We start from the raw sequence: 57,671 nt of genomic DNA, 5'->3' as shown, positions 1-57,671 counted from the left end.
GGTCGATAAGGATTGCAGCGTAATCAGGACATTGATTATCGGCCAAAAGAAGCAAACCCATTTCCTGATTTAGGAATATCTCATCCTCTAACACAATTTCACTATTCCTTGTTACGTCACGGAAAAAAATGCACTTTTTCCTCAAAAGTTTCGATGGCAGATAACTTTAAACTATTTTAATGATTGTTGACTATAAAATCATAAGCTGATTCAACTCTAATTGTTAATTAACACTGAATTATTAGCCGTCTAAAATCAAAAGGCTAGTGCTAATAGAAACTTTATTCCCCATAAGATTACATCAATAAACCTTAACCAATATAAGACCACTCTCAAAATGGCACCGCCGCAGTCAAATCTTACGAGGTTTAAAAATCATGAATAAATAGATGTAGTTATCAATATTCATCACATATTGGAAAAATTTTATGCTCTGCTTAGCATCTATTGGGCTTCTTAGCTTGTATAAATTTGTGACCATATAGATTTCCTGCTGTACTATTTGCAGGAATTTCTACTTTGTCTAAACGGTATCCTTTAGCTGCCAAGTTGGTAGCAACCACTTGTAACTGTCTGTCATCACCAGAGTAGTACTGAATAAGTCCACCAGGTTTTAGTAACATATCTGCGCCCTGTAACCAGAGCTGAATGTGTAGAGGTCTGAAGGGATGTCTTGGTCCGCGGCTAATGTATTCAAATTCTACAGCATCAAATTTGCCCAAACCAAACACACCTAGTTCACTCCCATTCCAGCCAACAAAATCCATTACTAAATCTGGTGAAGCATTTTCACTAACATCTATTGTGAAATGGTCTTTATGATTACGTCCTAATGAACAGGCCATGTTAGGAATATTTGTTGCGGTTAAAGCGTTTTGAGGCGTCCTCCCACATCCAATAACCAGTACTTTAGCTGACGGCTGCATGCTGTTAAGATAGCATTGCAGTTCATGTCGTTCACTATGACTGAACCTCGATTTTGAATCTAAACTATTTTCCATATTGTTAACTTATTTAGCTTTCTATTTGTAGATGAAATTATATTTCTTGTTATGTGCAATCTTCAAGTTTTACTGCTCAATAATATAAGCATTGGAAAAAGAAAAAACCACACAAAAAATTACCGTTTAGCATAAATTGATCGCGTTAACTCCTTGGTCATTTATTGAGAGTGCTCTTATTGCTCTAATTAATTATAATTTTATTATAAGAGCTTGCCACCTAAATATCATGGGGTAATATATGAGTCGAGCATTTATTATACCAACCGAAAAAACAACTTCAAACTTACCATTTAGTTGACAATAACACGTCCCGAATAGAGGTTTGTCTGCGCGAAACAAGTTGTTTTTTGTTGCATTTATTTTTGGTTAATCTTAAGCCAGTACATGCATCAATTTCGGATCAAGTACAAATTAAAGTGCCATTATATGTAATGATAAGTCAACTTGCTATACTCACTTATAAAACAGTATAAGGCTCTGATTTGTAATGATTACTACCATATTAAATCAATGTAAAAAGTATTTTTTAAAAAGGAATAAATATGAAAGCAAAAATGACTATAAATAAGCTTGAACTGGGTAATATCAAGTTATTACAGGATTCAGTAAAAATAGGGCACATCTTTGAATTTGTTGCAAGTTTAAAAGTTCAGCCGCGCTCTATGGGAACATTTTCCGGGGAAGGTATCGATTGTCCTGATTTACAGTGGATAGAGACGGTAGATTGGTATAAATTAGATGTTATAAAAAATATGTGGATTCACGTAGGAACAAATCCCTACCATAAAGATTTATACAAAACGAACCCACAATCACAAACATTTAAAACATGGTGGAAAGAATATCGTTATGCGTTTGCTAGAAATACTGAGGGATTTCCTACCGCACTTAGGAATGCTCATGAACGTGATGTCAAACATTGGATTGCACGTAACGGCTTTGAATGGAAACTTCCCATAAAGGATATACCTAGTATGAGTTTGCTCGGTGGTTCTGGCGGAGGAGCTGGAGCTAGTCTCGTGATTGGCCCCACACGCCGGCGAGTTATACGCTTCGAATTAGGTTTTACTGGGTGTTCACAGCGAATTTATTGTGCACAGATACTTGAATCTATGGATGGAAAACCTACCATTTGTTTATTTTTACAAAAAAAATTATCTAGCATTGATTTGAATAATGAACAAAACTTTCTCTCTTGGAGAAAATCACCCCATTCTCATTTTTTTAGAAGTGGACAACCGATCAATAATATGACTGATTAAATTTATAAGCTATGCTTACATATGTTAAATAATTCATGCTGGCCCTTAGCCATTTACTACTATAGGCCCCGCAATTCATCTTACAACGCGCACTTATTGTGATAATTCTTTTTCTATTGAATGAAAAAATGTTACCTATTTTTCTCATTGGTTTCCATACTATAAATCATCCATTCTCATAGAGATTGTTGTAAAATTATCTATTAGAATCTTTAATCCAACATCATATTTTTTTCTGTCTTTATGAAATAAATAAGATGAAGTCTTTTATAACTGTGTGATAACTTACAATCTTCGGATGTTTTTACTAATTATGCTTTCTTACACTGACCTGCTCCCCGTTGATTGACACGCCTTGATGTTCGTAATGTCTTCATAAGTCACATGGGGGCATCCCTATGAAGAAGCGATTCTCCGACGAACATCACCGTTAATACCTAACAGCTATGGTTAAACAGGATTTATGCAAACATTTCTCACAAAATATAGAAGAGAGCTCGGCGGCGTAAGGCATACATTTACCCACCGATAGCGTGTGCTTAAAAGCGATTTAGCCAGCCTGGCTAGCCGTCCTGCCGGATTAACCTGTGTGGTGGTTCAATATGAAAAAGGGATACTTGATTTTATACTGCGCAATATTTGCCTGCGGAGCGGGCCTGTGTGTAATAAGCGCGGAGTTCAGCCGGAGCACGGACAACGGCGATATGCCGCCGGAGTTTGGTTTTGGCGTGATGGTCGTATTTTTGGACTCACCGGCGTTCTCGCTGGTGCAGTTCTTAGCTGTAACGGCTCGCAATCGAAATCCCTCCGACTCGCAATCAGCGCCAGTTTCGGCCCACATTAACTGCAAATCAACATCGTCATATCGGCAAACCTACCGCCAGTATTCTGTCGCGTAGTTCAGCTGTGCGGCCCGGATCCAGTTGATTGTTAAATAACGCTCTGATTTCAGCAGGTTTTGCGTCAAACTGCTCCACCATGTCCTTCAGCCGGTACCCATGCCGCGTGAGCGTCGGCTCCAGGTCATCCAGCTGACGTGACAGCACGGATTCAACCAGGGCGGCGGTAATCGGTTTTTCGCCTGTCTGGTATCCTGCTTCCATCGCCAGCGTCAGGTGCAACTGGACCTGCAGCGGGGTACGCAGTTTAATCGCCAGCAGGTCAACAGCTTCGGTCGTCAGAATATCTTCCGGCTTACCCTTACCGGTACTGGTCTTCAGCAACCACTGGATGTATTCGCGCTGGCTGCCGGTGATCCCGTCTAGCGTAAAAATATCGGTACGATAGCCAATTTCCTCCATCGTCGGGCGCCGCAGGTCATTACGCAGCTTTGGATGACCGGCCAGTACTACAGATAACCGGCCACCGCCGTCTTCAACCACTTCCATCAGCCGTTTGAGACCCGTCAGCGTATTACCGTTCAGGTCATGCGCCTCATCAACAAACAGAGCAACCGGGCGCTTACCTTTTTTGACCAGTTCCTGTAATTCCCGCTCGCGGCGCTCGCCTTGCTTGGGGATCTGTACCTGTTTATCCTGCGCCAGGTCATAAAACAGGGCGTTAATCAGCGTGGCGAGACGAACGCTTTGTTTGTCCACCGACAGTGAGCGGGCGACAATAATTTTGTTTTCATCCATCAGTTGCTGCTGCAGACGTCTCAGGGTAACCGTTTTGCCACTTCCGACCACGCCACAGACGGCTATCAGTCGTCCTTCGCGTATTGCCCCTTTAATGTCTTTCATCAACTACTTATGGTGAGCAGTTTCATAATAACCAGCCTGTTCAAACGACTGGGTCAGTCCATAATGCTCCATCACTTCAACCCGCATGGTCTTCTCCTGATTGTCTGTTACGAAAATAGTCTCTGATGCGGGCGAGTACTTCATTGCGGTTTAGCGTCTCAGTCAGAATACTGTCGATGAACGCCCGGTTTTCATCCGACATTCTGGCCAGTGGAGTGGCCAGATCGTCTGCAATAGCCAGTTTTGCCGCAATAATGGAGGGAAAGTGGTATTCAAATTTTCGGGTATCAAAGGGTTGGTGCGGCAGTTCATCAATGCGCTGCTGATTGTCATCACTGACCACGCGGAGATCGCTGCCGGAGAACGCGCTGATGGGGATATTCAGCTGTCGGGCCAGTGCATGGATGCGATCGGCGCGCTCAGCCGCCTTACCACGTCTGAACGTCCGGTAACGATGTAGCGGCACAGGCCCCGACACCGGATAATAAGGCCCCCATGTTTCACCGATGAACTCCACTTACATCTCTTCGTCAAACAGCCCCCACAGCAGAATGACGGTTTCACCTGCCATATCCGGTTCAACTTCCCATGCAGTGCCATCGATAGTTACCCGCGCATCAACACCCACCCTGCGGGATTCCGGCTCCCGGGCGAACCGGCAGTATTGTTCCCAGGTGCACATATCTCTCATGCCGTCCTGGGGGATATTTGCCAGCCAGTCCTCCAGCCGGGAGTGTTTCTCGCTGCGGTGACGCTGCGCGTTATAACGGCTCAGATAGTTCCAGAGCCATTCGTTGGCCTGCAGTTCCGTCTCCGGTTTATGGAAATGGTACAGGGTTTCATGCGCCTCCTTGACGGTCCTGAACGGACGCTCGACTTTACCTTTGGACCGGGCCGTCGTCCGGATGCCATCCTTACCTGCGGGTGTGTGCGTCAGCCAGTCAACCTTCAGGGACTGCATCACATTCTGGAATACGTGGCTTTTAGCCACAGGACCGTTATCGAGATACAGCATTTTCGGGCGCCCCTGAAAAGGAAAATCAGCTCTGGCTTTTGGTGCCATGGCGCTGAAGAGAAAACGCAGCGCTGACTCCGCATCTTCGCCATACACACACCGGTATTCCTGGTAAATAACACCGCTCCGGTCATCCACCACGCTGAACAGCATCAGCGTGGGTTCGCCACGGGTGGGATCCACCCAGTCAGGCCGCTCAATATGCTTGAGATCGGAGGGCGACATATCGACCTGCCAGCAGTCATTACTGTTTTCAGCCTGAAATCTTACCGCAGGAGGCTCCCGTAACAGGCGGGGCTGGTCGAGACGCCAGCGGGAAAGCCAGCGATTGACGGTCTGTTTTCGAAGTAATCCTCTGGGGCTTTTGATCAGTCCCTGAACCGTCTCCACACCGTGCTCTTCCAGCAACTGTATTGCCCGCCCGGTTGACAGATGGCGGCCGGATTTATTCGTGGTTCGCAGTTTCAGCGCGGCAATCAGCTCACAGTAATGCTCCAGATCTGACGGAGGCAGTATGCGGGGACGTCCATGATCACTGCGGTGAGCTGTCCGTGGTCTCAGCACCAGGCGAAGAGCACGATAGACCGTTGTAACTGAGATAACATACAGCTGAGCGGTGGCGGAAATCTGAGTGGCGCGTTCGGGACTTTTTGGTGGCAGACGATCGAGCCGTTGCCGCAGCTGCAAAAGGGAATCAGTCGGGATATAGCTACGCCGGCTGCTCATAATTTTCCAGCGCCCGGTAAACTGACGCCCTCCCGATCCCGAGCTGGCGGGCTATTGCCGTGGCTCCCATTTTCTCCGTGGTGTACAGGCGCCAGACCTCAGCCGGATCTATTGAAGGTTTCCTGCCGCGATATACTCCCCGTGCTTTCGCCGCGGCTATCCCTTCCATCTGCCGCTCCCGACGAAGATTGGTTTCAAACTCAGCGAAAACGCCCAGCATATCGAGGAAGGCTTTGCCTGCTGCCGAGCGCGTGTCCACAGGCTGTTCTGTTGCTCTGAGCGCTATGCCCTGCTGCTTCAGGGCAAACACGATATCCTGCAGATCCTTAATGCTGCGGGCCAGACGATCCACCCGGGTCACCATCAGCGTATCACCGGGACGCAGGAACTCCAGCAACAGCTGTAACTCATTCCTTCCGGTCCGGCTGCTTCCACTGGCTTTTTCTGAGCGAATGATTTCACAGCCCGCAGCGCGGAGAATTTGTGTCTGAAGGGTAAGATCCTGATCGCTTGTTGAAACGCGGGCATAGCCGTAAAGTGCCATTTTGCTGAAAGTGTCTCGTTAGATTCTAGATGATTAAAACGTAGCACCGGGACAAGACAAAAACAACCCAAATGAGACAGAAAAGCTGTCTCACCGGGTTGCCTGCTTTGGGTCTACCCATATAGTACATTGTTAGAATAAGTTAGCTTTCTGACAATGAATCAAATTAAGCAAGTTCCCCTGTATAGATAACATTACAAGTTTCATATAAAATGTGATTTTTTTAGTGTTTTAAAAAGGAGGAATCACATGTTAACTAAGCAAGAGCGTAAAATAGGAAAATTAGTTATTGACCGCTTCAGAGAACGGAGGGCTGAGAGAATAAATACCGAAATGGTACAAAGAGGTTCTCTTTGGTTTGACAACTTTATCACTAACACCCCTATTCTTGAATATTTTTCAGTATTAATACCAAATCTTAGATTTGGCACTGGAATTAGTGACTTCAAAGATTTTTCAAATAAAAACTACATGGCTCTATTACGTTCAATTGGAGGGTTAAATCATGATGAGAAATTATTTTTCAGTGAATTTTTAACGTCAAGCTTCTATGTGTCCCACGCAACTAACAGTCAGGAGGTTGTAAATAGAAATAATGACTTGGTATTGTTTTCAAGAAGAAAACTAATAGAAAAAGGAATAAAATTCAATACAGATAACACTACAGGTGATGATATAGCCGGGCTTGCTAATGATGATAATGTATTTTTCTCGTTGGAAATAGGTATTCCACCACAAAAGATTCCAATAGGTGGTAAAGGAAGTCGATTTGGAAAAAATATATATAAAATCCCATTAACAAATCAAGCATTTAACGCCATGTCATTATATTTATTTGATCAACTTGAAATGGACATTCCTGATTGTAGAATTTCTGGCATTAGTGAAGAAGCAAAAAAAATATTAAGCACAAGAGAATATACCAGGAAATCAATTTGCTTTTACGGTGGGAAATCTATTCCAGCACTAGCCCTATCAATTATAGCTGCGGCCAGATTGTTATCTGAAGGTGATCGATCTATTTTATTGAGAGCCAGAACAGACAAGGAAAAAAATGATCTCGTTCGTTATCTATTTCGAGTTGAAATAAGAGTTCCGCGATTGGTAGGGGTTAAATTTGGGAGCTATTATCGTTTCAATTTTGGTGGATGATATAAACTTTGTTAAATTGTATCTTTATTAATTGAATTTATTTAATCATCTTTGTAAATGCATATGAAATTTTCACAAAGATGATTAATGATAAACAACGTTGATTTTCAGTTATTGTGAGCCGGTCGGACTGGATTGCGAGCCGGGCAGGATAAATGCGAGCCCATTGTCACTTAATGTGAGCCGGTGGCGTTTTTCGTTTGCAGTTAATGTGGGCCGAAATTTGCGCTGATTGCGAGTCGGAGGGATTTCGATTGCGAGCCCCTACACTTAGCGCCTTTGCATACTCTCGTGATAAAAAGCGCTGATGACTTTCTTGTTTACCGTCTCGCTCTTTTTACTGAAAACATCGATTACGCGCTCTGCCGGCGCTCAATTCTGAAAGCATGCACCGGCGTGTATGTTTATTCATCCGGGAAGAAGTTATCTGCGGCGTTCTGCGCGTTTTTACGGGAAGAGGGCGGGTTCGCTCTGAGGGCGTCTGAGCCGGTGCCTGGAACGGTTGTTATGTTCAATCCGAGTAATCGGTAGGTAAAAAATAAGCCTTGCAGGGCTTCTGGAGGTTTACGTCTCAGTGATTATTTTTTTGCTGATTTGCGGGGCTTTAACTCAGGGGTATTCCCGGGTGTGTTTTTCTTTTCACTCTAACGTTAATCTGGTTTCCCAGTCAAATCAGCGATACGTTTCTGGTCTAATTATAGAACCATAACAGATCAGCAATTCTCTGCTCCATAGATTTCATGCCGTGGATACTGTAGGCCTTTAACTTGTAGCTCTGCAGAAAAAAACGTAATGGTGCATTCTCGGAGGAGCAGCAGTAGCGACGAACTCCCAGGGTGCAGGTGCAACAGGTGAGCATGTGTTGTGTTCAACGGATTGTTTCGTCCACTAGCTGACGCTGTCGCCATGATTTTCAAGGTGGCGGTTTCAGACGCCATCGATGGTGAACAGGATTTACGCTGGGCGGGGAATATAAATGGGGCACATGTATAAGGCGGAGCTCAGATAATGCAAATCATCGGAACCGCGAAGATATAGCGCTCGGCCCATTGGGGCGAGACGTTCCTCAGCCGAAACTCCTTAAGTTGTAGTGGTCCAGTCATTTAGGACACCGGCAGAGGTTCTTTTCGCGTTTGCCTTTCTTTTATAGCGGGCTGTTGCCCGCGGTTATGTTTGTGCGGTCGGATTCTGTTGTAATAACCGCTCAGATAGAATGAAACATCTCGACTGGCCTCTTCTTCATCCTCATAGCCTTTGCGCAGCAGCCACTCCGTTTTCAGGCTACGAAATAGGCGTTCTGTCACCGCGTTATCCCAGCAATTTCCCTTCCGGCTCTAAAACTGGCTGCGGTGCACACCCAGCACCGCGCAGAGTTCTTTGATGCTGTACGGCCCGCTTAATGTGGCGATCAACGTCAGAGTTTTGTGGAGTCCGACATCATTAAGGCCGTAGCTTTTTTTAATATGTCTTTATCCCGTTCAAGGCGGAGAATACGTTCTTCAAACTTACGGATCCGCTGCTGATAGGGTGTCAGCGGTGTGGCTGAAGGCGCAATGCTCATGCCGGGTGCCGAGATACCGCCGCAATGTTCCACTCGTAATTGCTTAACCCAGCGACGCATTGCCGTTGGCCCCACATCGGTAGTCTCGCAGGCCTCTGGAACGGAATAGCCATGGTCGAGCACGAGTTCAGCGCATTCACGCTTAAACTCAGGTGTAAACGTTCTTCCACTCATAAGGTCACCTCTCTGGTTAGTGGAGTTATAACCTCTGAACGTGTCCGAATCTATTAGACCACTACAAGTCGATCATATTGTCCCTTAGGGTAAAGCGGAATCGTTAGGAGCAAAATAATGACGTGTAACGCGTTCCAAAAAATTCAACGCTAAGATTACCCTTGATGACCGTCCAGTGTTTATCCCAGAACTTCCAGTGATAAACCGGCCTTAAAGTTGTAAGAGGGTGATGGTAGACCCCTAAATAGCCATTAGGTGCAGCGAGATAGCCTACGTTAACCCCTAACGCTCTTAATGCATAGCGAAGTTCATAAAGATATTCTCCTGTCCCAACGTTACAGGAATCCAGCCTTAATACACCAACTTGTCTTAATCCCATCGCTACCAGTTTTTCCGCCATAACACTTGCCGGAATTAGAGTTCCCTTTCGAGCCTTAACATTTTTTCCTTCATCATTTATTCTGTTGACCACCCTTACATCAATAGGAAAGTTTCTATATCCATGAATTACCACATCTAAACGTGACAGGGAATTAAGGTGCATCAAAGAATTTTTTTCAGGCGAATTGAAAATTGTACTCTCATAGTTTCTGACCATTTCCCCAAATAAATTTTCCTGAGGAAGCTTTCTTTTTCTTATGGTGCTCCTCGCATACATATCAAAAAATTTGGGATTTGCTCCGCCGTATTCCCCGATTTGTACAATGTAGTGCTTAGTCGGATTATTAGTCCAGTCATTACGTTCGCTTTTGCTATATGAGGCATTTGGCTCGCCTGTATTTATCGAGGATGCATGCGGTGAAGACATTTGAACAGAGCTCTGTCTGTTAAGAGATTTAAACATGGGGCCTTCTTTTTTTAGAAATTATATTGTGGCTGCTAGTAACAATGGTAAGTTTCATATTTCTAAGCTACTGAAAGTTTCAACGTCATTTGCAATGCTTGCGGTTAAAAATAGAACTGGATGTTAGTGTAAATCTACACACAGTTTTTAATGAAAAAAATGCTACGTTTGTTACCAAAAATAGGGAGCAAGCATCTGCTGTGACTGACAAAACCACATCAGGATGTATATTGTCGTGAGATTTTATTTCAGTTCCGTCTCAATCGCAACTAGGTGCTGGTTCACTCGGATCAGGGCAGTCAATATACAAGCCATGAGCCCAGTCGTTCCTGAAATCACATAGCCTGGAGGGCAGCATAAGCCGTCGCGGTAACTGCCACGATAATGCGGTTGCAGAAAGCTTTTTTCAGTTATTAAAACGCGAGCAGATAAAGAAAAGGTTTAGGAACGCGGGAAGAAGCTCGCAGCGATATTTTTAATTACATCGGAATGTTATATAACAGTAAGCGTCGGCATGGTTCTAGCGATCAGATGTCACCGACAGAATATGAAAACAATTATTAACAACGGCTCAGAAGTGTCTAGATTATCCGTGGCGATTCAGAACAAAAAAAATATATTTGATTGTCTGTCGCTAAAGTAAATCGAGCGTGACTGGTCATTTTAGTGCCTCACCCCATATTGTTTTTATAAAACTTAACAGGTAATTTCCGCGTTTGTTTGATGAGTGCAGATACAAAAGTTTTTTTTATTTTCCCTGATTTAGTCAGTATAACTGAAGTTAGTAGAATATATACAAATCTCATCAATCCCGGCGTGGAAATTGTAATAATAACAATAATCAAGCGTGACAGCATCTGGATTGAACGTTCTGTAATAGATTAAAGTTTATTCATATTTAGACGGAAAATTTCGCTATCACGATTGAGCCCTAGCTTACGCATGGCCGCACGCTTCTGTGAGCTAATAGTTTTGACACTACGTGACAGCCGTAATGCAGTTTGTGATACCGTTAGCCCAGCGTGAAGGTATTCAATCACAACTTTCTCTTTTGCTGAAAGACGCTGCATGCTTAAAATCTCCACGTCCACATTATCATCAAGTATCATCTGTCCAGATTTGCAATGATGACATGAAATATGGCGCAATCCCGTAATCCAATTTTCTGGCGACAATGATTTACAAAAATAAGATTTAATCTGTGGCTTCAACATCGTACTAATTTGCTGCTGTTGATGACAATCACCCATAGTGACAATATTCATATTGGGGTAGTGGAATGATAGCTGTTCAACTAACGACTTTAAATTCAATTCTCCTTTCGGAAGTGAACAGTCAATTAAAGCAATATTGGCGGGTGCCAGACTCAGAGAAAAAAATAGTTCCCTACTATTTTTACAGCAGTCAGAAACTATAAATTCAGGTTCATTATTAATGAGTCTCTTCAATCCTTCTAAAAAAATGGGATGGTCATCAAGAATAATTATATTTTTTTCTATCATAGTTATAAAGTATCAATATTATTGGATTGTAATTGTATAGGTTGCAACAGCATCAAAATAGCTTGTTTTCTGATGATTCGCGCCAGGTAAATAACGCAGGAACCAATACCAGTTTTGCGCGAAGTGGCTCCTGTCGCCACTTTTGGCTGCATCGTAAGGCATCGATAATTTCTCACCAAATTTCTGCCAGTCGCCGCCTTCCGCTTTAGTTGAAAAACGGATCGCCATATCTTCAATCGACGTGGCTAATGCGGTGTCGTCATTATTCAGTAATTGGCCGGCCTGAAAAGTAATCGCCACGTTGTAGTTATTGGCGGCGTCATCACGTAGCGGCGAGCAGGAAACTTCAATCGGCGTCACCTGTACCTGGCCGAGCGTTGCTTCCTGAGTGCCCGATTTGGGTCGATAAATGGTGCCAAAATTCACTGTACTATTTTGTTCAGTGACCAGCGTGCAGCTGGCTTCGGTGGCGATGCTCGGTGCCAGCAGGCCGCTGTTCAGCACATCCACTTGCTGTTGCGTCGCACCATTTGATTCCAGCAGCAGCGCACCGCCGTGGGTTAATTGCAGCGTACGCTGCGACTGAATCGGCGTGTTATTACTGATTTTCACCAGCTGCGCCTTCAGTCTGAAACCGACGCGGCGTGTACCTTCGCCTTCACGGCTGATTGAACAGCTGGCGGATTGCCCCGCGGCAATCGCGCCACTGCCGATACACTTACCGCCTTCGCTATTAGCATCCGCGAACAATCGAACGCCGATGCCATTCACATTGGTTGCCAGCACATCGCGGCCCGGACCGATCCAGTCCAGTGCGCCGCTTTCTTTCAAACCCAGCGATACCGGTGCGCTAATTGGGCCATCACACTGCACCCCAATCTCCAGCAGCGTATGTGGCGCATCGCCGATGGCGGCAAACAGCGGTGTAGCGGCAGGAATTTTTACCAGGCCGTTGAGCGGTTGCTGTTCGCTGCGGGTGTAACTGCAGCCCTTCGGTAAATCCGACAGTGCCAGATTTTGCGCCCATGCGGCATTGCTGCCCAACAACGCGGCAATCGCGCTGCTTAACAGCAGTTGTCTGCCAAGCACTTTACTCATTTTAAACATCCTCACTGTTTTGGCAGACGCTCTGCACCTGAAGCGGTACGCCGTCCATCTGATTTTCACTGGCGGATTTTAGGTTAAAGTTCACTTTGCACAATGCATCCGCGCCGCGCCCCCACTGCACTTCGAGCGAGCCGCTATCTGGCATGCCGGAGATATAGAGCAATCCTTCATCACCGACGATGCTGCCATTGTTCTGCTCGCCTTCGTTCAGCAGCAGTTTGGCGGTGGCACCGAATGGCACGTAGTCGCCGTTGGCTTTACGCAAGGTCATCATCACCTGATGACCGCGCTGGGTTTTGAAGTCGGCTAATACCACCGCACCGCGGGTTGGCGTGACGGAGGTGCTGGTTTGATCCAACGCGACATTGGTGCCCAAGCCTTGCGGATCCAGCGAGATGTCGGTACGACGATACGGCGTCATATACGGCATCACCGCATAACCGCGCCAGTCGGTGGACAGCCCGGTTTGGTTGTTAACTTTTATATTGGCCGCGCCCGGCGCACGCACCAGCGCCACGGTGTCGCTCATCTCCTGCGATAAGGTGACGCCATACGGATGGGCGACGATGCCGCCGCGCAGGCCGTAGTTAATCTGCTCCTGTGACTGGCTGCGGTTATAGCCCGCTGACACCGTGCCGCTGTTGCCGCGATAGGATGCGGAGAGATTGCTGGTGTTATTGTCATCACCCAGCGTCTGGCTGACGTTGTAGTTGAGCTGGTTATCCAGCGCGGTACCGCTCAGACCGGCTTGATGCGTGGTGCCCTGCCCTTTGGCATGCGCCATGCCGTAGTTCAGCTGCATCGAGTTGCGGGAATCGCCTGCCAGCCAGCGGCTTAACGGCACCGATGCGGTTAGCGCCAGACGACGATCTTCTTTGCCACTGTCGCTATCCTGCGACTGGCTGAGATTGAGGCCGTAGCTGACGCCAAACACATTGGTGTTGTAGCCAAGCGTGTAGGTGCGCAGATTGCCCGGTTTGTTCCAGTAATCACGTTGTGAACCCGAGACATACATCGAACCGGCATCACCCAGCGACTGGTTCAGCATTATCTGGAATTCACCGCGCGGACGGTAATTGCGGTTCAACGCACCGTTCATGGCATCCGCCGGATTGGTCATCGCATCCTGCAAGGTGTAATAACCTTCGGTGGAGTATCGATAGGCTGCCAGCGACACCGACGTACCGGTTTCGACGATACTGCGCGAGTAGCGCAGACGATAAGATTGTCCCTGATTTTTTTCACCGTTTGGCAGCGTGGTACTGGATTGGGTAATATCCGCAGAAATGGCGCCTAGGCGACCAATACCCAATCCGATACCAGCGCTGGCTGAGAGATACTCTTTCGCCAGCTGCATGCCGCCGTACACAGTATTGGCATTCGGCAAGCCGTAAATCAGCGTACCCTGGACAAATTTCGCCTCGCCCGTCGAGATCGCTCCGCCGCTGTTACGCAGTTTGCCGATGGTCATAGCGTATTTCAGCTGACCTTCACGCTGCATGATGGCGATGGAAGAGTAAGGCTGTGAGAAAGTACGTTCGCTGCCGTCGTTCTCTTTAACGGTGACAACAAGGTCGCCGCTCAGTGAAGCGGGATAGAGATCGTTGATCTCAAACGGGCCTGGCGGCACATAAGATTGATAAATCACGCTGCCGTTCTGGCGAATCGTCACTTCTGCGCCCGTTTCGGATACGCCACGAATTACCGGTGCAAAGCCGCGCAGGCTGTCTGGCAGCATGCTGTCATCAGAGACCAACTGGCCGCCCTGGAACTGCACGCTGTCGAACACATCAGCCGGCGTGGCGCTATCGCCGAGGGTGAGCTGGCCTTTGATGGCATGGATGTCGCGTTGCAGGTAAGTGCTGATGACATCAAAGCTAGAGCTGCCGCCCTGACGTGAATCACTGCGCTGTTGATAAGTGCCATAACTGCGTAAGCGCCATGGTCCGAGATTCAAGCCACCGCGCAGGTTAGCGTACAGCGCATTATTAGTTCCCTGACTACGATTGCTCAACGAACGGGTTTGATTTCCTGTCACGCTGTAATTGAGCAGCGCGGCTGTTAATCCCTGATTCCAACTGGCAGGATCGACATAACCCTTCACGCGTTGCTTAACTAACATTTGTGGAATGCTCAGTTCGAGACGCATTTCATTAAAACGAAAATCTGCCGATGCCGAAGGAATATATTCCTTCAAGTTACTAATAACTGCTTCCCCAGGCAGATCTTTAAGCCCTTCAATCGCACCAACACGCACTCCCAGTTGTTCATACTGATCTCTTGTTAACTGGGGCAGTAATGTTATGTCATCATCGCTCTGGAAGTTAATCTCTCTTTCATCTACCAACTGATTATTTAAATAAAGCGCAACCTTATACTCACCAGGAGCCTGACCACCCGCTTCGAAATGACTTAAATCAGCTATTTTAGCTGATTTGCTTCTCTCGCTTGGCAACGATAACAATTCAGGATTGAAATATTCAGCTGCGAAAGCATTTCCCATGCCAAAAAATGCCATCTGCAGAGCAATAGCAATCGTATTCGACTTTCTTGGCTTAATTTTTTTAAAGTTTAAGGTTGCTTTCATAACTATTTTTTTATTGAAGGCTGAGGGTAAAGGAACATCCTTGCACCTTGCGTTAGTCACTCAAAGTCTTACTCTCTTCAGACATAATTCCACCCATATCATTTAATACACGGAAAGAAACTTTTTGTCCATTGGCGTTAGCAGGTAATGTAAAGTCCTGTTTACCATACGGCGGCACCATTTCAGTAACATTTTTCACTTCGCTAGTGCCTAATGTAAGTTTGTTTACTGTAATATAATAAGGCGTTGGATTATTCGCTGTTAGCTTGCTACCATTCCGACTGAATGATAATTTTTTATACGCATCGCCAGATGAAGATGGAAGATTATCGGGTCGATAAAACAATTTAATCTTCAAAACGTAAGCAAATGAAAGCGTATTTTTGTTTTGGTTCTCTTTTGACTGCGCTGGAATCGCTTTAACATTTAACCAAAAAACTGATTCACGATCTGAAGGCAAATCACCACCAGAGCGTACTATGCGCAGCGTATTTTTCCCTTCATCTTGTCGATATAGTGGAGGAGTAACCACGAATGGAGGCTTGATATTGACTGAGTCATTATCATAATTGCTAACCCATGTCTGGGCGAGAAAAGGCGATTTTTTCGCAGAGTTGATAACGGTTACAGTTGCTTCTTTCTGTTCTCCTTTATAAATAACCCGAGTATTTCCTAAGCTAAATCCACCTTTGCTTTCAGCAAGCACAGGCGCTGAGAACAAAGACATGCTAAAACACAGAGAAGCAACTGCAGATGATGCTAATTTAAACGTTTTCATATTTATACCAAAAATTAAATCAGGCAGAAAAAATACATATTCTGCCTGAATATGTATTTTATTGTGTAATCACTGTAACTGTAGCCGTGGAAGCAATGTCACCTTCTACTGGCGCATCTGAACCTACGCGGTAAGCCTGAAGTTTAGCTTTAACTGTTGCGTTACCTTGGGCGGCATCAAGGTCAGTGGAATCAATTTGCTGACCTGTAGTGATAAGCGTGTTATCAATTTTAGTGATACCAAAAGCCACACCTTCAGCATTCCCGGAATTATTCAGGTATTCTGGATTAGAGGAGTTAGGAGAAAAATCAAATCGTATGCCTACATTTTGGGTTGATGGCGGACAAGCTGTAACATCAAAATCAATATTCGTACTTGCCACAGATTCATTATCTGCTGCACCAATAAGTCGTTCAGGAGTAAGGGTTGAAATATTAATTGTTCTTGTCAGCTGATCAGCTGATACCTGACAAGATTGCTCGGTCAATGAACCGTCCATATTGACAGTGCCTGTAACTGCCGAAGCAACATTTGACAACAGTAATGATGAGAAACAAGTAAAAAGTATTTTTTTATTAATCATTTTAGGACCTTTTTTATACTAAAATCAGTTAAAAGACAGGGTTAAATCAGCAGTAGATGAGAAAGAACCAGCTACAGGTCTATCAGCGCCATAGATACCACTGTGCAAACGAACTAATCTTGGTGTAAATTTTACCGTACCTGAACCATTGTTAATTACAAAGTCCTCTGTATATCCCGGCAGCAAGTATTCAGAAGGAAGACTAGTAGTTTTCCTAAAGACAATACCAGCACCTCTCATTGAAGTATTACCCAGATCGGCACGCGACTCACCAATATGAGGATAGTCGACAAGCAAGCTAGCATTACTTACATTTGATGGACATCCACTAACATTATAATCAACATCCAACCTTTCGATCTCTGCTCCATGTTGAAAATCCGTAATTTCAGCCCCGTTTACTGGAGCGAATGATACTGTCTTATTTAAGTCCACTGTACAAGTCGAACTACTAACAGCACCAGTGAAGTTCAAAGTACCAGATGTGTCTGCAACGGCTGCGGTGATACCTGACACCGAGATTGCAGAAGAAATTAGTATGGAACAAAACGTTTTTTTCATTTTATAATCCCCTGAGGATTTAGGACTTGCGAAAACGTATTATCATCAAGTCCTTTGATTAATTTTACACTCAGCTAATGAGTAATAGCAATTAAATACAGAAGCGACGAATCGATTTGAATTTTCATCCTCCTGATAATATTTATTATCGATTAACCAATTCCATATCACTACAAGAGCACTCTCAAAACACCAGATAAATCCGAAAATAAAAAAGCCACACTATAAAGTGTGGCGCGAGGTAATGAGTCAGGCACCTTCCTCAAGGTGACGACAGCCCTCTGTCGACGTCAGTTTATTCAGGGATTAATTTTAATATCGAAGATTAATGTCGCGCCAGGTGGAATCATCTTATCTACGCCCGCATCACCAAAGGCTTTATCCGCCGGTAATATCACTTCCACTTCACTCCCCCTTTTAAGCTGGCTTAACACCTTAGTTAACGCCGGTAATAAGGAATCTAACTTGATGCGCTGCACCTTGTTCTCCTTACCGCTGTTATCAAACACCGTGCCATCGGATAAACGTCCAGTCAGCAATATATCCACGCTGCTTTCTGCCGTCAGCTTTTCGCCTTTACCGGCTTTGCTCACTACGTAATAGGCGCCCTCCAGCGTTTTCACTCCTTTACGCTGTTTGGTACTCTCAATCAGCGCCTTACCAGCTTTCTGCTGCTTCTGACGTTCGGTCGCCTGGGATTGCTGCTGCACCTGCAATTTTTCATTTAGCTTGCCATCTAACTCGGTAACCAGTTTTTCCACTTCATCACTATTCAACGCCACGCGCTGACTAAATGCATCTTTAATCCCTGCCAGCACCATCGGACGATCCGGCTCAACCCCGAGATTTTGCTGCGCGCGCAGGCTCTGCACTATGTTGCTGGCAAAGGCCACGCCATTAGCATAAGAAAGCTTCTGCTCGTTACTTACCGGTACCGCGCTCAGCTGCAGCGCCTGCTGTTTGGTCAGTTGCTCACGCATCGCGGCCTGCTGTTTTTCCGCATCCAGCAAAGCGAGTTGCAGTTCGGCGATACGATCCTGATGCTGCTTCAGTTCCGCAAGCTGTTGCGTGTCAGACTGCTTTTGCGCTTTGAGCGCCTGCGTTTCGGCGCGCACCTCCTCCAGCTGCTTGCCAAGCGCAATCACGCTCTCTTCCTTCTCTTGCAGCTTGTCCGCCAGCGAAGATTGTTGCAGCGCATGGGTGTCCACCAACAGTTGATGTGCGGCTAACTGGGTACGCAACTCGCTCAACTGCTCTTGCGAACCGCTCTGCTGGCTTTGATGCTCGGCGAGTTGCTGCTGCAGGAATTCCAGCTGCTGACGTTGCGTTTCAACGGTGGCTTTATCCGTTTCTAAAGCTTGCAACTGCTGTTGCAGCGCCCGCTTCTCCACCTGATGACCGACCAGCAACTCTTTATTGATACGCTGTTGCTCGTTGAGGGAGTATTCCAGCGCCTGCAGTTTTTTCGTCTGCTCCACATTGTGCGTGGTGGCAGGACGCAAAGGCTTTTTCTTCGGTGACGGCGCTTTTACCCACGGTTTAGCCGTTTCAGTTTCATCAAATAGCGAATAGGGAATGGTGTGATCCGAGCTGTAACCGGTCAGTGCGGGTGCCGCCTGGCTGATGGATGAGCACAAAGTTACAGCCACTGCGAGGCCAATCAGCGAGCGGGTGAATAAGGGTCTCATGGCAGTGCTTCCTTATGTGGTTTGACATACTGCTGGGTGAATTTCTGCGCCAGTTGACGAGCCTGCGTGGCTCTACCACTGCGAGTGGCGCTGGCGTACATGCGTAATTTCATCTGCTCGGCGATTTGAGTTAGGTGGGGATCGTCGCTGTTTTGCACAGCGACGTGATACCAGGCGTAAGCCTGCAGCGGCTGGGCTTTGACGCCTTCTCCCACCTGATAAGCACCGGCCAGATTAAACTGCGCCAGCGCATTACCCTGTTCGGCGGCTTTGCGATACCACTCTGCCGCGAGCGCAGGATCTTTTTTCACGCCAAACCCGCGACTGTAAGCGGCGCCGACATCGTTTTGCGCCTGCGTGTCACCCTGCCGCGCGGCCTGTAGCAACCAGTTAAAGGCTTGCTGCTTATCTTGCAGCAGCGGATTGCCGCTGCGATGATAACGCGCCAGCTGCTGCGCGGCGGCGCTGTTGCCCTGCTCGGCTGCGCGCTCTAGCCACTGTTTGCCATCGCCAAGCTGATGTTCGAGTAGCAACTTGCCGAGCTGATACTGCGCCACAGGCTGGCCGCTTTCGGCGGCGGCCTTGAGCAGCGGTTGCGCAGCATCGTGTTGACCAGCCGACGCCAGCCAGCCGCCATACTGTTGCTGCGCATGGTGTTCACCGGCTTCAGCCTGTTGACGCGTAGCTGTCATTTGCTGATTGAAGTCGCTGAGTAAGCGTGGTTGTGCAAAAGGCTCAGTGGCAGGCGATGCGTGCGGCTGCACATGTGTGACGCAGCCACTCAGCAAGGCGCTCAGTGCAACGATAGAGAAGAGAGTATTCATCGACGCATCACTCCCTATCCGCCTGCGCCAGCATAGCGCGGAACAGTTCGCTGTGAATCTGCTGACAACGCTTTGCCAGCTCAGCCTGATAAACGCTGTCGAGCGTGGCTTGCATATCGGCGGCAAGTTGCGGACGAGTAAGCAGGTATTTGGCGCTGCGATCCATTAACCCGTTGAGCACATCGTGCTGTTGCTGAAAACGTGCCTCATCGTAGTGTGCCAGCGCAGAAACCTCTGCCTGGCAGCGATCGAGGCTGGATAATTGATTAGCGTGCTGCGCGGCCGGGATGGTTTCCGCATGATAGGATGCATTGGCATTAGGCAGGGAAAAACAGCCGGTAAGCATTAGTACGCTACCGATAATGGCTCCGAATTTAAAATATCCTGAAAGTTTCATGACAAATAGGTTCCAGTCGATTGGGGGGAAAATTAAGCCTCTCGCTTCAATCTGCTGGCGCATTTATTTTATTGCATGATGCGGGATGTTTTATCATTCTTTGCTGCGCTCTCGTTATCCCGGTATTACTCAAGGTATTCGGTAATTTTTATAGCTGTAACTGGCCCTTTACTTGTGGCTATGCCGCAAGTTATCAGGTTGTTAACATCAGTGGGTAACGTGCAAAATCTTGTTCGGAGAGACTTAATGTTCGGGCAAAATAATAAGTAGATCCACTAGTCTTCGCTACGAGAGTACTCTCAAAAAAATATTTCCATTCTCGTACCAAACAACTTGAAGATTAATAAAATCAACAGGCCTGGCTTATCTACGGCGATATATTCACCGTTACTGGAAATTTTTGGCGGTTGACGCCAGTTATCTAACAAAAAAGATGACATTAGTGGCTAAGCGCGGTAATTTCCGGCCTCTGTAACCTTGACAACTCGAGCTTTCAACAGCCGCTTACGTCATACAGTTAGCAAAAATACAGTACACTGATTCTGACCCCCCTATTGTTAAGCAAGAGTGTTTGAGGATGAAAATATTCCGTCGTAATAACGTCTCTATCGCCCTGCTGGATGATCACTTCCTGGTGTTGCGCGGGCTCAGTGATGTACTGCGGGAAAATCCCGACTTTAAAGTAGTGGGAACCTTCACCAGCAGCAAGGAGTTGCTGAATTGCATTAAAAATACCAAGGTCGATGTGATTATTGCCGATTACGAGCTGGCACCGGCCGATATCGATGGCCTCAATCTGATCAAAACGTTGAACCGTTTACACCCGCGCGTCGCGGTTCTAGTAGTGTCAGCACATTACAATCCCGCCACGGTGGCGCTGGCGCTGCGCGGTGGTGCTAAAGGCTTTATCGGTAAAAATCGCCCGTTTGATGAGATTCAAAACGCGGCGCTGGAGGTGAGCCGTGGTCGCACCTTTATTGAACCGCAGATGGCGCAGGAACTGGCGAATCAGCAGCGCCATGGCGAAGTGCTGATCAGCGGCAATTACAGCGAAGCCAACGTGCGCCATGCGGTAAGTTTGTCGGCGTTGTCGCCGAAAGAGCAGGAAGTGATTCGCTGTTTTCTAGCCGGCATGACGGTAACGGACATCGCCGAGAAGTTTAACCGCAGCCTGAAAACCATCAGCGGCCAAAAGCAGAGCGCCATGCGCAAACTCGGACTAAAAGCAGACCACGAACTCTTTATTATCAAGGACGAATTGCTGAAGTCACTTCACATCTAAGCGAATTGCACCACTGGCGGGCAAGCTCTTCGCTGACGGTTGTACCTGCGCGCAGTTGACTTTCGATGGTTCCAGCCAACTGCGCCAGGCTATCCATCTGAAAGATTTGTGCTGTGCCGCGCAGGCGATGCACATGGTGCTGCATTAGACGCGTGTCCATCGCCTCACAGGCATGATTGAATCCACTGACATCCGTTTCAAGCCAGGCTTGCAGCTCCTGTTTATCGGACTCTTCTTGTTGTACATGCATACAGCTCGCTGCAGCCAGTTGGCACCAGCGACGTAAACAACAGGCCAATGCGGTGAGGATAATCGGTTTACTGAGCACCGCATTAAAACCGCTTGCTTCGCACTGTTCAAGATGCGCATCGTCATTCATGGCGGAAATTGCCACCACCGGCGTGGCTTCATTACCGCGTTCGCGCTCCAGCAAGCGTAAGCGACTGGCGATGTCATAACCGCTAATGTCTGGCAAATTAACGTCCAGCAGAATCACATCGTAGTAATTTTCCTCTTCAAGAAGCGCTAACGCTTGCTGACCGTTTTCCGCCAGCTCAACCTGGCAACCGAGCGTGACCAACTGCGCCTGTAAAGTCAGCTGCGCGGCAGGATGATCTTCTACCAGCAGAATAATGGTGCCCGGTGTAAAACATGGTAACGCAGGCTCATGCGCCGGGGACTTTGCAGTGCAAAGGCGTAACGGCACTTTAAGGGTGAAGGTGCTGCCCTCGCCTGGTTGACTTTGACATGTCAGCGTACCGCGCATTAGCGTTACCAGTTGTTGTGAAATCCATAAACCTAATCCGCTGCCGCCATAACGGCGATCGGCACCGTCATCCACCTGCGTCCAGGCATCAAACAAAGTTTTTTGCGCTTCCGGCGCAATACCAATGCCGGTATCCGCCACCGCCAGCGCAATCATGCAGGTGTTATCGGCGAAGAATTCTGCCTCCAGCGTCAGTGAAATAGCGCCGTGATATGTGAACTTAATTGCGTTAGAGAGCAGGTTATTGATGATTTGGCGTAAGCGATGAGGATCGCCTTTCATCCACTGCTTTTTGACCGGTTCATCAATGGCAATCAACAGATTCAGCCCTTTTTCCGCCATCATTGGGCGATAGCTCGCGCAAATGGTGTTGATCAGTTCGCTGAGATCAAAAGGCTGGCTATCAATAACGATGCACTCTGCGGAGAGCTTGCTGTGATCAAGAATATCGTTGAGCAGATCGAGCAGGCTGCGTGCCGACGAAGAGGCGAGCGCCAGATATTGCTCCTGCTGATGCGCATTCTCGTTACGTTTCATCAGTTCCAGCGAAGCAATCATCGCATTCATTGGCGTACGTATTTCATGGCTCATCATGGCGAGAAACTGGGTTTTACGCTCTTCGCTGGCGGTAGCCCGGCGGCGATGCATGATCGCGCGCTGCAGCAGCCAACCCAGCAGCAAAACTAAAAAGCAGAAGGTGAATATTTCCCAATGATAAAGTGAAAAAATCACGCCCATTGATGGATAACCGAGGCGCATGTCGCCTACCCAACGACTAAACATCTCGTTGGCATCGGCAGCCGGAATGGCGCTTAAGGCTTTATTGATGATGCTCAACAGCTGCGGATCGGCGGCGGAAATGCCCATAGTTAAACTGGCCGATAATTCGGGAATTTGACCGGCAATCGCTAGCTTATGTGAATAGTAGCGCCAAAGCAGTGGACGCATTACCAGACTGGAACCGAGCCCCAAGTCGGCGCGATCTTCATACACCGCCTGAAATATCTCACACGTATGATTTACCGGCAATAACAGAATGTCGGGGTAATTATCTTTCAACCAACTTTCATACTGTGTGCCACTGCGAACTGCGACACGTTTGCCGCGCAGCTGCTCGAGGGAATGAATGGTCTCACCTTTATTGTGAGAGATAACCGAGGCGCTGTAAGCCAGCCAGCGATCACTGAACATCCAGTCTTCACGTTGCTCCGCTGTGAGCAGCTCTGGTGCTATCGCTGAAATTAACTTAGCCGGCTGGTCGATCTGTTCCGCCAGAACAAAGCGCAGACCGGTAATCTTGCTAATTTTTTTCAGATAGTCGCGGCTTAAACCAATGTGTTGATTCTCTTCCTGATAATCCAGTGGCCAGCTGGCGATAAAGTGGTAAGGAACATCACGCTGAGCAGCGATCCAGTGCTTCTCATCCTCGGTAAAGGTGATCGGCGTGGCAAAAGTGGTGTAAGAAAGTTGCAGGCCGGCCAGAAGCAGCAAGACCAATAGCAAAGTGCGCATAACGTGATAACCTGACAAATTAAACCAACTGCTGCGTGTTTAAAGCTGATACAGCAAGATTAGGTAGGCTATTTGATGAAAAAAACGTCATCCGCTCTACGAGAGCACTCTCAATTGCCTTTTATCAAGGCATCAGGCTGTCAATCTGCGCTTGCCAATCCATCAAAGTTTCAGCAGCGGGTATCGGTTGCTGCCGTAGATGGGTTTCTATATCTTCGGCTTGTTGAGCCAATGCATCCAGTTGATACATCTGTGCCACGCCGCGAATGCGGTGCACAAAGTGGATCATATGCGGCACATCGCATTGTCCACAGGCTTGTACAAAATTATCCCGATCCTGTTGCAGCCATAACATCACTTCATCACTCATCAAAGACGTATCCGGTTCACTGATGGCGAAATAGCGTCCCAGTTTCTCTACTAACTCGGCTAAGCGAATCGGTTTGACCAGCACGTCATCCATACCGCTGGTTAAACAACGTTGCCGATGTTCAAGAGTACTAACGGCGGAGATCGCCACCAGCGGCGTGTGATCGCGCTGTTGCGCCATTTCGAACTGGCGAATTTGCTCGGCCAGCCAATAGCCATCCTTACCAGGCAAATTGCAATCTAATAACATGAGATCGTAGTAATTTTCCTCTTCGAGCAGCTGCAGCGCCTGCTCGGCACTCTCGACCATTTCATAATCGCAGTTTAGTTGAGTGAGCTGCGCTGCCAGCACCTGCTGATTTGCTGGATGGTCTTCCACTACTAAAACCGACAGCCCAGTCGGGAGTGCAGACATCGGGCGCTGTTCCTTGATGCGGTCTGGTGTGCGACTTTGATTAAGCGGCAAGATGCAAGTGAAAACGCTGCCTTTTCCCTCTTCACTGCTTAGTGTTAGATCACCGCCCATGCGTTTCGCCAGCGTACGACACAGATAGAGCCCCAAACCGCTGCCGCTGCGCACCCTTGCACCACGACTCTCAGCCTGCTGCCAGGCTTGAAACATGCGCTGTTGATCTGCGGGCGCGATACCAATGCCGGTATCTTCCACCGATAGGGTTAAGGTATGCGGTAATTCCGGCTCGTTCTGCCAATTGGCTTTTAAGGTAATAGTTCCGCTGTCGGTGAATTTCACCGCATTTGAAAGCAAGTTATTCACAATTTGCCGTAAACGATGCGCATCCACCTCCAGCCACAATGTCTCCAGAGCGGGCTGTATATCGAGGATCAATTCCACTCCTATGCGCTCAGCCGAAGGGCGCTGGCTGTCGCAGACTGCCGCCAGTAATTGACTGACTTCGCAGGGCGCAATATGCAGAGGGATTTCCTGCTGAATGAGTTTAGTGTGATCCAGCACGTTATTAAGCAGCTCCAGCAGATCCTGAGAGGAGGAGAGCGCTAACGCCTGATACTCTTGCTGCTTTTTATCTGTCGTCGGCTGTTGCAGCAATTCTAGCGAAGCAATGATAGCGTTCATCGGGGTGCGAATTTCGTGGCTCATGATGGCGAGAAATTCTGACTTATTTCTTTCACTCGCCTGCGCTTGGCGTCGCGCATTAATCGCGCTACGTAATGCCAATAGCAGTAACAGCAGAAGTGTGGCAAACGCAATAAGCTGATAACGATAGTGTTCAACAATCACGCCAATCGACGGCGAGCCCAAATCGACAATGCCCACCCAGCGTTTAAAGATGTTTTGCGCATCGACACCATTGATAGTGATAAAGGCTGCATTGATGATGTCGCGTAATTCGGGATAGGCCGGATCGATAGCCATATTGATTCCACTGGCCATTTCCGGTACCTGTCCGGCTACCGCCAAATCACCCGCGTAATAACGCTGTAGTATTGGCAGAATTATCAAGCCGGAGCCAATCACTGCATCAACCTGACGCTCATTAACGGCGCGTAACGCTTCACTGACGCCGGGATAATCGACCAGTTTAATCGCCGGATAATTCTTCCTTATCCATGACTCATATTCCGATGATTGTGCAATTCCAAGCCGTTTTCCGTCTAAACGCTCGATAGAGCGAATATCCATCGTCTCTTTGCGGCCCACCAGCATTGGCATGGTTTGCACCCAGGATTGAGTGAACAGCCAGCGCTGTTTCTCATGCGGGGGGATCAACTCTATACTGACTGCTGCATTGAGCATCGGCGGATTGAGTAGCGCCTCTTCAGGAGCAACATAGGTGAAATGCAGCCCGGTCCGTTTGCTGATTTCATCAAGGATGGTACGGCTCAAACCTACCGGTTTACCGTTTTCGCGATAATCCTGCGGCCAGCGATCGGTTACGGTATAGGTGATGTCGGGATGCGCCTTAATCCACGCCTGCTGCAGGGGGGGCAGATAGATGTGCTTCGCCTGAGCCACGTTTATTGTTAATAATAATATTAATAACAGTCTTTGCATCCACGCTTCCCCTGTTCACCTCCACCAAAGCGCAGTTTAGTCTCATTCAATACGCAGGGAAATGCAGATAAAAAAACTTCAATATGCGCTGCCGCAACATTTGCTCAACCTATTTGGTGCGAATCAGATAGTAGAGGCCGGAGTAAGACGTTGGTGTTTTAACTCTGGAGATGATATTTGACTTGATTGGCACCATGCTGCAGTTGCAAATGCCCATCAAGATAGTGCTATTGAAATAAATGGCAGACATAAACTCGCTGAAGCGAAGCTGATGGTTACAAATTCCGGATTAAAGCAATTATAGCAGGAGACCAGCGCGCAGCCTGCCTTCTGAATGACGCGCTAGCGTCATGGAGGCGCCAGATAATGGGGCTTATGACTCAGAAGCCAATCGGCGCCGTACGCCCGGCGCAGCCGGTTTCTGACCATTATATTCTGCCAGTCCATCCCCTGCCCTGATTAGCCTAAACCCACGTACAGCAATGAAGAAGTTTATGTAACCCCTTTTAACCCCGGTGAGCGGGCTTTACGGCGCTTGCGACGTAAAGGGCGTGATTTCCGGGGCCTTGGCGGCGGCAGCTTGCTGCTGACGCTTAGGGGGGGTGTTAAACTCGACTTTAAGCGATAAGCACGGAACTTAACACGGTAGCTTGTGGATCGTCAGTCCTCAGCGGCAGAGGAGACCAGCGCAGGTAATGCTGGCCAGATTTCACCCGGCTATGCAACGCCCTGGGCTGCCCCCGGGATAACGCTCAAGGCGATGAAGTGGATGTTTCAGAAGCACGCTCCGTTGGCTATTCGTCCGGATGGCTCGCTGTTTCAGATGCAGTGGATGTGGCAAATGTTAAAGAACTGCAATACAGACCATTATGCTACGAACAAAGCGCGGATGGTTAGGATTGCTGAATACAGCCGCGACTGTCTGCGTGAGCTTCGTCGTGATACGGGAATTCAATATCACGAGCGCCAGGGCGGAACACTCCAGTTATTTCGTAGTCAGGCACAGTTTGAACATGCTGCTCAGGATATCGCCGTGCTTAAAGACGCTGGTGTGCCCTATGAGTTACTTGAATCTCATGAGCTCATAAACGCAGAACCTGCGTTTGCTTCATCCTCGCATAAACTGAGTGGAGGGCTCCGGCTACCTAATGACGAAACCGGTGATTGCCAGATGTTTACCAAGAAGCTCGCACAGATGGCAAAGGATGTGGGTGTGAACTTTATCTTTAATCGAAATGTGGATCGATTGATAGATGACGGTAACCGAATTACCGGTGTGCAGTGTGGTGACACAGTAATGACGGCCGATCGTTATATCGTGGCCTTTGGTTCTTTTTCGACCCAGCTTCTCAAAAACCTGATGACCATTCCTGTTTACCCACTGAAAGGGTATTCCCTTACCATTCCCATTAAAGATGCCGCTCGTGCTCCAGCGTCTACCATTCTGGATGAGACCTATAAAGTGGCTGTCACGCGCTTTGACGACCGGATTCGAGTGGGGGGTATGGCTGAGATTGTCGGCTTTAACACTCGTCTTACGGAGGCTCGCCGGGAAACGCTGAAGATGATCGTCAACGATCTTTATCCCGGTAGCGGCAATATCCAAAAAGCCAGTTTCTGGAGCGGTCTACGCCCAATGACCCCAGATGGAACGCCTATTGTTGGCGCAACCCGATTCAAAAACCTTTTTTTCAATACCGGTCATGGAACGCTGGGGTGGACTATGGCATGTGGTTCGGGCCAGCTCCTTGCGGATCTGATTTCCGGTAAAACACCAGCTATTCCCTACAGTGACCTGGCTGTTTCGCGATACCAGGGAACGGCTGGGAAGTCATTTAACGACACTGCCGTCGAATAAGGAGAAGCTATGCCGCGCCCCATCCATGCTAAGATCGACCTGAAAGCGTTAAAGCACAATCTTGCGGTAATCAAAAGATTCGCAGGTGACAGTAAAGTCTGGTCGGTTGTCAAAGCCAATGCCTATGGTCATGGTATTGAGAATGTTGTTCGCGGCTTAGACCAAACCGACGGTTATGCCCTTCTCGACTTCGATGAAGCAATCAGATTACGGGAACTTGGCTGGCAGGGTCCGATACTTCTGCTGGAGGGATTTTTTGAACCAGCTGATTTAAAACTGATTGATCAGTATCAGCTCACTACATCCGTCCACAGCTTCTGGCAACTCGCTGCGATTGCAGATGCGCGGCTCAAACGCCCAGTAAATATTTACCTTAAGGTAAATTCGGGAATGAACAGACTGGGATTTTCTCCCGACCGGGTTCGGTCAACCTGGCTTGAAGCAAGCGAAAATCCGAACATTGGTGAAATTACACTGATGACGCATTTCGCCAGCGCTGATACTGCGGAGGGTATTAATGAACCCATGGATTTGATTAATTCCATTTCAGCGAAGACCCCTATACCCCGCTGTCTGGCAAATTCTGCTGCAACACTCTGGCATCCTCAGGCTAAAGGAGATTGGGTTCGACCTGGCATAATCCTTTATGGCGCTTCGCCAAGTGGAAAGTGGCAGGATATTTCAGAAACCGGATTGGTGACGGTTATGTCACTTCACAGCAGGATAATTGCTGTTCAGGATTTGAAATAAGGAAGTAGCGTCGGTTACAGCGGAAGATTTACGGCTCGTAGTCAGCAAAGAATCGGCATCGTTGCTGGTGGATATGCTGATGGCTATCCACGTCATGCCCCTACTGGCACACCCATATGGGTTGATGGCGTTCTGACACAAACGCTAGGTACAGTTTCAATGGACATGGTAGCGGTAGATCTCAGTTTGTGTCCTCATGCAGAAATAAACAGCCCGGTAGAACTATGGGGTAAAAATCTTCCTGTCGATGAAATCGCCTCGTCAGCTATCACGCTTGGTTATGAGCTACTGAGTGCACTTACGCGCCGGGTTTGTTTGTCAGCCGTGTAACCTGACCAAGCAAGTTTACTGATAATTATCCAAGGTGGGCATACTTGGGCACTGTATGAGTTTCTAAAAGGCCGAATGATAATAGGGTGAGTAAAGTACCTAACATCATAATTATGCTAAATAAATGCATTTGCATAAAAAATTAACGCTCATCATTTCTAGCCCTAACCTTCTCCTCATTTCGGCTTATTAGGCGTAACTGTCTTACCTAGCTTCCCCAAGCCTCGCCAGAGCAATTCCGTATTTTGAATTTTATTTCATCATAATGTTGTCGGGAAATTGTGTTGAAATTATTATGGCTGTGTTATCAAAATACAGCCAGAATTTATTTCTTGTCTACTGCAAGATTAACAAGTTATTAATTAACGCTTTCACGCATAAAGTTAGGAGAACATACTCTCTGTGAGGTTTCTCCTGAAATAAATACTAAGTTATTTAATGGATGGCGCCATTGTGATTAATCCAATAATCCACTTAACTACCTCATTGATTGATGAAGAGAATGGCGTCAACATATTGTTAATTACACTAATGGTTCTAATATTCATTACTTTATCATTAATCAAAATTAAATCAGCGAGCCCAGTTATTCTTATGTTGCTATCTTTGGTGACAAATGCGGATAACTTATCTCCAGCCAAGTACAACCTGTCAGATACATTAATTGATTCCAGCCTGCCATTAATCTTTAAGGAATTGATACCATTTCCGTTTAATGTATTCAATGAGCCATTATTAATATCTTTAAATATATCATTTTTATCTTTATATATTTTTTGTACGAAGAGATGTTTTGATTTTATTTCTGCTTGAGATGAAAGTGATATTGGATAAAATTTTTCTGGTCTTATAAATAAAACTATGCCAGTTAAAAACTTCCCTTCTATAATGCTTTCATTTTCTAAAATTTTATGAATTGTGCAAATGCTTATTTTATCATCAAGAGGGACTTCTTTAAGATTATTATGAATTTTGAAACTAAACGTATTAACTTTTGTATCAACATCAAAGTTAAAAGCATAGTCTTTATCTTTAAATGGCATGATATTAAAAACATATGCAATTTCATTGTTTCTACTGTTAATTCTTAAAGGGGAATTGACAAGTCTTGAGCCAACATCAAACCCACCTTCACAACCATTCCGCGAACTGACATTGGGATCGATAAAGACAGATTCTCTAATGGCTTATAACTATCTGACTTTTTGACAAACTTATCTTTAAGAGATTTGAGGTGTTTTGGAGATAGCAGACATCCGGAGTAACCATACATTATGTATTCATAACTCCCTTTTTTGCTGTCATATTTAAATGTTGTTGCAGCATATGAATCTACAAAGGTTGTGGTATCACTGGAATTGTCAGTTAAAAAACCAAAAGAACCATCATTTCCATTAGTCGTGTATCCAAGCTTTGACTCACCATTAATTTGAGCATCGATATAGGCTGGGCTGTGTGAATATACTAAATACATAATAGATAATATAATTACACCAATGAGTATAGATGACATCATTGGCACTATGCTTACTAAAAAATATGAAACATTATACTTTTTATCAAGTGCACAGCATAGTGAATTTATAATACACAACCAGAACCCAAGGAATTTTGCACCAAATAAATTGTATAACATGTTAGTTAATGCAGATGACGAAGTTAAATTTTTATTAATAATATCAGCGCACACATCCATTATTGAAAGCGAAAACCATGCTGTCACGACCAATATGAAATATGAATTAACTCTATTCCTTTCTTTTAATAAAATTAATGCGCAACAAACTGATGGAAATAAATAGCTTAGAGGCACGCATGAAAAAAACAGATCAGTAAAAACCTTGGGTTTTATGATGCAGTTATTACAAGTATTTAGTCCCATAGAGATAGTATATTGCTGTATGACTGATCCTGAGTTGGTTACTATATATACTGAAATAACTATTAATAAAAACCTTAATCCTTTATGAAACCTATCTTTCAAGTTAAATCTATTATCCATGTCATCCACCAGGGAAAATAAAATAATAATGACTGTGTGTTATACGTTTAAAAACTTATGGTTTGTTATGATTGGTAGTCTGATTTCATTCCGTGATAGTCTAATACTTAAGCATGGACTAAGACCGAATTAATTATCATTAAAAATAATTCGAGCACTATAAAGGACTAAAAATATTACAATGATTGTTTTTCTTTAAATAAGCTTCTAAATGTTATAGGCTGGATTAACCAAAATTCTGTAATGCCTTGAGCACCTTTCTGCACGACTTAACCATCAATTTACATTAACTTTCCTATCTCACCAAATCAATTCTTTATAACTAATTCCTCTTTCATCAATACCCTCTGTACCTCTCCCACTGAAATTGATAACGCTCTGGCATGAACCTAATCCGCACTATGTACCCAGTAGGTAAAACTCACTTACTGCTAGGACGCATTCTAAATGTAAGGCCCTAATTAATATATATTTTATAAGCCTCCTCCCATATGTATGAGGCCACTGATTGATCAGCTTTAAAGATCCTAACTTCATATAATAGGTGCTATATGTAGTTAGAGACTTTCGCATTGTTTTTTTACCTGACGCTTATCAAACCTCTAACCTTATATAATTACCATTATATAAGGCCAGACACCGGCGCTGAAACGCGCTATCATCAGGATCCGCCGCGGATCCTGACCTTTGTGGCCATTTATACGAAACGACGCGGCCTGAACCCCATCCGGCTGAACAGGCGCTGAGCGCAGGCGGCTAAAACTCCGGCAGCGCTACGTGAATTCTGGCGGGTATCTGCCCTGCCTTTTCCTCAGAATTCACGTAGCGTTGCCGCTTATTAAACGGGCGAAACTTTTCAACATGAGCGAACTTTCCGGTTTTAACGGCGTTGCCCTTAGCGGCAGCAGTGATGACGATCTCACCGCAAGACTGGCAGCCTTCGTCCGGCACCGCGAGGCATTTTCTCCAAACACGTGGCGGCAGCTGCTGAGCGTGATGCGGAGCTGCTGGCGCTGGTCGCAGGAAAACCGGCGGTCGTTCCTGCCGATGTCACCCGCGGATTTGCAGGACTATCTTTTTCACCTGCAGGCCACCGGGCGGGCTACTTCAACTATAGCGGTGCACGCCGCGCTTATCGCCATGTTACACCGTAACGCAGGACTGATCCCTCCGACGGTCTCACCCGGCGTTGTGCGCGCCAGAAAGAAGATCAACCGTACGGCCGTCGTCTCGGGTGAGCGCACCGGCCAGGCGGTACCCTTCTGCCGGCCTGATCTGAACCGCCTTGATGCGGTATGGAACAACTCGCCCCGGCTTCAGCACCTGCGTGACCTCGCCTTCATGCACGTGGCCTACGGCACGTTGCTGCGTATGAGTGAGATATCCCGGCTGCGGGTGCGGGATATCTCACGCGCGGCTGACGGGCGCATCCTCCTGGACGTTGGCTGGACCAAAACCATCCTGCAGTCGGGCGGTATCGTTAAGGCCCTCAGCGCCCGCTCTTCCGAACGGCTGATGGCGTGGATCAACGCAGCCGGTCTGGCTGGCGAGCCTGATGCGGTAATATTCTGCCCCGTACACCGGTCAAACAAAGTGACCGCAGTCTCTGGCGTGCCCATGAGCGCGCCGTGTCTGGAAGATATCTGGCGGCGTGCCCGACGTCAGGCGGGTGCGGGGACGCCGCTGAAAACGAATAAAGGACGCTATTCCAGCTGGAGCGGCCACAGCGCCCGGGTCGGCGCCGCGCAGGACATGGCGAGAAGAGGGATCTCCATCGCGCAGATTATGCAGGAAGGCACCTGGACACAGACGCAGACGGTGATGCGCTATATCCGCAGAGTCGATGCGCACAACGGGGCCATGGTCGGACTGATGGAGGATGAGGACTGGCAGTAATAATCCTGTTAAATCAGTGCCGTCAGGGGACGCAGGCGTGAAACGGTTTCCGGCAGCTGCTGGCGCAGCAGGCAGTCCAGAAATTCGTCAGGAGTGAATGGAGGTGATTTCAGGCTGGCGCGCTGGCGGCGCGCGGCATCCAGTACCAGGGTAATGTCCAGTTCGGTCAGATCTGTAATAAAGCTGTCTGGATGAATGGCCCGCAGATTCCATGTCGCGAGAACGTCGTCAGGAAAATCTTTCAGGTTAAATGTGACAATGCCTTCAGCCCGGGCAACGATTGCCGCAGCGACAACGTGACGATCGTCTTTATCAGGCAATCCCCGGATGGAGTCTGTCAGAGACTGATATCCGGTGACGAGAGCATCGGGCACGTGGCGATCCATTAAGGCACGGACCCGCTGAAGCTGAGCCAGGTTCAGTTCGGTGCGGTTGAGCAGCACGTTCCGGATCCACTCTTCGTGTATGTCTTCCGTCCATCTCGCGCGAAACTGTCCGCCGGCAGCAAGGTACATCAGGAAGCTGCGCAGAGGTGCAGGATAGAGTACACAGGCGTCAAATATGACGGTATAGCCAGAACTCATTCGTATCCCAGCCCCAGTTCCTGATCGAGCGCACCCAGCTCATCAAGTGCATCATGCCTCTGGTTCACCAGTTTTTCACGGTAGGCCAGCGCATCCATATAGCGGATTTTACGGCGGTTTCCCGTGCGGTGATAAGGCAGTTCACCGTTGTCCAGAAGCCGAATCAGCGTTGGACGCGAAATGTTCAAAAGGTCGGCCACCTCCTGCGTAGTCATTTCGGCCCCTACCGGAACAAGGCGCACGGCGTTCCCGTCCCCGAGTTCGGTCAGCACGTCAACCAGCATACGAAGCGCGCTGACCGGAATGCTGACATTGTGGATCCGGCCACTTCTGTCAGTGAGTGAAACCTGCTGAGACTCTGCCCGTGTTTCAAGGACGGCGGAGAGCTCCCGGCTACACAGGCGCGCAAGTTCCGCTTCCTGCAGGGAAGGAAGCTTATTCTGAAGTTGTGTCATTTGAACACCTCCTGTATCTATTATTCGAAATTTTCGCAAATGCTGGCGCCTTATGCAACAGCATTGTGGTGTGATGGTGTGGCTTAACGTCCTAGGTTATGTAGCCCGGCAGCGCGGGCATGGCGGTGAGGTCTGTTTACCGGATGTGCTGATGCCATGTCCATGGACTTTTATACGAAGGTTGCGGACCCGTCAGGCGATAATCGCTTACACCGCAAATACCATAGCGTCTGGCTGGTCAGTGACTGCAGAAATTATACGCAGTCTGATTTCTGCAGACTTATTGAAATGCTGAGGATGACTGCCATACCCGGAATAAAACTCTTATATACCGGAAGTGATGAACGCCGGAAACTGCAGCGACTGATGAAGGGTTTCTCACGGCATATGGAGTGTAAACAGTTCATGCCGTCTGATGCAGGGTGTCAGGATATATAGACAGGCCTGTTAACCCGGCCGTTTAGCGCATTCTTTCGCTGGCAGGTTTAGATACGTCGCTGCGCTCACGCTTGCCCATGGCAACCGCTGCGATAATATACTCATCGTCTATCACCTGACAGATCAGACGAAAGCAGGATGCGCTGAGTTTAATTTTGTAACAGTCCTTTATGTCACAGAGCTTTGCGGAAAAAATGGGGGTTCTCACAATACTTTTTAACCTTTCGGGCAAACTGCTGCCGGATAGCCTTGTCCAGCTTGTGCCATTCTTTTAAAGCATCTTCTATGAATTTAACCGCGCAGGTCACAGAAAGGCGTCCGGATCAACGTCATGCAGCGGCTGCTGGCCACGTTCCCTGACACGTCTGCCCAGCTCCTGATCGTCAATGGCATCAGGCATCTGCTCGTAGAGTTCAGCCGGCACGCAGTAAAATGCGGGCTGGTTTTGGTACAGAATGGCAACAGGAAAACCGTCACCGGCGCTTACGGTAGCCATCGGATTTTTCGTCAGCTCACTTACGCTGGCGCTGGTATCACTCAGGATAATGTGTGGCATAGCCCCTCCAGGAGTGTTTGACCGGTCCTCAAAGCATATGCTCATCCGTTATTAGCTGACTGTCTTTCTGTCATGCGATCGGAATCTTTTCCGCCTGACTGACTTTGGGAAGCGGACAGAGCCACATCGGCCCGCAATCAGCTTGTTTACAGGCCCGCATCGATTTGCCGCTCCGGTTTTGTTAATGCCGTCAGGCTGATAAAGTGTCCTGTGACCTTCTGCGACAATCCGGAGTACGCCATGCTTACCACAATCATTTACCGCAGCCATCTCTGCGACGAAATCCCTGTCAGCGTTCTGCCAGAGATGGTGGATAAGGCGAGCCTGCTTAATGCCCGGCATCAGGTGACGGGTATCCTTCTGTTCAACGGCACGCACTTCTTCCAGATTCTGGAGGGGCCCGAAGAGGGAGTGGTTGAAATTTACGCCCGCATCTGCGCCGATCCCCGCCATCACAACGTGGTGGAGCTGATGCGCGATTACTCCCCCGGCCGGCGCTTTGGCAAACACGGTATGGAGCTTTTCGATCTGCGCCTTCATGACGGCGGTTCCGTACTGCAGGCGGTACTCGATCGCGGAACGTCCCGGTATCGCCTGACCTACGACGATCGCGGACTGCAGTTCCTCAGAACTTTTGTGGAAGATCGCGAAAAGGAATATTACTACGAGGTGCCCCCGGCAGGGCTCTGGGAGTTCATTCCCGACAGGGACAGGACGCCGGTCCCGGACAGCAGCATCCTGTTCCGTCCGGTAGTTGATCCGCTGGGCCGCAGGGTCACGGCCATGGAAGCCATTCCTGATGCAATACCAGCAGGACTTCAGGAGTGTGAACGCCACCGTCATAACCTTTCTGCGGTCAGGGAAGCCCTGAGCAAAGCGGGAAGATCGTGTCCGGACGGCATGACGCTCTACGTCAGCATATTGCCTATGACGCTGGTTGTAATACCTGACGCCGTAGCCCTGCTCGTCAGCGCGATTGAGAGTGCCGGTCTGGTGCCTGAACAGATCATACTGGGCGTCAGCGAAACGGAGGTGATCTCCCGGCTGGACGCTTTCGCTGATGCTGTCAGGCATCTGCGCCAGGCAGGCATCAGCCTTTCGATCGATAATTTTGGCGACGGCACCGCTGGCCTCTCATTGCTCGCGCACGTTCAGCCCAGCCGTGTACGCATTGGCGCCGGTATCATTCGTGATATTCACCGCAGCGGCCCGCGTCAGGCGGTGGTTCAGGCGATTATTCGCTGCTGCTCAGCGCTGGAGATCAACGTTATTGCGGCGGGCGTGGAACGTCCGGAAGAGTGGATGTGGCTTGAGGCTGCCGGCGTCATCGACTTCCAGGGCAGCCTGTTTACCCCGGAAGGCACCTGCGTGGCGTGGCCGGAAGTACGCGATGCAGGTTGAACAGCCTGCCCCGGGCCTGGATGGATGGGGCCCGTAAGCCCCTGTTGCACGATAAGCAGGCACGTATGTGGGTGGGCCGGTTATCCTGCCCGCGATGCGCCGCTCAGAAAGGCCTTCTTCTGTCGGCTGTTTCTTCCCCGGTTGGCTTTTCCCAGCCACAGGCGAAAGTGGGATGCCATCGTGCCTGCATCCTGCGCGTCCGGCGTGCGGTACATCAGCAGCCGGCTCCGGGTCTGACTTGTGCAGTCCGTCGCATAGATTTCGAATGCCGCCCCGCGCTGCTCACACTCGATTGCTGTAAAATGCAGCTGTGGCCAGCGGCTGACCTTCTGCATAAATTCATTCAGAACCATATTTATTTCCTGTCTTTTTTTGTTATTGAAGCTTTGCTGTTTCCCGGGTCAGACTAGACGGAGATGGTGATTTTTCAAGTCGCCGGCGCCTGTGGCCGTAAAAATCACTCCCGGGCCGGACGGCATCGGCAGTAAGCAGCGTGCCTGTTCCCGTCTGAAGGAAGGAACAACGTCAGGAGCTTTCTGCACGGGCAACCGCGAACAGGCCGGGACACGGCTCGTCGCGAACACGCCCGTCAGTCCCCCGCTCGGCATTCTGCACCTCAGACAGCAAATTAAATTCATCAAGTGCGCCCCCTCAGGCCCGAACAGTGGCTATTATAAAAAGTGATTGTTCTTTTCTCAGAAGTCTGCAAGCTTCCCTTCTCCCCGCTCCTGCGGGGATTTTTTTGCCCGCCCGCCCTGATTTTCCGGTGTGCTTCAGTATGCTAAGCTCAGCCCCGACTATTGAGCCGGAAAGACCTGATGAAAAACACCTTTGACGACAAAATGACGGAAATCATGATTGGTGAGGCCGTGACGGCGCTGCTGGATGAGGACGTGGCCATCAGCTGGACCGCGCTGACGGAGCGGCTGAGGGCCGCAGTTGAGGGTGAAACGAATGAAGATCGGATCAGGGCCGGGATGCGCGCAATTGAAGAAGTCCGCCGTGAAATGAACGCGCAGAAGGATAAAGGCAGAACCGGCGGGACACAGGTACACGCGCATCATGGAAAACTTCACTGAGCAGGTTGAGCAGATGTTTCAGCGCACCCGCCTGCTATTTTATACGATGATCCCCGGCGGACGGAGGTCGAGTGAACGATGACGTCACCGCTGAGGATATTTTCGCTGCTATCGGGATCGTCGTGGCGCGCCTCCTGAAGCCGGATCAGTATCTCACGCTTCATGAGATTGTCAGTGCGCTTCACGCAATGGGTGAAGAGCCGCACCCGCCTGTAACCCGCGCCTGCTGCGCGCGCGCGGTCAGGATGCTGTCACGGCAGATGCATTAGCCGACAGGTCTGATAACCGGGGGAATGACCGCGCACCAGCGCTAATGCCCTGTCAAATTAAGCCGCTCCCGCGGCACGTGCGGTTACGAGGACTGCTCCTCCCGTCGTCGGGCGTTCGCCAACCACTGCCTCACGCTCGTTACGCAGCGCCATCACGCCGATGGTGCTTTCGATCTGAGCAATCAGCCACAGAATGACAGCCTCAGTAATTCCCTTTTTTACCGCTGATAAGAAATTCGCGGATGACCGCAGCAATAAAGCCGTCTTCGCCGCGAATATATCACCGCCGTTATGAAGATGGAGGGTGAGGTCGGCTTAAGGCGTGGATCGTCCGGGTATGCTGAATGGGTGAAACTCCCGGTACATGCTCCTGCAGGGCTGCAAGTTCAGAAATGACAAGCCCCTTTATCACGGCCGCAGGAAAAGGGGGAACCTTACCGTGATGGCTGAGGTACTGAGCTGTGCCTCTGATGATTCATTGAGATATTCACCGCTTCCGGCTGCCTCCGGAAACGTTCCGTTCGGCAGAGGAAAGAACGTCAGCTTCCCTGCGTTCACGCGATTGGGTAAATTCAGACTGCATCTCCCCAAGAGCCATAGCGATAGCCTCAAGGCGTTCCGGATGCTGTTCGCCCTCAGCCATGTCCCGTAGCTGCTGCACGATATCGCCGGCGCTGACCTGGTCACTGCTGCCGAGCAGGGAGGCTACGGCCTCGCCCAGGGCAACGTCGGCCAGGTGCTCGATCTTACTTTTATTCATACTCGCACAATCCGGTACTGAGCCCCTCCGGGCAGAATGGCAGCGCTGCCTCTCCGGGCGGCTCCGTATAAGTGCAGCAGCTACGGCTCACATCGCGCCACACAGGTCAGCGTCCGAATAACAGGCTAATGAGCGTGTGATAGTGGCGCTCTTCTTCCGGATCGGCAGCTGCCTCAAGACGACGCAGCAGGCTGGCGCAGACGGCCTTGCGGTTGAGGACCTTGCCCGCACGCAGAATTTCAACGACTATCATCCCAAGCGTTTCCTGCTGAGTCGTCGCAGTAGCCTTACTGAAACAGGCGGCGAGGCCGCTCTCCCTGTCGGGACATTTTTTTACGTTCTGACGCATGGGGAACCTCACAAAATGGTTGAATGCGGCCGGTTTGGTCTGAGCGCAAATTTATACAAAAAAGACAAACCTGTACAACATTTATTTTATTGTACAGATATAATTTTTTCTGCAAAAAATGCCATTTTTGAGGGTGCGTGCGCAGGCATTATCAGGTAGGACAGACAGATTGCCCATTGGGCTGGCGATGAACGCATCAATTACAGCGTGAAGCCGGCTTCGGGTAACTCCGGTAGCACACTGCTGACCCGTCCCTCTGCGACGGGTGGCTTCTGGCGAATTTTAATGTTCATAACCCCGGGCTGACTGGACTATCCAGTGAAGCTCAGAGCGGTGTGCATGCTCTGACTTGAGAAACCCTTTCAGCCAGCGCGTTGCCCCGTCAATCAGCGCCAGACGTGCAGCGCTCTCTTCCTGCCTGGCCATACTGTTGAGTTGATCAAGCAGCGACCTTACACAGATTTCGCCATCATTCAGGGCAATATGCAGGACTGCCTCGCCGATAATGTTCTGGCAATCTTCGTCATTCTGGTTCAGCACGGGTCTTCTCCGGTGAAGCAGGTTCAGTCGTTCTGACGTTCACTTTCCTGCAGAACGCGCACTGAACCCTAGGGCAAATCCGGTATCCATCTTCTGTTTGTCTGAAAGTTTAATTAATACTGAAGACATTTGAATACAGAAGATCGACGCATATTACTCACGGATGATAGTTCATTTCCGTTGATAAAAATGCTAAATAAAAATTATATTTAGTGTGAAATCGATTTTATCATCGGATGGGGCGTGTCCAGGGACGTCACACTGTGAGTTTTTAAAGGCCAAAAATTCATTACACCGCAAATGCGTTCTGATTTTATACATAATATTCAGAGGTATGAGTTTTAAAAATCGTCAGACAGGTATTTTTGCAATGCAGAAATGAAAACTTTAATTCAATACGTGCTTAATATAGGAAATAACCATTTTCTATATTTAACCAATAACAGTATTTGTATCCGATTTCAGGAAATGATGTATCGTCGGCGGGAGAAGCTGATGCACGAGATGCACGAGATGTACGAAATGCAGGCCAATAGTGTCCCTGTCTGATGATGTCTGAATGCTTGACATCTTCATCAGGCCAGCGTGGATGTGGCGCGGTTTTCGCCATACGGACGCGTCTGAGAGCGGCTAAAGATTAACCATCTGATAGTATGTTCATTGAATAACAGGTAATCTGTACCATGCTTAGCACGCGGAACGGCGCGTTACATCCTCCCTGGGAAGCTGTTCTGCACCCGCGTCGTTCCGCGCGCCACCGGTTCGGTAGCTCACTTCTGCATCAACCGACCAGACCGGAGGGCTCCTCAGCAAGCACCCCGTCTCCGGTTCAGCGAAGGCGCTTACGGAATTCCTTTGCACGCCGATTTAACCTTGTAACTGCGGGCCGTCTGCCAAATCCTCCGGGTGGCTGTGCTGATTTGTCATCCCTGAATCATCAACACTGTACACGCCTGCCCCCATAGGTTATTTTGCACACGGCCCTCAAAGATAAGCAGGTAACTTCATGCGTCAGAACGGACTCCCTCCAGGAAAATCTACCGGGCTGACAGGCTATTTCAGCCAGGTAACGCATCCCCGCCAGATTGAGCTGCTGGGCATGATCACCGTCGATATCATCCGACAGGACCGGCGGGTAACGCGCACAGCGCTGTGCCTCAAGCTGGTGGGCCTTATCGATGCCACCGATGACGAAGATGAAGCCGCACACATCACGGCCCTGATAAAAATCCTTTTCAATCGCTGAGCAGACAGGGTAATAGCGCTGGATAACAGGCAGTGGGAGACATACCGCCGACCCGTTACAGTTGTGGTCCTGACACCGTGGTGCAGGCGTATTTCCTGATATCAAACCTGCCCTGAATTTCCGGCTTCACGTAAATGATATTGCCCTGCCCCGCATCTCCCGGCACTGCGCTTGTTACAGTAACGAACCGCGTTATACGGTTACAGCCCCGGCATTAATGCCCGCAAAGATTGCCACAGGGTATTTTTTTCTGACAGGGACCATTAAGCGGAACATAAACTCTGACCGTAAGATGAGGTCAACTCATTCTGACGGAAGGAGACTATCGGCGGAATTTTTTCTTTAAACGAAAATAACAGGATTTGAGGATTTAAAACTAAGATAATATATATTGCATTCCAGTATTTAAATAAAGTTCAACTGGCTTTCTACTTTCATTGATAGGATTAACAAATACCATTATTTTTCTGCGCCGCCCGCTATTTGATATAATTGGCAGGCTTAAGAGAAACCCGCACACCATTTTCTGATGGAGGTCTCACCGTGTTGCACAGTGAACGTATGACTGATCACGCCATTATCGGTGAAGCCGCGTTTAATCTTGCCGTTGGCAAACAGGATATCACCGTAGATACCCTGATCCGCGAACTCAGCAGCATGCTGCAGTCAGAAAGTTTTCCGGAACGTGTCCGTATGTTAAGCGCACCCATCGAGCGGCTGAAAGACATTCGCCCTCGCAGCAAACGAGACGCGGAAAGACCGCGCTGGATGAGCGTTTCCCCCGGGGATCCTGACCCGGGCAGTGACAGCATTATCCTGCTGCGCCCGGAAGAGAATGAAAACGATCCGGGATAGTCGCCCTGTCGGAGTGGATCGTAAACGATATCCCTGACGCCGGCGTGTCGCATGACCATATACGCTCACGGGCTGGAAGGGCGTGGCGCATGCAGGTATTAGCCACCTCTTAATTGCTGCTGCGGGCGCAGGAACAGAATGCTTTTATACCAGTGAGCGTCAGCCTCATATTCCGGCACTGGACCGCGCCGCCAGCGGGATTAAACAAGCGGCAAGTTAACGATAGCTACATCCAGTGGGTTCAGCGCCGGAGTGGTTCGGACCTCCAGCGGCGGAAATCAAATTCCCGTCAGGCGACTGGCAATGGTGCTGTGGCCAGACATATCTGAAATAAACCCGTCCGGACAGTCATGCAGAGAAGCCGCCCGGGTGCTGCTTCAGCGATGGTCTGATTCTCTGCCAAAATGCCCGCAGCAAAGACTTCCTGAGTTTGCGATCAGTTGAGCTTACGGGCAAGCAGCCGTATTGCCTGCTCGCAGGCGTCACGCACTGCAGGTTCAGGGCTGCCCTGCTGCAGCCGCCACAGGCTAGTGATAAGTTCGTGAACGTGGAGTTTCTCTCCCGGACGAAGCAGCTCTTTCACCACCCTGCCCAGTACCTCATTAACCAGCTCCGAACCGGCTTTCTCTTCGTTTATCGGATACGCTCCGCTTATTGGTTATATATACAGTATATCGCGATCAGGTCTTCTCTTAAAGCTGTCCTTCTTTTCTCTTCTCTCTTCTTCCGGGGAGCAGTCCCGGGGGCGCTGGGCGCTGCTTCCTTTTGACGCTGAGGATTAAACCGGAGATGCAGGGCAGCGCAGGCTCGCCTGAAAAAACTGATGGCCGTGCGGAAGCGACCAGGTGTGGGTGCGACGTTATACATTTCTTCGGGGAGCCCAGAATGGGCAAAGGAGGTGCGGAGGGTGTCGTCCCTGACAGTTTCTCCGGCCGGTACACGCTTACGCGCGACCGATGAGGTCATCTTCGTCGTCTTCCGGCCGGAGCCGGACTACGTCCTTTGGCGTCAGTTCTTCTCGTCGTTAAGACCTGCCAGAGTGCGCAGGTACGGTACGTGCCGGACGGCCTCCTCCGGCGTCTCCAAACTCTTCAGCCAGCATCTGGCTTCTGAGATCATGGAGAGCCGGTCATCGCTGCCGCCGGCGTTCATCATGTGCCCGAGTTCGTTAATAAGCGAAAGCACGCTTATTTCCTTTTCGCACAGCGCCAGACTCAGCGCCGCTTCGCCAATGATGACGTGCCCTTTCACGTCGTGTTGAATAGACAATATTGCTTCCTCCATTTCACGTAGATGACAGCCTCAGTTCACACTGTAGACCTCACGCCGGATTTTGCCGTGGAATCGGTCTGAAAAGCCGTTGATACATTAGAGGAATGCCATGTGAATTTTTCTGATGCCTGCCCTGTTCCCAGCGGCACAGCCCTTAACCGTAATCCACAAACTTGCTCCAGGAGTTTGACGCTCCGGCGCTGGCAGGTCGCCTCTGTGGCGCACCGTCCCCGCTGGTCGAAGTCACGGTTATCCCGGACGAGGAGATCAAAAACCACCGCAGCACGGGTACGCTGACTCTGCTGCAGAAGCATATACACCGGCGCGACCTGGCCGACCGGCTGGACCGGCTGGCCGCCACCCTGATGGCCGGTCATCTGACGGGACAGCAGCTGGTTTCGCTGATAAACTACCCCGTACAGGCTGGCGAAACCGACGATGCCGAAGCCTTCGTACGCAACCTGGCGCAGAGAGTGCCGCAGCATGAGGGCGAACTGATGACGATTGCACAGCAGCTTGAGCAGAAGGGCCTGGAGAAAGGGCGCATGGAAGGGCGTCAGGAAGGTAAAATGGAGGTCGCCCGCAATCTGCTGGCAAAAGGCATTCCGCTGGATTCGGTAAGGGAACTGACGGGGCTGTCGGACGATGATCTCGCAAAAATTCGCCACTGATTTGCCCAGGGATAACGAAACCATGCCCAATGAACTGACGAAATTAATTGACGGCGGCGCCCAGGCACTGTCGTCCTGGCTGCCGGCAGGATTACGCACGCTGCTGGATGACGGCGCGCATCTGATGACCTCATGGATGGATAAAAGTCAGGTGACAGAACTGACCGGTGTGATCGTGATTGCGGGGCTGTTTATTACCGGGCTCTCGATGATCGGCATTATGCTGGGATCGCCGGCCTCATCGCATCAGAAGTAAACCGGGCCCCTGCCAGGGGGCTTATGCACATACCTGCCCCGGATGTCATCGCCTTTCATTCTCCCTTCGGTTCCTTCTGATAAACCGGATCGGTCCCGCGCGGGAACTGCAGTGCCAGATTACGGTAATACTGCAGCCGTTCCCTGAAGTATTCACGCAATTCCTCTGGCTGCTGCCTTTCAGCTTCGGCCGGGATAACGGGAAGGCTAAGGCGCTCTTTGTACGCCACGCCTGATGCGGCCAGATCCACGTTGACCTTTGCACGTTCTTGCGGGCTTCGTGCGGCTAAATTGTGTTTCATGTTAAATCCTCCTGACGTCAGTATACCCCGCTATCCTTACAGCAGGAGGTGTCTATGTGTGGACGATTTGCGCAGTACAGCAGCCGTGATGACTATTTTGACTCACTCGGACTGAAGTCGGACGAAATCACTTTCGATCCGGAGCCCATTGGCCGCTTCAACGTGGCGCCCGGCACAAAAGTGTTGCTCCTCAGCGAACGTGAGGATGCGCTGCACCTCGATCCCGTGTTCTGGGGCTACGGGCCGGAGTGGTGGGATAAGCAGCCCCTAATTAACGCACGTGGCGAAACGGCGGCAAGCGGCCGTATGTTTAAGCCGCTGTGGAATCACGGGCGCGCCATTGTGCCGGCTGACGGCTGGTTCGAATGGCATAAAGAGGGCGGGAAAAAGCAGCCGTTCTTCATCTCCCACAGAAAAAAGCAGCCCCTGTTTTTTGCCGGCATCGGTAAGCAGCCTTACGGACAGGACCACGGTAAGGAAGGGTTTGTCATTGTGACCTCATCGAGTAACCAGGGTATGGTCGACATCCACGATCGCAGGCCGTTAGTGATCGCTGCTGACGCCATCCGTGAATGGCTGAGTGCTGACACCACACCACAACGGGCAGAAGAAATCGCACGAGATGCGGCCATTCCGGAAAAGGACTTCGCCTGGCACCCCGTAAGCGCGAAGGTGGGCAACATCCATAATCAGGGTAGCGAGCTTATTGAACACGTTCAGTAAGAAATACTTCATCCTCGTAAACAAGTAATGAGCAGGGGTACCGAAGCACGAAACATCTGAAGTACAACAAAAGCGCGGGGAAATGGTTGTCTCCGCTGCATTTATTCAATATTTCCGCTAATAAGGATGCTGTTTAAAGAATAGTCCGGAAGTGATTTATTTGATCAGGGGAATATCACTGAGTCGCGTCGTGTATCTGGGCGAGAGCATTTCTCTTTTCATCTGCCAGCTGCTGTCACGCGCTCCCTGCCCTGCAAACCAGACCTTTCCCCTCCCGGAACGATTTATCTTATCGAGGGCTGACATCAGCGCATCGGCGTTTGCACGCGGCTGCTGTTCGCTGAACATGTCATACTGCGCCACACCCGATTGATTGAAATCGGCCAGACTGACGCCGGCTTTTGCGTACCGGTAGCCTTCCCGCCAGATAGTGCTGAGTCCACTGAGCGCTAATTCAATAATATCGCGCGTGTCATTCGTGGGATAATCGCTGATCCGGGAGGCTGTGTTGGAATACTGAGGCTCACTTCCGTGACGCCCGGTTGCGATCGACACGCTGATATGCCGGCAGTGTGACTGCTGCTCCCTGAGCTTTTCTGCTGCGCGGGTGGCATAAAGTACGACAGCCTGCTGCATATCCTCCAGATGAGTAACGCGCTGGCCAAACGATCGGGAGTTGACGATCTGCTGCTTAGGTAGCGGTGCATCCTCAAGGGCGAGGCACGACTCACCGTTAAGCTCCCGCACGGTGCGCTCAACGATAACGTCAAAGTTTTTACGTATCATACTGACGTTGCTGTCGGCCAGTTGCAGGCCCGTGTTGATGCCGAGCTGGTTCAGCCGGACGCTGATGCGCCGTCCGATACCCCAGATGTCGCTGACGTCGATCAGCTCCAGCAGCTTTCGCTGCCGGCTCCGGTCGGACAGGTCTACCACGCCGTTTGTCTGCGTCCATTTCTTTGCTGCGTAGTTGGCGAGTTTGGCCAGCGTTTTAGTCGGCCCAAAGCCAACGCCGATAATCAGTCCGGTTTCCTGCCGGATGCGCGCGCGCATCTGCTGCCCGAACGTCTCCAGCGGAATGAGGCTGCCAATGCCTGTGACGTCAAGGAAGCTTTCGTCAATGGAGTAGACTTCCTGCCCGGCCGTCATCTCCCCCAGTATGGCCATCATTCGGGCCGACATGTCGCCGTACAGCTCATAGTTGGAGCTGAACACGTGCACGCCATTCTCACGAAAGAAGCGTTCGTTCTGGAACAGTGGAGCGGCCATTTTAATGCCCATGCGCTTCGCCTCTGCCGAACGCGCGATAACGCAGCCGTCGTTGTTGGATACCACTACGACAGGCCGGTCCCGGAGGTCGGGCCTGAATATGGTTTCACAGGAAGCATAAAAGTTGTTGGCATCGGCCAGGGCAAACATGGTCACTCTCCCGCCGGTCTGCTGAACCCCTGGCCGGCCACATCGGTGAGGGAATAGGCCACCACGCCCCAGACGGGCAGCGGCTGGCTCACATCGATAAGCGTGACGGTTTCATCCGCATCCAGCGCCTGCAGGGCGGGGACGGGATTGAGAAGCAGGCGCCGTAGCGACAGCTCACCGTCGACCTCCGCCACGATAAGCTGGCCGTGCGATGGTATCAGCGCCCGATCGATGGCCAGCACTGAACCTTTCACGATGCCGGCGTCAGGAAAATCACTGTCGCTGCGCATCAGATAGGTCGAATAGGGTGACAGATGAACGAGGTCACCAAGATTCAGACGCGTCTCAACGTAATTCTGTGCCGGGCTCTGGAAGGCCATCGTTATGCTCCCTTCTTACTCATTAATGTCTGCCAAATTCCGGTGATACGTCCGGTTTTGTGAGCCAATGGCAGGGAAAAACCGTATTGTACTGTCCGCAGTAATTAACCATAACCGCGTGATTTACGTTCGCCAGTTAGACCGGGCTTATAGTAAAAAAATTAGGCAATCACTCAGGTATTTGGCCATGAATTATGCAAACCAGTATTTTAACGGGTCGTGACAACAGGACGTAACAATGTGACAGATCTCAGCCTGTCAGAGGTCTTTTCTTCTGCAGTGCGAGCGAATTAACGAACGATCGGGAAGGGATGAAATAAACAGCCCGGCAGCGCCGGGGCAGGATTTACTAGGTTTTATCCGGACTCTTTGTTAAAGAGCCGCCATGGACGGTGGCATCTATGGCATTACGGCAGTCTTCAGTGCCGCGCGGGTCGGAGGATTTTCTGCACTCCTCAAATTTAGCTGCGCGCTCCTTATCATGCTCTTTGTACCAGTCAATGCTCTTCGCGCCCGCATCGCAACCTGCAAGCAGCATGGTGGCCAGTAAACTCAGTGACAGCAGTCCAGTTTTCATCACGTCTCCCTGTTAAGAATAGTTACAGCAATTACAGACGGGCAGCATACGCTTTTTTAAAGTTCATTACCTGAACCCTGTTTCCGCCGGATCCGCTTTCTACATGATTAGTTATTTTCCCGGAAGCGTAGTACGCGCCGCCAGCGGGGAAAAGCGCCGTTTCCGCGTCCGCCCGGCGCGCCCCGTATGTAGTGCCTAGAGCAGCTTATACAGCCACTACATGTAGTTATTCGCGCGAAAATCCGCCGCAGGGGAGAAAAGATCCGGTTCTACCTTTTTCCGGATCCCGTCCGAAAAAGCGAACGCGATATGTGATGAGAAGACCTTCAACGATTTAAAGCAATATAATCTGGCTGATAAGCAAGAAGTAAAAATCAAGCAGCAAATGAATTATTTAGTAAACATAATGCTATGCTAGCATTATAGATACTTCTCACATAAAGGAACACTACCATGCTCAGCCAGCTTAACCTGCGCTTTCCCAGAAAGCTGATCGACAGCCTGAAGTCGCGTGCGTCCGCCGAAGACACCTCGGTCAACGCTCTGGCAGGGCGCTTTATTGAAGAAAAGCTTATGGCATCCGCGCCGGACGACGAGTGGCTGAGCCTTAGTGCCGATCCGGGCGCGACCAACCTATCGCTTTACCGGAAGATAGTACGCGGGGAAACCTTCGGCCGACAGGCGTTGAAGCCCGCCGAGCTGCGCTGGCTCTTTACCCGCGCGCATCAGGCCACACAGACCCGCAGCACGTTCATGAGCTGGCCGGTCATGGAGGCGCTGCTGGACATCACCTTTGATGCGCTGGTGTACGCCGCCGAAAACGGCATTCCGGTGGACGCCTACTACATCAACCGGGCCTTTGACCTAAAGGGTGAGCACTACCGCGAAGAGGCGGACCGGTTCATGGCCGGCATGCGCCGCAACATCGACACCACCTGGGCCGAGTTCCTGCTGCGCCCGCTTACCTCCGGTGCACTCAACCTGGAGGCCTTTCCCGACGAGGCGATCGCCTGCATATGCACCACTGAGCGCCTGAAGGTCATTTTCCCGCTGCTCGTCCGCGCGCAGCAGTACGAGCCGGCGGCGCTGAAAGACTGGGCGGCGGCAACCGGCTTGGTAACGGAAGACCTGACCCGCGCCGTTAAGGTCAACGATGTCTGCCTGCAGGTGTGGATCCGCGGCAACCGAACCCCGCAGGCCCACGGCCTCCGCCACGAGGTGCCGCAGCTGAGCCTGACGCTGACGGCGGACCGGGTAGCGCTGGCGTACGGCTGGGAAATGTTCAGCGAGCTGACTCGCCTGTTTCAGGCCCGGGCATGGCTGAACGTCACAAAGGCGTGGAGCGAACGGGGCAGCATGGTCGGACTCTATTTTCCGCACAACGAATCTGAAGACGTCATCATTTCTCTGGACGGTGTGCACTTCTTTGTGAAACCGGAAGAGTATCTGCAGCTGGAAGCGGGGTTTCTGGCGACGGTGGCGGCGCCGGACGTGGCATCCGTGCTGGATGAATTGCGCCCACTGTACGGGGACTTATGACATGACGGTAAGAGACAGCGGTTTCAGCGCAGGCACCGAGGCGCCCGTCAGCCGGGCTGAAGAAGACCGCTATGGTTTTGAAGGCGTAGCAGCAGGCCTTGTCCGCAGCATACTGGCCCTGAACAATGACGTCAGTACGGTGATCGGGATTGAAGGAAAATGGGGGGCGGGAAAAACCAGCCTGCTCCGCCTGCTAATGAACAAACTGGAAGATCTTAAACCCGACGGCACATACGTTCTCCACTTAGCGCCGTGGCTGACAGCTCATGGCACGAGCCCGGTTGACTCACTACTCTTACCTGTAGCCGCAATTCTCCGGGAGGAAGAGGAAAGGCGCCAGCCGCCCCCACGTAATCTCTGGCAGAAATGCCAACGGCGCATCCGGAGGGGCAGGAACACCGGCGCGGCGCTGGACATGCTGAACTATCTCCGGCAGACCTCCGGGCGGCTTGCGCCGCTGGCAGAGTTTGCCGGCAACTTCGTTCCAGGCCTCGGGATGGCCGCAAAGGGTATGGAGACGCTTGCGAAGCTTGATTTATCGGGGCGACAGCAGACTGCAAGTGACCTGCATGCCAGCCTTGATAAAAAAATCAGGCTGCTTGATCTGAACTTTATCGTCATCATCGATGATCTCGACCGGCTGGAGCCGGCTCAGGCCGTGGAAGTGCTACGTCTGGTACGGTCGGTGGCCGACTTTTCCCGCTTCCGCTACGTGATGTGTTATGACCGTGACGTACTGGCGCATGCCGTTCAGCAGCACCTTGGCGTAAGCGATGGTATTCTGTATATGCAGAAAATTATCCAGCTTTCCTTCAGCCTGCCACGGCCTGAAAGCTTCGATCTCCGCCGGGAGTTCAGGACAGGAGCTGCCGCTCTCTTCAGTGCAGTTAATGGTTGCAATATGGGGGCAGCCGCTGAATCAGACCTGGCAGAGGCTGTCGACGTTTATGGGGAGATGATGTCAACGCCGCGGGAGGTTAACCAGACGCTCAACGCACTGCGTTTTCGATATGCCGGGCTGCGTGATTACGTATATTTTCCTGACCTGTGCCTGCTTCAGCTGCTCCGCGTCGTTAATCCCGGCCTGTATGAGTGGGCAGAACAGTATCTGACCGAACGCGCGGTGATTGCAACGGGTGATGCCAGTATCAGCGACGGTGAAATGGAAAAGATGAGTAGTGAACTTCAAACCCATCTGAGCGGATTTCATATTACGCGTGCGCGTCACGGCTGGAGTCTGGGCCGATGGCTTCCGGGCATAAACGGATATAAAAAGGAGTACAGCCTTTTTGGGCAGGTTCCGGATGAGGAAAAACTCACTATTGAGCGTCGCCTCGGCAGTCTAGTCTACTGGCGATACTACTTTTCATTTTCCGCACCCCAGAACGTGCTGCCGGAACAGAGGATCCTAGACATTATGCTTCTGGCCGGCACAGAGCCCCGGATGCTGGAAAACCGCCTTCTGGAAAGTATCAGCAGTAACGGCGTGTCGACGCGCACCTGGTTTGAACACATCATTACCCGCCTGACGCCGCGCATGACCGATGATGCCCCATGGGAGCAACTGGAGGGCCTGCTGGGCTTCTTCTTCAACAGCGGTGACCGCGTGAAAAAGGCGTTTATTGAGCGCAGCGCATTTTTTATTATGCGGGATACGGGTGCGGACGTACTCGTCAGACAACTGATCAGTCAAATGCTAAAAAGGGATCGTGAACGCACCCTGACAACCTTGGCGTCCCTATTTGTTAAGGGGAAGGCCATTATGTGGTCAGCTGATTTTATGCGGGACTTACTCTGGCAGCACGGACTTGCGGGTGACAGCCCGGTTTCTGAACATGAAAGACTGATGACCCGTCTGGAAGTTCAAACCCTGCGGCATGCGCTGTCCTGTCGTCTTGACAGCCCTGCGGTGAAACAAACCGTAATGCGTCACGATCGCCTGCTGGGCTATATGTATGCCTGCCGCGACATCCAAGGAGCTGAACCGGTCAGGCGGTGGATTGATGAAGTCAGCCAGTCCGATTCAGTATTTCTCGAACTACTGCTCAAACTGCGCTCCACGGTCAGCAGCAGCGACAGAGGTATATATCATAAGCTTGACTTGTCTGCTGTAAGCGTATTTTTCCAGGACAAAGGCAGCATTGAAAACCGGCTTAACCAAATCGAAGCAACTGGTCGTTATCAGGACCAAATAAGCGAGGTCAAAGCCGCCATCAGCTTGAACCGTCACTTCTAGTTCCATCACTCCTCTGCATACGAAGATCTGGTTCCACCTTTTTTCGGATCTGCCAATGCCGGCAGTAAACAGCCGGCAATACTTGTATGCGGATGTATTGCCTTTAAGGGAATTACGTAGCATGATGCCTGATGTAATACAAACAACTACAAAGGCGACCTGATGCACTCCCTGACTAAGATCCTGCACTCGCTACTGACCGGTGGACATGACCGGGCGGTCAGACAGATGGAAGAAGAAGACGACGGACGAAAAGAGGTCACCTCAATACGGCTGAAGCCACAGACCCGCGCCTACCTGCAGGCGCAGAGTGAGGCGCTGGGCATTTCGGTTTCGCAGTTCATCAACATCATCGTGGACGGCGTGGTGAACATCGAGACCTCGCCGCATCAGAGCCGCATCGATACCATGTACGACCGTCTGATGCTGCTGTTTGAGAGCCATGGCATTGAACCGCTGCAGATGAGCCGCATGCTGGCGGAGCATGGCTTTACGCTGTCGAAACTGAAGTCCCGCGACGCCACGCTCGACCTCCTCACTCCTGAACTCCTTGCCACCGTCAGCGGCTGGTTTGGCGTGGAGACGTCATGGCTCAGTGCCAAAAGCAATGCCGTCTACCCAACCCAGACCCTTCACTGGTACAAATCCCCTGAGGGTATGGCCGCTGCCGTAATTGAACGAAACATCAGATACGGTGATCTTGATGTCTATGCTATCAAAAACTCCGGCGTCGACTTTGAAATGGCCGAAGAGCATGACGACAACGACCATTACTTAGGTATGGGGTTTCTGCTCCGGTACCGCAGCAGGGCAGGTGATTCTAGCGTCAGGAGGTATGAGTTCTGCGAATTTCAGCGCTGGAACTACGAGAAATGCCGTGCTGACCTGAAGCTGCTATTCAGGTTCCTCAGCGAGCTCGAAGGCTGTAAAGGCGGGATTCGTTTTCACGGCTGCTCGGTCGATGAGGCTATTTTTGACCGGATTTATCAGGGACGTATCCTGCCCGACCAGCTTGAAAAAGCCCTCAACCGCGCTGAATGGTGGGATCCCCGCAGCGTGCTGGGTAAATCCTCCGCTAATTACCAGCGAATGAAATTCGGACAGTACATTATGGCTTACTGCGGGACGCCTCGGAAAAGGTTTGAGCCCGTGTATAACCAGTACTCCAGTTATCCGGAAGGGTGGAGAGTCTCGCTCTGGAATAGCGGTCCGGGTGAAGAGCAGTATTTTTCGCTCAGCGCGGCGCTGGAAGACAGTTTTAACCAGTACCACAGCCCCGCAGGTGACCCGTCAGAGAGTAATGACGATGGCCGGACCGACAGCGCTGCAGAACAGGATAAGTAGCTAATGAAGAAAAATAAGACCCCGGTTCCTCACGACGCCGCGTTCAAGGCTTTCCTGACGCACCCGGAAACGGCCCGCGACTTCATTGAGCTGCACCTGCCGGCGGAGCTGCGCGCCGCCTGCGACCTCAGCACCCTGAAGCTGGAGTCCGGCAGCTTCGTGGAGGAGAGCCTGCGCGCCTACTACAGCGACGTGCTCTACAGCCTGAAGACCGCCAGCGGAGACGGCTACATCCACGTGCTCATCGAACACCAGTCCACGCCCGACAGGCACATGGCCTTCCGCCTGATGCGCTACGCCGTGGCCGCGATGCAGCGCCATCTCGACGCTGGCCATAAAAAGCTGCCGCTGGTCATCCCGGTGCTGTTCTATACCGGTAAGCGCAGCCCGTATCCGTACTCCACCGACTGGCTACAGGAGTTTGACGACCCTCTGCTGGCCGGCCGCCTGTACGGCGCGCCGTTCCCGCTGGTCGACGTCACGGTGATCCCGGACGAGGAGATCATGAGTCACCGCAGCATGGCCGCTCTGACCCTGCTGCAGAAGCACATTCACCGGCGCGACCTGGCCGACCTGATTGACCGGCTGGCCGCCACCCTGATGGCCGGCCACCTGACGGGACAGCAGCTGGTTTCGCTGATAAACTACCTCGTACAGGCGGGCGAAACCGACGACGCCGAAGCCTTCGTACGCAACCTGGCGCAGAGAGTGCCGCAGCATGAGGATGAACTGATGACGATTGCACAGCAACTGGAGCAAAAGGGATTAGAGAAAGGGCGAAGGGAAGGACGTCAGGAAGGCAAAATCGAAGTAGCCCGCAATTTACTTCAGAAAGGCATTCCGCTTGAATCCGTTAGGGAATTGACCGGTTTATCAGATGAAGTTCTTTCAAATATTCGTCATTGATTTATAAAATATCAAAAACATAATTTAATGGTGCTCTATTAGGCACCATTAATATTTATTCTAAAGGCATCTTATCTAAGATTGAAAAGCAGCCCCCCAAAATTACAATTAATTAAAGTTTATAAATTCTTTTCCAATTGCTGTTTTATCATTAAAGTAACATATCTAGCTGAAATTATAGTTCCATTTTCATGATAAAGATCTCCTTTTGAATTATCTCCCAAATCAACGACTGACTTAGCGCCAAAATATAATGGCTGCGAAAGAGATTGAGCAGCTGCTTCGTAAAGTGAATACATTTCCATTTCAACGCCGGCCATTTTTCTATGTTGTAAACCAATTTCTTTCATAAACTCTTCATCTGCAATAACCGCAGATCCGGAGGATAACGGGGAGACCCGTATTTTCATATCCTTTAATTCAGAATCAAAAAGTCCGTTACGCACATAATCAATTGTTGCTTGACTCTCGGAAGATTGAATCAAATCAGTTTGAAGAGAACGAGAAAGTTCTGCTTGATAAGGTTCTTGTTTAAATACACCGTCCTTCCACTTCCCCGTCTGATACTCCCAACAAGTCCTGGCAACTATTATGTCTAAGAAATTTGACTCGCCTTTTACTCCAGCGCAGATGCCACTCATTGCAACAATTTTAGGTTGAAAATATTCAATAGCTTTAGAAGAGGTGATGGCCATATTAACAAGACCCATCAAAGGAGGTTTAATGATGAAACCATTATAATCACCTATGGTGATGTACTGGCAGTCCATACCAAATATATTTTTTTTCTCTCCAAGTTGACTATCGGTATGAACATATGCCTGTCTTTCTTTTGGAAGAGCGCAAAAAATTATAAAATCACAATTAACTTTTTGACCTATTTTTTCAATCTTTAACTTCAACGCGGTTGACCAATTATTACTATCGTCATATTTGACAAGTGTAATACCTGAAAGGTTAAATAATTGAATATCCTCGACCTCACTAAGATCATATTGAGTTAAAGCAATACTTTCAGATTGATAATTTTTACTTTTAGAAAAAGCGTCGATTAATTCTTGTGAACAGTCACGCTCATGCCCTACACCTATAACATCAGGAAGAAACATATCGAAAATAACTAAATCGAACTGATTGGTATAAATCTCTCTGATAGCTTTGGTGCTATCATCAGCAAAAGTGATAACCTGATCAGTATAATGATCGCCTAGTATTTCAACGATTGAGGCTTTAATACGTTCTCTTTTTGAAACTAAATCTTCAATTAACAATATTTTCATTATTTCCTCAAAAATTCTTCTGTAATTTTAATCCATTTAGCACCATCTAAATGCTCGTAATGACATGCTTCAAGTCTAGAAAATCCATACTCTTCCTTGAAAACAGGTGCTGATTCGTTAGTTGGATAAGGCTCGTCCTCAATGTCGATTTCTGGAAACTGTGTTAATATTAATACTTGGGTATCAAGAAGCCTTTTCCTCTTAAGTTCAAAAAGTATTTCTATACCTCCAGTTGGCATTGGGAGTGGTGTACCCTGACCAGGCAGTGCCTTGTGGCTGGGTAATGACATATCTAATAAAATTTTTCGAGGATGTACGTTCACTAAGTATCGAACAGCATCTTTGACGTTATCAAAACAAACGCGCTGGTGCTCATCTATACATAAACGATCCAGAATCTCTATGATCTGCGATAGCTTATGATCATCATCTTCGACTATCATAATCATGTTATTTAACCCTAGTATTTAACTTGAAGGTAAAATTAAAACATAGCAGGAGCGAATCTTTTAAAACGTTAAATCGAACATCACTTATGCTGCCTTCTTTCTCAAGTTTTTTTAATTTCTTAATTCCACTATTATTCTCGATAATGTAGGCATCTTCATCTGAGTTAGAAATAGCTGATTCAATCTTTGTTTTTGCATGCTCCAGATCATCAGATGAAGAAACCTCAGTTTTAAGGCTAATGCGTATTGAATCGTTTGGTTCATCGTAATTAACCATGAAAAATATTTTTCCATCTTTTTTTCCATGATGTGCTGCATTGTAAATTAGCACCGAGATAGCGTCATAGATAACATAATACGCGCCCCCATTTACAGAGAAACTCTTATCTCCAATATCCAGTTCAGGTCTGAAGGTCGGTACTCTATCTTTGACTTCGGATATTACAGCATTAAACAAAAGATATATATCTGTACTGGGGGATGCATAACTAGGCTTGTTGAACCAAGATGAAATCAATCTGAATTTTTGGGTTATTGATGAGTTAACTTCCTGTATAAATTTGGAACAGAGCCTTTTAGTTTGAACATCCGCAGCTTTGGTAGAGTACGAAAAAACTCCATAAGAAGATTTTTTTTCGCTAAGTAATTTTCTGACATCAGCTAAATCTATCTCTACCATTCTCCAGCAATATTCTAAAATTATACCTGGCAATAGTATCACTCCTGTTTCTTTTGAGTAAACAGCTAAAATCTCATTGACTAATTGTTGAGCAAACTTCTTTTTTAATTGATCATCAATATCGGTTCTAATCAAACCATTTGGTTTCTTCTTATTCTTAATTTGTAAGGAGTCTTTAACCAATAAATCGACCATTGAAAAATATTCATTCAACCAGAGATTATATTTATTAGTAAAATCCTTATCTTCAAAAAGGCTAATGTACTGTTTATCCCTAGCAAATTCGAGCATTCCTGACTCAGCTGTACCTTTAAAAGTACCATGCCTTATCCTTCTACCTAGGTAAGAAGCAATACCAAAAGCTTTATTTCCACAAAATTCTCTGTAACAACTGAGTATGTGCTCAATTATCCCATCCCATGGTCCAATTGTTTTACCTTTGGAGAAATTTTCTAAGTTTAAATTATTTGAGTTGCTTATTATAAAATTATCAAGATCCATACTAAACTTGCTTATCATGGAATCTTCAAACCATTGAGAATATTTCAATGGGTCAACATAAATCCTGGAATCATCTATAGTGCCTTTTTCTTTATTTATTTGAATATCAACCCTTAACGTCTTGGCTCTATCTATATACCGTGAATCACTTTTCAAATTACCAAACCATTCGAGTAAATCTGCTCTTAGCTGTAAGGCGTCGACAGGCTTATCCATCAAATGGAATAATTTACTTAAAAAGTTTTCATTACATGTCATCATCAGATGTTCAGTAACTGCTTGAGATACTGAATATAGATGTTCCATCATTTTTATTAAATCACCGCCAAAATGACTTATACAATATTCTTGAATCGTTGATCTTAAATCATGTTCAGCATATTGTTTCTTTTTATGAATAGCTATGAGACATTGAGCAACCAATTTAACTAAATCATCTTTTGCATTAAAAGCTATATTGTCAAGATAATCAGGGTGACAAATCTCACCGATATCTCTGGTGTAAGTCATGAGATTTACAAAATCATTTTGTTCATCTTGAGTCAAAATCCCTTCTTTTTTTGTTATTAAATGAACTAAAGCCGATGAGTTTTCAAGCATCCCACAGCTTTTACCATTATATATATCCCAAGCGATAATTATATTGTCACAAGGAAATGACCTCAAATCGGTGAGATTCTTTACATCAGCGAAATAATCATTTATCAGCTTCCTTTGAAACAAAGGTAAAACTTTTTGGCTGTTATAGTAGGAGTAATAATATCCATGTATTGAGAGAAATCTGAAAGCTTTCTTTTGTTCAATAAATAGGAAACACTCTCTCAAGAAATAATATGATGAATCCTCATCCATTTTTTCGTACATTTCATCAGGATGAAATTCTATTTCAGAGAACACTGAAATTTTCTGTTTCAGTTCTTTATTTATGCTTGAGTCTTCAATGTATTCGACATTTAAACTCTGTATTACACTAATGTACAAATAAGCATCTAATACCGAAAATGAAAAGAAGGCATTAACAGTTTTTACATATTCCTCTTGACTTTTCGGGATTGGATCGATGAAAAATTTTGCTATTAATCCATTCTGGATATTCTCATCCAGTTCATTAATTCGTTTGCAAATTGCAATATGTGAGGTCCTCAAATTACTAAGCTGACTTACCACTTCCCAAATAAATTGGGATTTTGATATTTCAATTTCAGACTTCAATCTGTCTATTTTAGATAATATTTCTGTATCGCCAACTTGTAAAAGCTGGTATCTATTAACTATATAAGAAATAACTCTAATCAAAAATATAGAAACACCTTCACACTCTTTTAATTCATTACATTTATCTAGAGCTCGATTGAAACTTCCTTTTTTAAGTTCTATCATGATATCACCAGCCAAATCAATAATATCTTGAATTCTATCTTCGTTTATATTTATCTGCCTTTCAATTTTTTCAATTGAAAATTTTATAGGGAACTTTAATGGTCTTGGACATTTAATGTTGAAGAGTTGTCCGAATTCATTACCTGAAAAGATAGGATCGGTTTTCACCATTAATACTGCATTATTATAGTCTTCATCTGAGCAGCTCAATTTTAACTTTTCCAATCCATTTTTTATTGAAGTTGAACTTGTAGGGTTAACACCCCTCATTATGTTTCTAGCTTTTTGTTCTCTTATATTACTGAATTTGATGATTACTGGGCTTCGGCTCCTAGCAACCATGTCGTGTAGAATTTTTTTATTTATTTCATTTAACAT

Annotated in this window: 46 protein-coding genes and 9 pseudogenes; 19 read left to right on the top strand and 36 right to left on the bottom strand. The window is 48.6% G+C overall.

Annotated features, from left to right (window positions below):
- Nucleotides 1–437 precede the first annotated feature (437 nt).
- Complete coding sequence (locus PO881_RS23415; protein WP_280173459.1) at nt 438–1,001, bottom strand: hypothetical protein; 564 nt, start codon at nt 999–1,001, stop codon at nt 438–440.
- A 545-nt stretch (nt 1,002–1,546) separates the two neighbouring features.
- On the opposite strand from PO881_RS23415, the gene PO881_RS23410 reads away from it, so the two are divergent.
- Nucleotides 1,547–2,266, top strand: coding sequence for a hypothetical protein (locus PO881_RS23410; protein WP_280173458.1), 720 nt, complete (start codon nt 1,547–1,549; stop codon nt 2,264–2,266).
- An 860-nt stretch (nt 2,267–3,126) separates the two neighbouring features.
- Here the strand turns inward: PO881_RS23410 and PO881_RS23405 are convergent.
- The 3 genes and pseudogenes from PO881_RS23405 to PO881_RS23395 all read right to left on the bottom strand — a co-directional run bounded on the left by PO881_RS23405 (nt 3,127) and on the right by PO881_RS23395 (nt 6,293).
- A pseudogene (locus tag PO881_RS23405) lies at nt 3,127–4,152 on the bottom strand (ExeA family protein).
- Nucleotides 4,085–5,749, bottom strand: a pseudogene (locus tag PO881_RS23400) (IS481 family transposase). The pseudogenes PO881_RS23405 and PO881_RS23400 overlap by 68 nt, the downstream one beginning before the upstream one ends.
- On the bottom strand, nt 5,733–6,293 hold the full coding sequence (locus PO881_RS23395) for a recombinase family protein (protein ID WP_280173457.1): 561 nt from the start codon (nt 6,291–6,293) through the stop codon (nt 5,733–5,735). The pseudogene PO881_RS23400 and the gene PO881_RS23395 overlap by 17 nt, the downstream one beginning before the upstream one ends.
- Before the next feature lie 249 nt (nt 6,294–6,542).
- On the opposite strand from PO881_RS23395, the gene PO881_RS23390 reads away from it, so the two are divergent.
- Nucleotides 6,543–7,445, top strand: a complete 903-nt coding sequence (locus PO881_RS23390; RefSeq protein ID WP_280173456.1) for a hypothetical protein — start codon at nt 6,543–6,545, stop codon at nt 7,443–7,445.
- Between the two features lie 1,103 nt (nt 7,446–8,548).
- On the opposite strand, the pseudogene PO881_RS23385 reads toward PO881_RS23390, so the two are convergent.
- From PO881_RS23385 to PO881_RS23375, 3 genes and pseudogenes are all read right to left on the bottom strand, one after another.
- A pseudogene (locus tag PO881_RS23385) lies at nt 8,549–8,797 on the bottom strand (integrase core domain-containing protein); the annotation flags it as partial.
- A gap of 101 nt (nt 8,798–8,898) precedes the next feature.
- Nucleotides 8,899–9,180, bottom strand: a pseudogene (locus PO881_RS23380) (transposase); the annotation flags it as partial.
- Nucleotides 9,181–9,283: 103 nt separating this feature from the next.
- Nucleotides 9,284–10,024, bottom strand: coding sequence for a hypothetical protein (locus PO881_RS23375; RefSeq protein ID WP_280173455.1), 741 nt, complete (start codon nt 10,022–10,024; stop codon nt 9,284–9,286).
- 273 nt (nt 10,025–10,297) lie between these two features.
- Here PO881_RS23375 and PO881_RS23370 point away from each other — a divergent pair.
- Nucleotides 10,298–10,588 (top strand): annotated as a pseudogene (locus PO881_RS23370) (IS3 family transposase); the annotation flags it as partial.
- Nucleotides 10,589–10,905: 317 nt separating this feature from the next.
- Here the strand turns inward: PO881_RS23370 and PO881_RS23365 are convergent.
- From PO881_RS23365 to PO881_RS23325, 9 genes are all read right to left on the bottom strand, one after another.
- A complete protein-coding gene (locus PO881_RS23365; protein ID WP_280173454.1) occupies nt 10,906–11,526 on the bottom strand; it encodes a response regulator transcription factor in 621 nt (206 codons plus the stop codon).
- 18 nt (nt 11,527–11,544) lie between these two features.
- Complete coding sequence (locus PO881_RS23360; RefSeq protein WP_280173453.1) at nt 11,545–12,624, bottom strand: fimbrial protein; 1,080 nt, start codon at nt 12,622–12,624, stop codon at nt 11,545–11,547.
- A 1-nt stretch (nt 12,625) separates the two neighbouring features.
- Nucleotides 12,626–15,136 carry a fimbria/pilus outer membrane usher protein gene (locus tag PO881_RS23355; protein ID WP_280173452.1) on the bottom strand — a complete coding sequence of 837 codons (2,511 nt, stop codon included), beginning with the start codon at nt 15,134–15,136 and terminating at the stop codon, nt 12,626–12,628.
- Nucleotides 15,137–15,272: 136 nt separating this feature from the next.
- Nucleotides 15,273–15,998 (bottom strand): molecular chaperone, encoded by a 726-nt coding sequence (locus PO881_RS23350; protein WP_280173451.1) that lies wholly within the window; start codon nt 15,996–15,998, stop codon nt 15,273–15,275.
- 58 nt (nt 15,999–16,056) lie between these two features.
- Nucleotides 16,057–16,581, bottom strand: coding sequence for a fimbrial protein (locus tag PO881_RS23345; protein WP_280173450.1), 525 nt, complete (start codon nt 16,579–16,581; stop codon nt 16,057–16,059).
- A gap of 24 nt (nt 16,582–16,605) precedes the next feature.
- Nucleotides 16,606–17,142: a fimbrial protein gene (locus PO881_RS23340; RefSeq protein WP_280173449.1), complete on the bottom strand. Its 537-nt coding sequence runs from the start codon at nt 17,140–17,142 to the stop codon at nt 16,606–16,608.
- A 299-nt stretch (nt 17,143–17,441) separates the two neighbouring features.
- On the bottom strand, nt 17,442–18,830 hold the full coding sequence (locus PO881_RS23335) for an FKBP-type peptidyl-prolyl cis-trans isomerase (protein ID WP_280173448.1): 1,389 nt from the start codon (nt 18,828–18,830) through the stop codon (nt 17,442–17,444).
- Nucleotides 18,827–19,654 (bottom strand): hypothetical protein, encoded by an 828-nt coding sequence (locus PO881_RS23330; RefSeq protein WP_280173447.1) that lies wholly within the window; start codon nt 19,652–19,654, stop codon nt 18,827–18,829. Before PO881_RS23330 ends, PO881_RS23335 begins: the two co-directional genes overlap by 4 nt.
- Before the next feature lie 7 nt (nt 19,655–19,661).
- Nucleotides 19,662–20,051 carry a hypothetical protein gene (locus tag PO881_RS23325; protein WP_280173446.1) on the bottom strand — a complete coding sequence of 130 codons (390 nt, stop codon included), beginning with the start codon at nt 20,049–20,051 and terminating at the stop codon, nt 19,662–19,664.
- 577 nt (nt 20,052–20,628) lie between these two features.
- Between PO881_RS23325 and PO881_RS23320 the strand changes: the two genes are divergently transcribed.
- The gene (locus tag PO881_RS23320; RefSeq protein ID WP_280173445.1) at nt 20,629–21,333 is read left to right on the top strand and encodes a response regulator transcription factor; all 705 of its coding nucleotides are present in this window, start codon (nt 20,629–20,631) and stop codon (nt 21,331–21,333) included.
- On the opposite strand, the gene PO881_RS23315 is transcribed toward PO881_RS23320, so the two are convergent.
- Both PO881_RS23315 and PO881_RS23310 read right to left on the bottom strand, forming a co-directional pair.
- Complete coding sequence (locus PO881_RS23315) at nt 21,299–23,611, bottom strand: ATP-binding protein (RefSeq protein ID WP_280173444.1); 2,313 nt, start codon at nt 23,609–23,611, stop codon at nt 21,299–21,301. The two genes, PO881_RS23320 and PO881_RS23315, sit on opposite strands and share 35 nt — an antisense overlap.
- 124 nt (nt 23,612–23,735) lie before the next feature.
- The gene (locus tag PO881_RS23310) at nt 23,736–26,012 is read right to left on the bottom strand and encodes an ATP-binding protein (RefSeq protein ID WP_280173443.1); all 2,277 of its coding nucleotides are present in this window, start codon (nt 26,010–26,012) and stop codon (nt 23,736–23,738) included.
- 649 nt (nt 26,013–26,661) lie between these two features.
- Here PO881_RS23310 and PO881_RS23305 point away from each other — a divergent pair.
- Together PO881_RS23305 and alr are read left to right on the top strand one after the other, a co-directional pair.
- Nucleotides 26,662–27,870 (top strand): annotated as a pseudogene (locus PO881_RS23305) (D-amino acid dehydrogenase); the annotation flags it as partial.
- A gap of 9 nt (nt 27,871–27,879) precedes the next feature.
- Nucleotides 27,880–28,950: pseudogene (gene alr / locus PO881_RS23300) on the top strand (alanine racemase).
- Nucleotides 28,951–29,381: 431 nt separating this feature from the next.
- Here the strand turns inward: alr and PO881_RS23295 are convergent.
- On the bottom strand, nt 29,382–29,993 hold the full coding sequence (locus PO881_RS23295; RefSeq protein WP_280173442.1) for a hypothetical protein: 612 nt from the start codon (nt 29,991–29,993) through the stop codon (nt 29,382–29,384).
- 44 nt (nt 29,994–30,037) lie between these two features.
- A complete protein-coding gene (locus PO881_RS23290; RefSeq protein ID WP_280173441.1) occupies nt 30,038–30,952 on the bottom strand; it encodes a hypothetical protein in 915 nt (304 codons plus the stop codon).
- An 861-nt stretch (nt 30,953–31,813) separates the two neighbouring features.
- Here PO881_RS23290 and PO881_RS23285 point away from each other — a divergent pair.
- Nucleotides 31,814–32,848, top strand: coding sequence for a tyrosine-type recombinase/integrase (locus PO881_RS23285; RefSeq protein ID WP_280173440.1), 1,035 nt, complete (start codon nt 31,814–31,816; stop codon nt 32,846–32,848).
- An 8-nt stretch (nt 32,849–32,856) separates the two neighbouring features.
- Here the strand turns inward: PO881_RS23285 and PO881_RS23280 are convergent, their stop codons facing one another.
- From PO881_RS23280 to PO881_RS23265, 4 genes and pseudogenes are all read right to left on the bottom strand, one after another.
- Complete coding sequence (locus tag PO881_RS23280; RefSeq protein WP_280173439.1) at nt 32,857–33,432, bottom strand: PIN domain-containing protein; 576 nt, start codon at nt 33,430–33,432, stop codon at nt 32,857–32,859.
- Nucleotides 33,429–33,887 carry a helix-turn-helix domain-containing protein gene (locus PO881_RS23275; RefSeq protein ID WP_280173438.1) on the bottom strand — a complete coding sequence of 153 codons (459 nt, stop codon included), beginning with the start codon at nt 33,885–33,887 and terminating at the stop codon, nt 33,429–33,431. The genes PO881_RS23280 and PO881_RS23275 overlap by 4 nt, the downstream gene beginning before the upstream one ends.
- Before the next feature lie 460 nt (nt 33,888–34,347).
- Nucleotides 34,348–34,633: pseudogene (locus PO881_RS23270) on the bottom strand (type II toxin-antitoxin system RelE/ParE family toxin).
- Nucleotides 34,630–34,881: an antitoxin gene (locus PO881_RS23265; RefSeq protein WP_280173437.1), complete on the bottom strand. Its 252-nt coding sequence runs from the start codon at nt 34,879–34,881 to the stop codon at nt 34,630–34,632. Before PO881_RS23265 ends, PO881_RS23270 begins: the two are co-directional and overlap by 4 nt.
- 240 nt (nt 34,882–35,121) lie before the next feature.
- On the opposite strand from PO881_RS23265, the gene PO881_RS23260 reads away from it, so the two are divergent.
- Nucleotides 35,122–36,282, top strand: coding sequence for a diguanylate phosphodiesterase (locus tag PO881_RS23260; RefSeq protein ID WP_280173436.1), 1,161 nt, complete (start codon nt 35,122–35,124; stop codon nt 36,280–36,282).
- Nucleotides 36,283–36,362: 80 nt separating this feature from the next.
- Here PO881_RS23260 and PO881_RS23255 read toward each other — a convergent pair whose 3' ends face one another.
- Nucleotides 36,363–36,635, bottom strand: coding sequence for a hypothetical protein (locus PO881_RS23255; RefSeq protein ID WP_280173435.1), 273 nt, complete (start codon nt 36,633–36,635; stop codon nt 36,363–36,365).
- A gap of 465 nt (nt 36,636–37,100) precedes the next feature.
- On the opposite strand from PO881_RS23255, the gene PO881_RS23250 reads away from it, so the two are divergent.
- Complete coding sequence (locus PO881_RS23250; RefSeq protein ID WP_280173434.1) at nt 37,101–37,361, top strand: hypothetical protein; 261 nt, start codon at nt 37,101–37,103, stop codon at nt 37,359–37,361.
- Nucleotides 37,362–37,432: 71 nt separating this feature from the next.
- Entirely contained in the window at nt 37,433–37,630 is a 198-nt protein-coding gene (locus tag PO881_RS23245) for a hypothetical protein (RefSeq protein ID WP_280173433.1), read from the top strand.
- 487 nt (nt 37,631–38,117) lie between these two features.
- Here PO881_RS23245 and PO881_RS23240 read toward each other — a convergent pair whose 3' ends face one another.
- The 3 genes from PO881_RS23240 to PO881_RS23230 form a co-directional block, all read right to left on the bottom strand.
- On the bottom strand, nt 38,118–38,390 hold the full coding sequence (locus PO881_RS23240; RefSeq protein WP_280173432.1) for a hypothetical protein: 273 nt from the start codon (nt 38,388–38,390) through the stop codon (nt 38,118–38,120).
- A 106-nt stretch (nt 38,391–38,496) separates the two neighbouring features.
- Nucleotides 38,497–38,739: a regulatory protein YcgZ gene (ycgZ, locus tag PO881_RS23235; RefSeq protein ID WP_280173431.1), complete on the bottom strand. Its 243-nt coding sequence runs from the start codon at nt 38,737–38,739 to the stop codon at nt 38,497–38,499.
- 282 nt (nt 38,740–39,021) lie between these two features.
- A complete protein-coding gene (locus tag PO881_RS23230) occupies nt 39,022–39,279 on the bottom strand; it encodes a hypothetical protein (RefSeq protein WP_280173430.1) in 258 nt (85 codons plus the stop codon).
- Nucleotides 39,280–40,285: 1,006 nt separating this feature from the next.
- On the opposite strand from PO881_RS23230, the gene PO881_RS23225 reads away from it, so the two are divergent.
- Together PO881_RS23225 and PO881_RS23220 are read left to right on the top strand one after the other, a co-directional pair.
- A complete protein-coding gene (locus tag PO881_RS23225; RefSeq protein ID WP_280173429.1) occupies nt 40,286–40,525 on the top strand; it encodes a hypothetical protein in 240 nt (79 codons plus the stop codon).
- 543 nt (nt 40,526–41,068) lie between these two features.
- Entirely contained in the window at nt 41,069–41,380 is a 312-nt protein-coding gene (locus PO881_RS23220) for a hypothetical protein (RefSeq protein WP_280173428.1), read from the top strand.
- A 1,008-nt stretch (nt 41,381–42,388) separates the two neighbouring features.
- Here PO881_RS23220 and PO881_RS23215 read toward each other — a convergent pair.
- Entirely contained in the window at nt 42,389–42,649 is a 261-nt protein-coding gene (locus PO881_RS23215; RefSeq protein WP_280173427.1) for a hypothetical protein, read from the bottom strand.
- A gap of 140 nt (nt 42,650–42,789) precedes the next feature.
- Between PO881_RS23215 and PO881_RS23210 the strand changes: the two are divergent.
- A pseudogene (locus tag PO881_RS23210) lies at nt 42,790–43,323 on the top strand (Rpn family recombination-promoting nuclease/putative transposase); the annotation flags it as partial.
- A 22-nt stretch (nt 43,324–43,345) separates the two neighbouring features.
- On the top strand, nt 43,346–43,579 hold the full coding sequence (locus PO881_RS23205; RefSeq protein ID WP_280173426.1) for a hypothetical protein: 234 nt from the start codon (nt 43,346–43,348) through the stop codon (nt 43,577–43,579).
- Between the two features lie 55 nt (nt 43,580–43,634).
- Here the strand turns inward: PO881_RS23205 and PO881_RS23200 are convergent, their stop codons facing one another.
- Nucleotides 43,635–43,880: a DNA polymerase III subunit theta gene (locus tag PO881_RS23200; protein ID WP_280173425.1), complete on the bottom strand. Its 246-nt coding sequence runs from the start codon at nt 43,878–43,880 to the stop codon at nt 43,635–43,637.
- Between the two features lie 54 nt (nt 43,881–43,934).
- Here PO881_RS23200 and PO881_RS23195 point away from each other — a divergent pair, with 54 nt between their 5' ends.
- On the top strand, nt 43,935–44,603 hold the full coding sequence (locus tag PO881_RS23195) for an SOS response-associated peptidase family protein (protein ID WP_280173424.1): 669 nt from the start codon (nt 43,935–43,937) through the stop codon (nt 44,601–44,603).
- A 156-nt stretch (nt 44,604–44,759) separates the two neighbouring features.
- On the opposite strand, the gene umuC is transcribed toward PO881_RS23195, so the two are convergent.
- The 3 genes from umuC to PO881_RS23180 form a co-directional block, all read right to left on the bottom strand.
- Nucleotides 44,760–46,022, bottom strand: a complete 1,263-nt coding sequence (umuC, locus tag PO881_RS23190; RefSeq protein ID WP_280173423.1) for a translesion error-prone DNA polymerase V subunit UmuC — start codon at nt 46,020–46,022, stop codon at nt 44,760–44,762.
- A 2-nt stretch (nt 46,023–46,024) separates the two neighbouring features.
- The gene (locus PO881_RS23185; RefSeq protein ID WP_280173422.1) at nt 46,025–46,402 is read right to left on the bottom strand and encodes a peptidase; all 378 of its coding nucleotides are present in this window, start codon (nt 46,400–46,402) and stop codon (nt 46,025–46,027) included.
- Nucleotides 46,403–46,751: 349 nt separating this feature from the next.
- Nucleotides 46,752–46,979: an EexN family lipoprotein gene (locus PO881_RS23180; RefSeq protein ID WP_280173421.1), complete on the bottom strand. Its 228-nt coding sequence runs from the start codon at nt 46,977–46,979 to the stop codon at nt 46,752–46,754.
- Between the two features lie 453 nt (nt 46,980–47,432).
- Between PO881_RS23180 and PO881_RS23175 the strand changes: the two genes are divergently transcribed.
- From PO881_RS23175 to PO881_RS23160, 4 genes are all read left to right on the top strand, one after another.
- Nucleotides 47,433–48,518: a hypothetical protein gene (locus tag PO881_RS23175; RefSeq protein ID WP_280173420.1), complete on the top strand. Its 1,086-nt coding sequence runs from the start codon at nt 47,433–47,435 to the stop codon at nt 48,516–48,518.
- Between the two features lies 1 nt (nt 48,519).
- Nucleotides 48,520–50,754: a P-loop NTPase fold protein gene (locus PO881_RS23170; RefSeq protein WP_280173419.1), complete on the top strand. Its 2,235-nt coding sequence runs from the start codon at nt 48,520–48,522 to the stop codon at nt 50,752–50,754.
- 228 nt (nt 50,755–50,982) lie between these two features.
- The gene (locus PO881_RS23165) at nt 50,983–52,098 is read left to right on the top strand and encodes a conjugal transfer protein TraE (protein ID WP_280173418.1); all 1,116 of its coding nucleotides are present in this window, start codon (nt 50,983–50,985) and stop codon (nt 52,096–52,098) included.
- Nucleotides 52,099–52,101: 3 nt separating this feature from the next.
- A complete protein-coding gene (locus PO881_RS23160; protein WP_280173417.1) occupies nt 52,102–53,004 on the top strand; it encodes an Rpn family recombination-promoting nuclease/putative transposase in 903 nt (300 codons plus the stop codon).
- Between the two features lie 119 nt (nt 53,005–53,123).
- On the opposite strand, the gene PO881_RS23155 is transcribed toward PO881_RS23160, so the two are convergent.
- From PO881_RS23155 to PO881_RS23145, 3 genes are read right to left on the bottom strand one after another with little or no spacing between them, the layout of a single operon-like run.
- The gene (locus tag PO881_RS23155; protein WP_280173416.1) at nt 53,124–54,284 is read right to left on the bottom strand and encodes a hypothetical protein; all 1,161 of its coding nucleotides are present in this window, start codon (nt 54,282–54,284) and stop codon (nt 53,124–53,126) included.
- Complete coding sequence (locus PO881_RS23150; protein WP_280173415.1) at nt 54,284–54,733, bottom strand: hypothetical protein; 450 nt, start codon at nt 54,731–54,733, stop codon at nt 54,284–54,286. Before PO881_RS23150 ends, PO881_RS23155 begins: the two co-directional genes overlap by 1 nt.
- Nucleotide 54,734: 1 nt before the next feature.
- Nucleotides 54,735–57,671 carry a hypothetical protein gene (locus tag PO881_RS23145; protein WP_280173414.1) on the bottom strand — a complete coding sequence of 979 codons (2,937 nt, stop codon included), beginning with the start codon at nt 57,669–57,671 and terminating at the stop codon, nt 54,735–54,737.

The organism is Pantoea sp. SS70 (assembly GCF_029866845.1).
Classification (GTDB): Bacteria; Pseudomonadota; Gammaproteobacteria; order Enterobacterales; family Enterobacteriaceae; genus Pantoea; species Pantoea leporis.
Note: the sequence above shows the minus strand (reverse complement) of the source record. Positions and strands in the feature narration are given on the sequence as shown.

What these genes read in the sequence shown, in the direction of transcription:
- PO881_RS23415 (WP_280173459.1), bottom strand. Translation starts at nt 1,001, where the DNA reads ATGGAAAATAGTTTAGATTCAAAATCGAGGTTCAGTCATAGTGAACGA.
- PO881_RS23410 (WP_280173458.1), top strand. Translation starts at nt 1,547, where the DNA reads ATGAAAGCAAAAATGACTATAAATAAGCTTGAACTGGGTAATATCAAG.
- PO881_RS23395 (WP_280173457.1), bottom strand. Translation starts at nt 6,293, where the DNA reads ATGGCACTTTACGGCTATGCCCGCGTTTCAACAAGCGATCAGGATCTT.
- PO881_RS23390 (WP_280173456.1), top strand. Translation starts at nt 6,543, where the DNA reads ATGTTAACTAAGCAAGAGCGTAAAATAGGAAAATTAGTTATTGACCGC.
- PO881_RS23375 (WP_280173455.1), bottom strand. Translation starts at nt 10,024, where the DNA reads ATGTTTAAATCTCTTAACAGACAGAGCTCTGTTCAAATGTCTTCACCG.
- PO881_RS23365 (WP_280173454.1), bottom strand. Translation starts at nt 11,526, where the DNA reads ATGATAGAAAAAAATATAATTATTCTTGATGACCATCCCATTTTTTTA.
- PO881_RS23360 (WP_280173453.1), bottom strand. Translation starts at nt 12,624, where the DNA reads ATGAGTAAAGTGCTTGGCAGACAACTGCTGTTAAGCAGCGCGATTGCC.
- PO881_RS23355 (WP_280173452.1), bottom strand. Translation starts at nt 15,136, where the DNA reads ATGGGAAATGCTTTCGCAGCTGAATATTTCAATCCTGAATTGTTATCG.
- PO881_RS23350 (WP_280173451.1), bottom strand. Translation starts at nt 15,998, where the DNA reads ATGAAAACGTTTAAATTAGCATCATCTGCAGTTGCTTCTCTGTGTTTT.
- PO881_RS23345 (WP_280173450.1), bottom strand. Translation starts at nt 16,581, where the DNA reads ATGATTAATAAAAAAATACTTTTTACTTGTTTCTCATCATTACTGTTG.
- PO881_RS23340 (WP_280173449.1), bottom strand. Translation starts at nt 17,142, where the DNA reads ATGAAAAAAACGTTTTGTTCCATACTAATTTCTTCTGCAATCTCGGTG.
- PO881_RS23335 (WP_280173448.1), bottom strand. Translation starts at nt 18,830, where the DNA reads ATGAGACCCTTATTCACCCGCTCGCTGATTGGCCTCGCAGTGGCTGTA.
- PO881_RS23330 (WP_280173447.1), bottom strand. Translation starts at nt 19,654, where the DNA reads ATGAATACTCTCTTCTCTATCGTTGCACTGAGCGCCTTGCTGAGTGGC.
- PO881_RS23325 (WP_280173446.1), bottom strand. Translation starts at nt 20,051, where the DNA reads ATGAAACTTTCAGGATATTTTAAATTCGGAGCCATTATCGGTAGCGTA.
- PO881_RS23320 (WP_280173445.1), top strand. Translation starts at nt 20,629, where the DNA reads ATGAAAATATTCCGTCGTAATAACGTCTCTATCGCCCTGCTGGATGAT.
- PO881_RS23315 (WP_280173444.1), bottom strand. Translation starts at nt 23,611, where the DNA reads ATGCGCACTTTGCTATTGGTCTTGCTGCTTCTGGCCGGCCTGCAACTT.
- PO881_RS23310 (WP_280173443.1), bottom strand. Translation starts at nt 26,012, where the DNA reads ATGCAAAGACTGTTATTAATATTATTATTAACAATAAACGTGGCTCAG.
- PO881_RS23295 (WP_280173442.1), bottom strand. Translation starts at nt 29,993, where the DNA reads ATGCCATTTAAAGATAAAGACTATGCTTTTAACTTTGATGTTGATACA.
- PO881_RS23290 (WP_280173441.1), bottom strand. Translation starts at nt 30,952, where the DNA reads ATGGATAATAGATTTAACTTGAAAGATAGGTTTCATAAAGGATTAAGG.
- PO881_RS23285 (WP_280173440.1), top strand. Translation starts at nt 31,814, where the DNA reads ATGAGCGAACTTTCCGGTTTTAACGGCGTTGCCCTTAGCGGCAGCAGT.
- PO881_RS23280 (WP_280173439.1), bottom strand. Translation starts at nt 33,432, where the DNA reads ATGAGTTCTGGCTATACCGTCATATTTGACGCCTGTGTACTCTATCCT.
- PO881_RS23275 (WP_280173438.1), bottom strand. Translation starts at nt 33,887, where the DNA reads ATGACACAACTTCAGAATAAGCTTCCTTCCCTGCAGGAAGCGGAACTT.
- PO881_RS23265 (WP_280173437.1), bottom strand. Translation starts at nt 34,881, where the DNA reads ATGCCACACATTATCCTGAGTGATACCAGCGCCAGCGTAAGTGAGCTG.
- PO881_RS23260 (WP_280173436.1), top strand. Translation starts at nt 35,122, where the DNA reads ATGCTTACCACAATCATTTACCGCAGCCATCTCTGCGACGAAATCCCT.
- PO881_RS23255 (WP_280173435.1), bottom strand. Translation starts at nt 36,635, where the DNA reads ATGGTTCTGAATGAATTTATGCAGAAGGTCAGCCGCTGGCCACAGCTG.
- PO881_RS23250 (WP_280173434.1), top strand. Translation starts at nt 37,101, where the DNA reads ATGAAAAACACCTTTGACGACAAAATGACGGAAATCATGATTGGTGAG.
- PO881_RS23240 (WP_280173432.1), bottom strand. Translation starts at nt 38,390, where the DNA reads ATGAATAAAAGTAAGATCGAGCACCTGGCCGACGTTGCCCTGGGCGAG.
- ycgZ (WP_280173431.1), bottom strand. Translation starts at nt 38,739, where the DNA reads ATGCGTCAGAACGTAAAAAAATGTCCCGACAGGGAGAGCGGCCTCGCC.
- PO881_RS23225 (WP_280173429.1), top strand. Translation starts at nt 40,286, where the DNA reads ATGCGTCAGAACGGACTCCCTCCAGGAAAATCTACCGGGCTGACAGGC.
- PO881_RS23205 (WP_280173426.1), top strand. Translation starts at nt 43,346, where the DNA reads ATGCCCAATGAACTGACGAAATTAATTGACGGCGGCGCCCAGGCACTG.
- PO881_RS23200 (WP_280173425.1), bottom strand. Translation starts at nt 43,880, where the DNA reads ATGAAACACAATTTAGCCGCACGAAGCCCGCAAGAACGTGCAAAGGTC.
- PO881_RS23195 (WP_280173424.1), top strand. Translation starts at nt 43,935, where the DNA reads ATGTGTGGACGATTTGCGCAGTACAGCAGCCGTGATGACTATTTTGAC.
- umuC (WP_280173423.1), bottom strand. Translation starts at nt 46,022, where the DNA reads ATGTTTGCCCTGGCCGATGCCAACAACTTTTATGCTTCCTGTGAAACC.
- PO881_RS23185 (WP_280173422.1), bottom strand. Translation starts at nt 46,402, where the DNA reads ATGGCCTTCCAGAGCCCGGCACAGAATTACGTTGAGACGCGTCTGAAT.
- PO881_RS23180 (WP_280173421.1), bottom strand. Translation starts at nt 46,979, where the DNA reads ATGAAAACTGGACTGCTGTCACTGAGTTTACTGGCCACCATGCTGCTT.
- PO881_RS23175 (WP_280173420.1), top strand. Translation starts at nt 47,433, where the DNA reads ATGCTCAGCCAGCTTAACCTGCGCTTTCCCAGAAAGCTGATCGACAGC.
- PO881_RS23170 (WP_280173419.1), top strand. Translation starts at nt 48,520, where the DNA reads ATGACGGTAAGAGACAGCGGTTTCAGCGCAGGCACCGAGGCGCCCGTC.
- PO881_RS23165 (WP_280173418.1), top strand. Translation starts at nt 50,983, where the DNA reads ATGGAAGAAGAAGACGACGGACGAAAAGAGGTCACCTCAATACGGCTG.
- PO881_RS23160 (WP_280173417.1), top strand. Translation starts at nt 52,102, where the DNA reads ATGAAGAAAAATAAGACCCCGGTTCCTCACGACGCCGCGTTCAAGGCT.
- PO881_RS23155 (WP_280173416.1), bottom strand. Translation starts at nt 54,284, where the DNA reads ATGAAAATATTGTTAATTGAAGATTTAGTTTCAAAAAGAGAACGTATT.
- PO881_RS23150 (WP_280173415.1), bottom strand. Translation starts at nt 54,733, where the DNA reads ATGATTATGATAGTCGAAGATGATGATCATAAGCTATCGCAGATCATA.
- PO881_RS23145 (WP_280173414.1), bottom strand. Translation starts at nt 57,671, where the DNA reads ATGTTAAATGAAATAAATAAAAAAATTCTACACGACATGGTTGCTAGG.